The following is a 57671-nucleotide window of genomic DNA, read 5'->3' on the forward strand; positions in this document are numbered from 1 at the left end:
TGGAGCGATGACGCCATCGAACGCCAGCTCAGCCATATCGAACGAAACAACGTCCGGGCGGCGTATATTCACACCTCTAAACATCTGGATGAACGGCGGCTGATGGTGCAATGGTGGGCGGACTATCTGGATGCGAACCGGGAAAAAGCCATTACACCGTATGACTTCGCCAAACCGCTGCGTGACAGAAAAAACCGCTAGTACAATTTTCAACCCGTTAATTTTCATCGGGAGAAAAACAATTAACGCTGTTCATTAAGTCTTGCTTTTTAAATAATCCGCCTGTCATCAAACAACGTCCACGATGATATTTCAGGGACTAGGTAACAGGAGAAGTGACATGACAGTGGCAGCATTGAAAACCAACCTGATTCGTTTGCCAGAAGTACAGCGCAGAACGGGTTACAGCAAAGCGTGGATCTACAAACTGATTAGTGACGGCGCATTCCCGCAGCAGGTCAAGATTGGCCCGCGTTCCGTTGCTTTTATTGAAGCAGAGATTGATAACTGGATTGCCCAGCGTATTGCTGAATCGCGAGCGGCATAACACAGAAAAGAAGATGACATAAGACACGTAACATAAAAACACAACGCCCCGAAGTGCTCGTAACACTAACAGGGCGTCTGACCAACAACCGTTAAGTGAGGTAAAACGATGGCTGATACACAGCATACCCAAACTCGTCCTAAATTTACAGCCCCAAAAAAATCGGGCAATCAAAAACCGTTTGATCTTATCCAAACCGTCAAAATCTCGGCTATGTATTCCTGGCAAAATCTGTTGCCCGCTTGTGGTATTGATATCCCCGCAAAGGGAAAGCATGGCGCTTGTCCTATTTGCGGTGGCACCGACCGTTTTCACTTTATTGACGATCACCATCACGGCAACTGGCATTGCCGTCAGTGTGACGCCCCAAACTATGGCGATGGGCTGGATTTAGTGGCAAGAACCAAAGGAATTTCCATCACTGAGGCGGCAAAAGTCGTTGCTAATGTATTGGCGCTACCTTTGCCAGCCCCCAAGCCAGCCAAAGAAACCTATTATCCAACACAACCTATTGCCGAAAGAGTGGCGGCACTGATGGCACAAACTGTCACCGGGCAATCGCCCTATCTGACGGCAAAGGGTCTGCAACACCTTGATCAGCGGCTACTGTTTGATAATTCGACAGTGCTGGCACTGACAGCACTGGATAAAAAAGTCACCGGTGCGCAGATCATTAAACCCAATGGCGAGAAAAAATTCTTCCCCGGCAGCCAGAAAAAAGGGGCGTTTATTCCCTTGACAGCGCTGGAAGAGCATCCGGAGACGGTAATTATCACCGAAGGTTACGCCACAGCACTCACGGTTAGCCAGCTCTATAAAGGTACTATTCTGGCGGCGCTGGATGAGGGCAATTTATCTTCTGTTGCCAAAGCCATTCGGGAACGCTGGCCGGACACCAAAATCATTATTGCCGCAGATAATGACTGGCACCGCCCCGACGAGCTGGATAAGCACGGGAAACCCAAAGTGAATGTCGGCAAGATCTCAGCAGAAAAAGCGGCCCTTGCGGTGAATGGTTGGGTCACGTTACCACCGGATGCTGTTAAAGCCGACTGGGACGATTATCGTCAGCATCATGGTATTGAGGCAGCAAAACAGGCATTCAGTAAAGGTTTGTATCAAGTAGGGAAATCAATGAACAGTCACGCAACAGAAAACCACAATTATCACAATGTAGAGACGCTTTATCCAAAGCGCAAGACAAAATTACCCCTATCCGTTGGCTCAGAAGGATTTGATGCTCAGTTGGACTATGTTGTTAAAGGCATCATCCCAGCACATTCCTTATGCAGCATTTACGGAGCTAGCGGGTCATATAAAAGTTTTCTGGCGGGTGCATGGGGTTGTCACATTGCCACGGGTAAAGCATGGGCAGGAAAAAAGGTTGCTCAGGGTTCTGTGCTGTACGTTGTCGGCGAAGGCGGAATTGGTGTGCCCCGGCGCATCAAAGCATGGGAAATCGTTAATGGTCAGGCAGTTAAAAATATGTATCTGATCAATACGCCTGTCTTTCCGGCCTCGCCTGCCGAAGTGCATGAACTGGTGGTCGCAGCCCAGCAGGTTGAATCTGAAACAGGCGAACCGGTGCGTCTGATTATTCTGGATACGTTAGCCCGCTGTTTTGGTGGTGCAGATGAAAATGACTCCAAAGATATGGGCGCGTTTGTCCGGGGCTGTGACGAACTGAAAGCCAAAACAGGGGCAAGCATTCTCGTGGTTCACCACTCCGGCAAAGACGAAAGCAAAGGCGCGAGAGGTTCCAGCGCCCTCCGTGCCGCGTTGGATGTTGAATACAAAATCAACCGGGAAGGGAAAAAAAGCGGCTCGCTGGTTATCACCTGCACCAAAATGAAAGATGCCGAAGAGCCAGAAACCAAAGCCTATGATATGCGCGTGGTGGAGCTTTTTACCGATAAAGACGGTGAAGAGATTACGTCACTGGCGCTGATTGACAGACCACGCGATCCGGTTGAAGAGGAAGAAATCAGCCATGTTTCCAATAAAACCGATAACCATACGGCACTGTGGCAGTGTATCCGCTCGCGCACTGCCCTGAAAGAACCCTGTTCCATTGCCCTTGTGCGTGACGATTTAAAGGCGATGGGGGTGAATGTGAAGAATTTCAGCCGCTGGTTAACCAAGTTAGAGCAAGACAGACTGATTACCCGCCACGGGCAGGAACTCACCATCATGAATCAGAACAATGAAGATTAAAAAGTGAGTAAAAAAGTGAGGAATGGTGAGGAAAGGAAATTTGTGCCTCACCAAATTCCTCACTTTTCTCGCCTATATACGGAAAAAGTGAGGAGCACAAAACGCATTGATTTTTAAGGATAAAAAATTATCAATTCCTCATCTGTTTTTGCAGTGAGGAAAATAAAAAGTGAGGAGAAAAATGAGGAGCAGGTGAGGAAATATTTTTTCTGGCAGGGGTTTTTCAGCTCTCCGAGCTACCGGGTTAATGTATTAGCCCGGTGGCACGGAGAAGACAAGCGCAGCGCGTCAGTGTCAATCTGAACAGGTAAAAAATGATTGTTTTCCTAATTAAGCGAGAAAGACTTGGATTCGCCTAATAAGTGCAATTTCTCAGAAAGGCGGTCAGTTGCTATAGTAGGCATCTTTCTCGCCAAAGGAAAATGCACTATGGCCTATACACAACTGACCGAAATAGAAAGATATCAGATTTTTAGTTTAAAAGAAGCCGGTTTTACACAACGCTTTATCGCAACGTCTCTTAATAGAAATCCATCAACAATTAGCCGGGAATTGAGACGAAACCAGAAAGACGAGAAATACTGCCCTAAACAGGCTCAACTTAAAGCCTCAGAGCGCCGCCATGCCGCGATAAAAGCCGTAAAAGTGACACCTGAGATCGTCAAATTGATTAAACAGTTAATTTGGCAAGATTTGAGTCCTGAACAAACAGTTGGTTATCTCAAAAGGGAAAATATCATCTCTTTGCATCATGAAACAGTTTATAGATTGATTTATAAAGATAAAGTGAATGGTGGTGATTTATACCAGCATCTCAGGATAGCTAAAAAACCGTCTCGTAAACGCTACGGAAGTGATGAACACCGAGGAAAAATCAAAAACAGAGTCAGTATTGAAAAATGCCCAAAATGTGTTGATAAAAAGCAGCGTATTGGGGATTGGGAAGGCGATACTATCGTTGGCAAAGATCATAAAAGTGCATTATTGACCTTAGTTGAACGAAAATCGCTATTTACTCTCATCATTAAACTGGAAGATAAAACAGCAAAAGGCGTTGCAAAAGCGGCAACAAGGCACTTATGTGGGATAAAAAACAAAGTTAAAACAATTACCTTTGATAACGGACTGGAGTTTGCTGAACATGCTCTTATCAGTAAAAATTTAGCGGCAAAAATTTATTTTGCTCACCCGTATTCTCCTTGGGAAAGAGGAATAAATGAGAACACAAATGGATTAATCAGAAATTACTTCCCAAAGGGAACTGATTTTAATCAGGTATCAGAACGAGAGGTAAATCTTGTGGCAAACCGATTAAATAATCGTCCTCGTAAAACGAGGAATTACAAAACACCGAATGAATTATTTAAAGGAACATCAACTCATTTACTTCGTTTATAATGGTGTTGCACTTATTATGTGAATGCAAGAGATGCCTATTATAGCAATTGATCACCTTCCTTAAAAATTACACTTATTTAGGCGAATCCAAGAATAAATTCTATTTTTTTCTACAAGAATAAACACCAAATAAAGTAATAACAAAACCTATAATTTGTAGAGGTATTAGTTTATCTCCAAAAAGGTCGTGACTCCAATAGTTAGATCGCCCTATAAAGAATAGTATTCACGTTCGATGAAAGTCCCTATCACCTTATCGTGCATCTCCTCTGATTTGGAATAACCTATCGTCCTTCGATTCAGTCTTTTTAAACGTGTACGTAATGTCAGATTGGTTCTTTCTATACGTTGGGTATAATGTTTTCCAACAATATGTTTTTCTTCAGGAAGTAGGTTGTAAGGTGCATAATCATCCGTACAGTAAAACCTGACATTAAATGGGAATAATAACTCAAGAAGTTTGCGTAAAGTCGCCGTACTGCGATCACCAAAAACATGTGCCACGACTCGCTTGAGGCGAGGCTCCCAAGCATACCAGAGCCAGCATTGATTCTTTTTACTTCTCACAAATGACCATTGCTCATCAACTTCACAGATAAGCTGGACTTCATTTCCCTTAAGAGGAAGGTTGGTCACATTTTTCGGGGAGAGTTTTTTAACGTGCGAATGACGGTGTTAATCCCTATCTTCAGTACACGAGCGGTATCACGAACACCGGAGTTATTCACTGCCATATCAATAACTTGCTCTTTCACGCCGGGATAACAGGCTTGATAGGCATAATTCAGTTGAAAGGTTTTACGGCAGGCATAGCAGTGATAGCGGGGATGACCAGTACGTCCTTTTCCATGCCCTTTAACCTCTTCTGTTTTATGACAGTAACGACAAACCACATCAACTTTAGCCATCTCTCACTCCATAATAAAAAGCAGGGTGTTTATCACAATATCTAATCATTGGGAGCATGACCGCAACTCTTAGCGTGCGTTGAAGAATTTATGATTGCATTTTCATTAGGGCAACAACCGGGAATGAAAAAATGAGTGTATCGTTATTATGAAAGCTTATTTAGCATTTAAAAACAGCCGTGCTCACGTTAACCGTACATGCGAGTCTGATCATTTTCGAATGCGAACCATTACATATAATTACTAAAAATAGGTATTTAACTCATCTAAATTTAACTTAACCATTTCACAGAAATAAAAACCGTATGGTTATTAATTAAGTTTCTATAACTGTAAGAACAACCACACATGCCATCTTAGTATCTATGTATGAAATAAAAATGTAAAATTATCTCATGTCGATAACAACACATATTTAATAATATTTTTATCGATATAATTTAGTTTATTAAAAAACATTTCATATGTAAAAATAGTGAAATTTATTCATATTTATTAAGGATATTTATGTCGGAAGAAAATAAAATTAACATGGACTTTTTGAAAGGGTTAGAGAAAAATATTTGTCCAGTATGCGGTGAAAAAGATTGCCCATACCCAAGAGATAGAAGAGGAGATAAAGTAATTGAAGACATAATGAAGGCGTACACCAAAGGGGATACGACAGGGGTAAAAAAATTATATTTATCGAAAATGCTTCCGCTGAGAAAAGCAAACTTTGGTAGGGGTGGTCCTGGTTCGAATGAAGGGTTTTACGATAAAGCTCAAAATAGTAAACCCAGTATGAGTTCATTCGGTATGTTGCAGCATTTTTTCGGAAAATCAGGCCGAGAATTGACACTCTCTGATATCGGTGTACATGATAAAGTTCGTAGCTTGATGCGAAAACCAGGTGCATTTGGTAGGCCAGAGGGCAGTATTCAGTCTCGTTTTATTTCACAGATTCAGGGTGGTGAACGAGTTGATTTTGAAAATAGGTATAATTTTGGTCTAGAAAAAAAAGTTCCGGTTTACGATCCGCTTTGGGGTATTGGAGGTGCAACGGTCAGTGGCAGTCTTACAAATGTGAGTGCTGAAAAAGTGGGTGATACATATAATGTATCTGGTACAATAAATTATAAACTATATGATAAATTTACTGACCCATACGACACATTTAATTGGGCGAAAGAGGATATTAATGTGGGAGGAAAACCATTTGATATCACTGGCGAATGGAAAGAAAATGTAACTTTTCAAGTTAACCAACAAATTTTTGAGAATAGATTAATGCAACATCTTAAGGATAAAAAATAACTCCTTGGTTGCTCATATAACTTGATTGCTCACATAATGAGCAATCAAGCGCGAATACCCCATTAAAATAAATATTGATAAGAAAACTGTGGAATAAGTAGACTTAATATAAAAACAAATGTCATTAATAACGACGTCCATATTGTTTTTTTTGCATTTCTTTCCAAGATAAATAAATAGCTAACCACTATAGTTAAAAAGAAAAAAGTTACAATTGACATAAAAAGCATGGCGACGAATAACATAACATATCCTTTACCGAAAATTTTCCGTAATCATATAGATAATTTGTATTAGCTCAGACTTGACCTGACAGTTACCGGTTATTTATACAGGTGTCTGTCAGGTTAAATCTAGTTCAGATTTTTTTCTGCCCAGAGTCGTTTTCCATCTAGTAATGTTTCCATTGGTGTTCGACCACAATACATTTTACCTTGATGTGTTCTTTCATTATTATAGTGCCATAACCAGTTGTCCAGATCCGATTGCAGACTTTCCAGATCACCATACAGCTTTTTGCGGAACGTGATTTGGTAAAACTCTTGTAAAATCGTTTTATGGAACCGTTCACAGATACCATTAGTTTGCGGAGACATCGCCTTCGTTTTGGTATGGTCGATATCATTAATCGCTAAATAAAGTTGATAATCATGATGTTCAACTCGACCACAGAACTCAGTTCCTCTATCCGTCAGTATTCTTAGCATTGGCAGCTGGTGAGATTGATAGAACGGTAATACACGGTCATTTAACAAGTCTGCTGCCGTAATCGGTGTTTTGCTCGTGTACAGCTTACAATGCGCAACTTTCGAATACGTATCGATGAATGTTTGCTGATAAATACGCCCAACACCTTTTAGATTACCCACGTAGAAAGTATCTTGTGAGCCTAAATAGCCAGGATGAGCTGTTTCGATTTCACCACAAGCCTCGTCATCATGAGCTTTCTTCTCAAGGGCGGCGATTTGAGCGTCATTGAGCGTAATACCTTCTTCAGCAACTTTAGCTTCAAGGGCTTTGAGCCGTTTTGCAAAGTTCTCAAGGTTGTTCCTGAGCCAGATAGAGCGTACACCACTTCCTGAGATGAAAATGCCTTTTTGTCGTAACTCATTACGGGTTCGATGTTGCCTGTGAGCAGGGAACTCTACCGCATGTTCAACAACGGCACGCTCAGTCGCCTCATCCGCTCTATTTTTAAAATTAGGAACACGACGGCTTTGGTTGATAAGATTATCAATACCGCCTTCTTGGGCAAGTTCTTGATAACGATAAAACGTATCGCGTGATACACCCATCACTTTGCAAGCTTTAGAAACGTTGCCGAGTTCTTCCGCTAAATTAAGTAAACCGATTTTGTGTTTAATAATAGGATTGTTAGTATATAGCATGAGAGTTACCTCGTGTTTTGTTTAAGATTTGGACATCTCTATCAAAACCGGTAACTCTCAACTTTTCAAGTTGAATTGTCAGACCAAGTCGCGACTAATACAAATAATTTACGGACACTTTTTAGTGTAGGTAAAGTTAGATTACTTTCTTACCTTCTGAAAATGCTTTTCTGGCTTCATTTAAACTCATCTCATTAGCCCCTCCTTGAAAGTCGGCATTTTTAGACTGTATAGAGTCATCTTCCCATCCACAAATGTCACAAATAAGGTATTCGCCAAGTTCATCAAGAGAAATGTGGTCACAACATGGACAATGATATTTATCATTCATTGGCTACTCTAATATTTTGGTATTAACCTTTTAAAATAAAAGCTATCTGTTTAAACAAATAGCTTTTAACAATCATTTTTTAAAAACTATTTTTTAATATCATTCAATTAAGTTACTATATTTCTTTGTTCTAGAAAACTCAGGCTCTTTCCAATTAGGACCTTTAATTGTCTTCCCTTTATTATCTTTAGTTAATTTCCCCTCGTCTAGTAGTCTTTTGTATGTTGTCCATAGTTCGTTTTTTTCAATGACTTCAAAGTTAAATCTTACATACATACGATCTATAGATGGATAGGAGCTTTTAAGAGAAAACACTAAAAGTATATCTTCGACAGATTCATTTTTTATCATTTGCTCTAATGGACGCATATTATTATCTCTCTATTTATATTTAGCTTCTTCTGCAAGATCAGCAGCATGAATAGCTTCAGGTGTATATAGAGGATACGTTCTTTCATGAATTTTGTAATCCTCTAGAGTTGCAGCATGGGCATGATTCCAAATATCCTCATCATGAACACCATCGGGAACACCTACAACACGATAACGTTCTAATTCCCTTATTTCATGTGTGTAGTATCGCCTATCATAATCGGTCGTAGGTATCTCTCCTGACAGAATTTTCTCTAAACGTTCAATCATCATTGTATTCTCAATACTTTCTTCAAATCTGCTGGTATGTAGTTTAACTTTATCTAATCCTTCTTGTGTAATTTCAACATTTCTCCAGTCTAAATCCTGAATAGGTCCACCCGCTTTATCTGGATCATAGGTACGACCACTGTATTTACCTTTTTCCGTTCCACCATAAGGATCGCTCAAATAAACATAAACCGCCGGCACGCCCTCAATCGGGAAAACCAGAATATAATCCCGAAAATCACGCTCCTGTACCGGTGTGGTCGTCTTCGTTGGCCCGCGGTCTGTTCCATCCGATATTGGCGTTTCTGTTTTGTTCCCCGCCATTTCATTCGGATCTTGCTGCGGGTTGACCATAATCCCGTCCCGCCACGTTGGCTGCTCTGGGATTTCCAGGCCGGGTGTTTGACCGGTCATGCTCGGATCATCAAGCGGTACAGTGTTGACATTGATTGGCGTACCACGCTGGTTAAAATATTGAGGTAATTCCTGCGGTGATAATGCCTTATACATTGACGACGCATTAGTGTACCAGACCAGTATAGGCGAATCCGCGCCATCCTCCCGAAATTCGTATGTTCCCGGTGCGGTTTGCTTCACATGACGCACTTTAACCGTATCCATGCCACTTCCTTCGCGGGTATGGTAACCAACCACCTTCACTTTTCCGGCCTTCTCATCCTCCACAAAACGATAGCGAACACGGGTTTCTGCACGGCCTTTTTGATCAGCCAGTTGTTTCAGTCTTTCGAGCTGGTGTTGAGCCGTGTCACTGTCAGTGCCAAATGCCCGTTTCAGAGCCCCCCAGGCTAACTGTGCCCGGTCCGCCGGTGTGGAAGAGACAATGGCGGCCATGAACAGCTTTTCTTTCTCAGAAATCAGTGGCGGAGCGCTTTCGGTTTCCCATGATCCATCGTTATTACTCGCCGTACCCACTGCTGCACCCAATGCCATCTGCGTTTCCATTGCCTGAAACACCAGCGGATGGGCTTGTGCCGGTGGCACCACTTGATCAAGCAGCCATCCTATCGGCACCATATACCATGGCGGCGTGTTTTTATTCTGCGCCGCAGAAGCCGTTGCGGGTGCTGGCAGGTAAACCTGCAATTGACCAAAATTGGCTGCGGGCTCGGTTTCTGTGCCCGCATCGGTGCAACCCAAAGGTTGCAGGCAGGATTTTGCAAATACTGGTTTCACAATGCGTTCGACGGCCATCACATGCCGGCGGTTATGTTCGGGTATCACCGTGATGCCCGAATATTCGCGGTCAGTGTAATATTTTGTTTGCAGGGCTTCTTCTGTCCAGCCTTCGATCTTCGGCAGTCCATCACTGAGTTCGCCCGGCATAATCGCGGGGGAGGAACCCGATGCTTTTTCATTTTTCACCGCTGCAACAGAATGTTTTTCAACCAATTGGTTTGCCAATTTCTGCGCATCCACATGCAGTGTCATAGGAAGCGGTGATAAATTTTCTTCCCGCAGAACCCCCTGACCATTCGTCACGCCATTGGCCTTGATCACTCCATCCCGGCTTTTCAGGGTATAGGGGATACCGATTAATGGCTTGCCCTGATTATCCAATAACTGAAATTCCAGCCAGTGTTTGAATGTATTGCAGGGAACACAATCTAATCTTCCTGTGTCACTCATTCGGTTAAATCCTTTATTGATTAAGTACGTTGTGCATCAATATCGCTTCCTGCCAGAAAGTCATGGAGGGTCAGCGCCTGTAAACGTGAACTCTGTTGGCGGTGCTGGCGCAGCCATTTTTCAAGGTCACGGATCAAAGTACCTTCGGGAGTATCCCGTTTCAGTGCCAGTTCACCCTGTGCTTCCCACAGTTCATACATTAACGTCTTGGCAAGACCTTCCAGTGCGAAATCTGATTGCTCCCATGCTGCAATCAGATGCGGCTCCAGTACAAAGGGGCGTTCAATCTGGCTGAACGGGCATTGTGCCGGACGAAGAAAAACCGTCGGCTCAGGCATATCCACCATCAGCTCAGTGACCGGATTAAGCAAGGATGTCCAATCCGTCGGCTGCATCGCGGGCATCAATACTCGCAGAATGCGCGTATCCATGAGCCGGAAGACGACCTGTTCGTCTCGCAGGGTCACGAGCTGGTGACGTTGCCAGTGATCCAGTTGTGCCTGCCAGCTCGTATCGCTACGGTATGCCCAGCCCCAACTGCCGTCACTGAACGCGCGGTGGTCGAGCAGACGAGTAAACGTGGACAGACAGTCCATTTTCGGCTGAATAAGCCACGGCCCCTGCTCCATCAGGTGAGCAAGCGATGTACCGCTATACAGGGGGAAAGCCTGTTCAACCCAGTTGTTCACATAGAGCGTGTTGACAGGATTAGGCACCGAAAGCGGGTTGATCATCAGGTAAACTGGCGGTTTGTCAGATCCGCCCAGCCAGGTTGCCCAGCTTGTTTTTTGGGTAGAATCAGTCATGACTGACCTCCCTGCGGGGATTTAATCACCCAGGCAGCATTTTCCTGTGCTTGCAATGCACAATATTTTTTGACCGGAAATTCCACCTCCGGCAACGGTGCCACGCCTTCCGGTAATTGCAGTGAAACTCCGCGCCCACTGCCGCCTGAACCCTGCCCGACATTAATCGGTGAGCAGAGAATGCCGCCCGGCGTGACTTTCAGAAAACTGCCGCCCACTTTCAGCGTGATTTCTGCGGCGGCTTCCAGCACCACTTTGCCACCGCTTTTCAGGTGGATTTCCTGCCCGCTGTCAATCACAGTGGCATCGCCAGTCTGAATATGCTGGCTGCCGGCAATCCGATGCGATACATCGCCTTCGGTGGTGATTTTGCGCGAACCAGCCACCTGATGATGGTCATCGGCGAGTATCTCGTGATAACGGTTATTATCAATGCGGCTTTTCTGGTCATGCTTGATATGCCAGTAGGCATCATTTTCGATATGCGCGGTCAGGTCTTTCTGACCGTGGAGATAGATTTCTTCGCTGTCTTTCGCATCCTCAAAGCGCAGTTCGTTAAAGCCTTTGCCTTTGTGGGTTTTGGTTTTAAAGGTGGTGCGGGTTTTTTGAGCCGGTAAATCCAGCGGCGGACGATTCAGTCCGTTGTAAACACAGCCGGTGACGATGGGGCGGTCGATATCGCCATTGAGGTAGGAGATAATCACCTCCTGCCCAATACGCGGTATCGCCATAAAACCAAAGCCGTTACCGTTCCAGCCCTGAGCCACGCGAACCCAGCACGAGGCACCATCATCGGGTTGGTCATAGCGGTTCCAGTGGAAATGGACTTTAATCGCCCCGTCTTTATTGACGAAGATTTCCTCACCTTCCGGACCGACCACGATGGCAGTTTCATCGCCATCTGCCAGCGGTTTGTAGTGGAAAGGCGGACGATAATCATCCAGACCGGAAATAAAACTGAACTGGTTGGAAAGTGTAGTGCCTTTACCGGCATCATTTCCCAATACCTGCGGGCAACGCCCGTGATGGCTGATACCGACCACCTGCCAGCGAACATTCAGCGGTTTATGGGGATGATTTTTTATTTCGAAGATTTTACCTGGCATCAGTTTGATGCAGTTACTGCTACCGCTGCCAGTCTGTTTCTGGTTATCCAGTGCTTCCTGCCGGTATTTTAAAAACGGTTTGGCGGCGGCATCTTTCTGAAAACGCCCGTAACTTTCAAACACGGTGTAAGGGGTCTGGCTGCCGAAATCGCGGAAACCTTCGCTGCTGTGCATATGGGAGAGATGATAGCGCGGGTTCTCCGGGTTGAAGTCTTTGTGCAAGCTGCGTTGCGGGCTCATGCCGACGCCTAACCGTACCTGATAAACCGTATCTACCCCGTGCGCGGTTTCCGGCTGGGGCTGGTATTGCAGCGGCAAGCCAGCGGTCATGCCCAGATGGCGGTCACTGAAAAACAGTGTTTCATCCTCAAACCAGAAACTGATACCTTCTTCCGCGGCTAACCGGCTGAAAAAATCATAATCGGATTCACGCTTCTGGGTCACATATTCCCGGTCCTGATGCGCATCGTAGAGTTTTGAATCGGCTTTCACCCGGTGTTTTTTCAGCAGGCTGTTTAAAATGGCCGGCACATTTTGCTGATGATAAATCCGGCTATCCTGATTGAGCGTCAAGCGCCAGCAGGCAGGCCGCACGGTCACAGAATAGATTGTCTTATTACCATCGGTGCCCACCCAGTCCGCATGGGAGATGATGCCGGTGATTTTGCGCTGCTCCGTTTCACCATAAAAAACCTGCAACACCGCTTCCTGCATCAGCAGCGAGGCTAAATCAATTTCCGCCTGCGGCTTAAAGGGGTTCGGGTTGCCCGTTCTGACCAGTGTCAGATTGAGGGTAAAGAGTTCGGATAATCCTTCCTGTAGAGAAAAATCGCCAACCGCAAAGGTGTCTTCCGGCACACCCGCGATACGGCAGGTAAAACGTAATCCACTTTTCATTTTTATTCCTTATCGGTTATGACATGCATGCCTTACATGGCCGGGCGTAATCCATCGACATGCCAGAACTGCCATAGCACCTTGTGACTGTCCGGGGTGAAAATCTCCAGCATGACGAACGTGGACTGGCAGATAAAGCAGGCCATCGCCTGATTGATTAACCGGCTGAAACGGTACATCTCGCCGGGCGTACGGTAACAACCGGGATTCAGCGTGAGCGATAACACATACCCACGAACCGGTTGCCCACGCCTTAAGCGGTCAGTCAGGTGCTCTTTTACCTGCACAATGCCGTCAATGTGTTGCTGGAACTGGCGGCTCAGCGGACGGTTGGTCTCGCTATGCGGGTCAAACAGGCGGAGAAACTGTTTCAGGCTGTCGGTGGCAAATAACATCACCGGCGGACTGGAGAGGCAGGATAGCAACGGCCAGACGTTATTTTCCTGTAACAATGGCGAATAATCGGTCACCACCGGAATAATATTCTGCACATCAAAATGGGACGGTGCACTTTCCGGCGTCACGGTAATTACGCCTTGTTCCAGCGTCAGAGCCTGCTCATGGTAGCCGATGAAAGAGCACGAGACAGCAATATCCGGCAGATTGTTTGCCGGATTGCCGGCCAAATCAAAAAAGCACAGCCGGTGCCGGATCCTGCCCAGAAAATCAGATTCAGTCTGGAGCTGGTAGTAAAACGTGTCGGGTTGCGCATCGTCATCGAAAAAACGCTCGGCGGGAACAAACTGCTCAATCGGCAGCCAGTGATAAGGTGCGCCACGCTGCTCACTGTCTTCGGGCTGCACTACCACCTGAACCTCCCGCAGCCGGTACAAGCACACTGATCCGCCCAATGGCAGCGGATAGCGGTGATTGCCGGCTTCCAACCGGACAGGCGGGCTGGTCTGGTTTTCCAGATGGATCGCCGGCACACAACCCAACAAAAATGCTCCCTCGACATCCTCCAGTGGCAATTCGCCCCCGAAACGCAAAATCAGCTCAAACGTGCCATCGTCATTCAGCGGGACCTTTGCGCAACTGCTGCTGATATCCAGCGTGACAAAGTTATAAAGCGCCGGCAACGCATAATATTCCACCAACGGTTGGAGGCCGGAATAGGGACTTTTGGCGCTGGGCAGCAACGGTTCGTCAAGCAAGCCATGCCAGCCATCAGGAAAACTTTTCATTGTTCGCCGCTCACCCTGTGTGTTCAGATTGATATCACAGATATGTTGATCCAGCCACAGGCTGAGCTGGGCGGCGCGCTCCGTATCGGTGCCAAGGAAAAAAGATAAGGCTCCGCTTTGCCAGAAAGAAGACGCCGAACCGGTTTGGCATAGTGTCAGGATGATTTCACTGTGAGTGCCCGTTTTCCTGACTGTGCGCGCCTGTACAATCAGCGGTTCAATCTGCAAAGGACGGCAGGTTTTAAAGTTGATCAACTGCCCGTTAAGGCTGGCAGACACCGATGTACTGATCGGGATCTCGGCAGTGCCCTGATGTTCATCATCCGTGGGCGTAAACTGTACTATCGTCGTCGGTGGAATAGGAGACAGGGCTAACGGCCAGATACGGGAGAGAATACCGTGAACAATTTCGGGCAAATTATCCTCCAGCTTGTCCCGCAGATTGGCAATCAAAAACGCAAAGGCTTCGAAAACACGGGCAATATCAGGGTCATGAGAGGAAACCAGAAACTCAGCCAGATGCGGCGACTCTTTCGCGATGTGCTCAGCCAGCTCTCGCAGGTAAGCGCGCTCTTTTAGATAAAGCGATTCTTTGTTGTTTTTCATTGAATTTAACTTGTGTTTTATCAATTAGGCTTCGGTATCATGCTGAATCTCAGTGAGATAAAATGCATAGCTGAACAGCAAAGCACATTTATTCTACACATTAATCAATCAAATTAATTAACGAATTAAATCCAGTTTTTGGCTGGTGTTGGCAGAATATAGGGGGATTATCGGAATATGCACGGTAATTCAGGCAAAAATCAGGCTGGCAGGTATAGTTAATGGTTTGACTCTCGCCTGTCTGACCGTTAATATCTTTCTCTACAAAAATGATCCCTCGCCTGTCAGGATCGCCTTCGGGTGGCGAATGAAAACTCCCGTAGCCTGCAAGGGAGAGCAAGCATTGCGGTACATCTGCCCACCTTTGGAAGCAGATATTGTCAGACATAAAACCCTTGTCTGGTAATGAAGGTTTCTTAAACTAAAAATACGCCCAAAAGGTGTTTTTATCTTGTCGCCGAAGGGTGTTGAACGTAGGTTCATACACTGACTTTTCAAATCAACATAAATCCTGTTTATCTTCAATGAACAACAGGATGGCTTTTGCGCATCCGTTCATACTTTTATCTATCCCTGTCTGAATTATTCAACAGACAATTTTGTTACCGCTAAACCATTAACGCATGACTACCGTTTGACATTGAATCTGGCGGAGTTTTGCTGTACCCGTTGGTATTTCAACGCTTGCATAGTCTTTGCTGATTGCTCGAAAACTCAAGGCGTCACTTTTTGCGGGTTACCGCTGAAAGTGACGCCGCAGCCAAAGAGTACTACAACCCTGACAGGCTCACGCCTGCTTCACCACGCAGTGAATCTGACACTGCATTTTTAGATTGAAAAAGGAGAACTTGACGATATCGAGGCTGGCTTTTAGCCGGTGGGGATGACCTGTTTATACAGGCGGCAGTACCGCGTACTCAACCGATACCCCGCAATACCTCAACTTGCGTTCACTCTGGCGCACAGATATCGATCAAGGGCAAAGCAGGTTTTTCTGTTTTGCCAGAATGGTCGCGCGCCAGAGATTGCATGTTGTCAGGTATCAATAAGGGGAAGCTGATGAGCCGACTGATTAAGGAATTAAAATTTTTTGCCCGGCAAGGCGGCGGCAGTCATAAAACTTGCCATGATCGCATTCAGATCGCCGAACGTTTGGGCGCGTTGTTATTGAGCCTGAATATTCAGGTTAAAAGCCTTAAGAATTTGAAAGCCAAGCATGTGGAACAGTATGTTGATGCCCGTTTGTCTCAGGGGATTGCCAAGCGAACGGTGCAAAATGAAATGTCCGCACTGCGTAATATTTTCCGCATGGCAGGCCGGAATAAACTGGAAACCTCGCCGCGTTTAAGCAATCGGGCATTGGGACTAAGCGGCACCAGCCGCGCCGGGACGAAGCAGGCGATCCCTGATGCCATATTTCAGGTTATCTATCAGAAAGCGCTTGAACGTGATGCCGGATTTGCTGTCACACTGAAACTTGCCCGTTTGATGGGGCTTCGTTCTCAGGAAGCAGTGCAATGCAGTGCCTCGCTGAAAAGCTGGCGCAAACAGTTAGAGCAACCAGAGCCGAAACTGCATGTTGTTTTCGGTACAAAAGGCGGCCGGCCAAGACAAACCCGCATACTGGATGTAGCAGCGGTGAAAGCGGCTGTCGAACAAGCAATAGCTATTGCAGAACAACGAGGCGGCAGGTTGATTGATAAACCGGATCTCAGACAGGCCATGAACTACTGGCGGGCACAGACCACAAAGATTGGTTTAACTGGTTGCCATTCTCCCCACAGTTTGCGCTATGCGTGGGCGCAGGATGCACTGAGTTTTTACCAACAGAATGGTTTTAGTCGTCAGGAAGCAAGCGCACTGGTTTCAATGGATTTGGGGCATGGTGACAGCCGCGGGCGTTATGTCGAGCGGGTTTATAGCCGTTAAACTTAGTCGTCCGGTTATTGAGTTAAATAAAACAATCAGTTAAAGTATTCCTGCCATTAGCCAAATCTAATGGTCAAGGTTTAGCAGCCTTGAGATCAACCACTGGTAAGGATAGTTTCTTGCCAGTGTGCCTGCGTTCGCCTTTTCTATGGCGGTTCAGGTAGGGGAGGCTTCGGCCTCGCCGGATGTTGATCCCGGTCTGCTAACCCTGTCTGAATCGCCACCATCAATATTAATTAATGGAAAGGGGTAGCAGGAATGAATAACAACATTAGACATGACTGGCATCAGGCCGATATCATCGCAGCATTGCGCAAGCGCGGGACAACCTTAGCAGCGCTCTCCCGTGAGACGGGACTCAGTTCATCAACATTGGCAAATGCACTCAGCAGACAGTGGCCTAAAGGCGAATGGATAATTGCGAACTATCTTGGCATCCATCCCTCAGAAATCTGGCCCAGCCGCTATTTTGATAAACAGGGCCAACTGATTGAGCGTAAAATTCGCAGTAAACCACAGGAATAACCCGCTGTAATTTGTGATCGATGTCGTAAAAATGAATATGTTTTATCTTAAGCCCTGAGCGTGAAATGGCAGCCCGATTTGACCATTTTTAACCCTCACGGCTTTTTTGCTTTAAGATGATTTAAAAGCACACAACTAGCGATATAAATAATAAAAATCAGTCAGATATAGAAGAAAAAGCAAACAAAAAAATCTGGGGGCATTAAAAGGGGCATAAAAGGAAAGTCAGGTTATAGACTTTGACTATTCAACAAGTTATAATGATTTTCGATTCCGCCTCCGGGCACCAAGTTTCCATGCGGGTTTGTCCTAGGTTATTAAATTTCCTGACAAAAGCGCAAAAAAGAATCAATCGTTAATTAAATGTTAAATCCTAATCAGCTCAATTTGTACTGTTTAGTTGAAAAGAACATTTAAGACAAGATAACAGGGTAGCTGTTTTAACAGTTACCCTTTTCTCGTTTAAGGTAATGATTTCAGTAATTGATTCTGATGTCAAGTAAGGTGAAAACTTCACGTGACAGGGGATCGGAATTAGCCATTTTTTCATACCATCGATATTGATGCAGGGCAGTTCACTCACACCTCCACCTCAATCCTGTCTGAGACCTGCCCTGTCTTTTTTACGCCGTTTTATTCATTCTCATCGGCATGCTCATCAACAAAATCAGTATACAACCCCAGTTCCCGTTCCAGCGCTTTGCCCGTCACTTCCATATCAAGATCAATGTATTCCATCGTGGTCGCCACATTACGGTGCCCCAGTAAGCGTTTCACCAGCGGCAGATTACGATCCGGCGATTTCATCAGGGTCGTCGCCAGCGTATGACGAAAACGGTGAGGCGAGACCGCAAAATCACACTCTTTGGACAGCCGGCGAAAGAAAGAACGGAGCTGTTGTTTTTCCCGGTTGATATCGTATTGGTAACGGGAAAGCCGGCTTGGGTGCGGGACACTCAACCGGCTGAGATCGAAAATCGGATCGTGGGCTTTCGCACCGGCAGCGATGGCCCTTTCCACTAATTTTGTCAGCCGGCGTTTAAGCGGCGGAATGATCGGTATTTCCCATTCACTGTGGTTTTTACTGCCTTCCAGCCCCAGTTCAATATAATTGCTGTCCAGATTGATATCCCGCAACCGCAGGTGCAGTAACTGGTTCTGACGCATTCCTGTAAAACGCAATGTCGCCAGCACTGTTGACCAATACCAGGTCGGATACAGGGCACACCGCCCTCCCCGCGGAGTCATCTCGATGCTTTCTTCCTCAGCAAACTTGCCCATCAGCAGATTAATGCGGGTTATCTGCGATTGGCTCAAAATCTTCTTCTTTTTCTTCTCTTTTTTAGCCACGGCGTTATTAAACGGATTTTCGGTGTGAGGCAGCAGTTTTCGCTCTATGCCGAAATTAAAAATCGCCCGCAGATGAGCCACCTTATTATTCCAGGTATGACTCGACTGCTTTTTCTCTACCAGAAGGTGGCGCCGCCATCGCAACACATCCCGGTGAATAACCTGTGCCGGTGATGCGGCTTCTCCCATAAACCGGATAAAACCCCGTGTGACCTTGCGATAACTCCATTCGGTATCCGGGCGCAGGATATGTGAAAAAAAGTACTCTTCTAATAGCTCTTCCCAACTGAGCGTTTCTGCTGTATTCAACATGTTATTTTTTCCTCGGTTCATCCTGCCGTGTCCTGTCCAAAAACAATTCACGGCAATAAAATACAAATAACCCTTTAAATTATTTACCTTTAAATGATGAATGTGGGTAACTGTCAGTGGCAATACTTTCTTTCTCCCGTCCCGGCTGTTTGGTCAGTTTCGGACCGTGATGATGATTTTTCCCCTGATTTTGTGGTGAAGATGCATCCGGTGACTGAAATAAGGACAATAATGTCAGCGTATCGTCAGAGGGAGCGGTGGGCGGTGGCGTTATGTTACTGGCGGGAGTCCGCACTGTCGTTTCCGGCACAGGGTTGTCTTCAGTAGAGAACACGGTCTCCGTCACCGGTTTCACCTGCAAAGGGGAATGGAGCTGTCCGGCCGCATCCTGAAGCAAGGTATCTATCAGCGGAACGCTGGAAGGACGGCCATTGAGATGCTGCATCAGACAGTGCCAGACCTCCGGTACCGTCACCAGCCACATCATGGCTTTTTCCGGTAACAGACAGGCGGCCAGCAACACTTCCTGCGGAGCCGGCGGTATGTTCTCCGAGGCGCGGAAACGGAAACGAAACGGTTTGTCGGGAATACCGATGCCCGGTTGCCAGACCTGCCCGTCTTCCAGTTCCCCTTCGAGTTGCCGCAACAACGGCAGGTGGTAAAACAACGCCGCCCAGAACACCACCGCCTGCCATAAGACCCCTTGTGCGGCCTGCGTTTCCGGTGCCACACCCGGCGGTAACAAATGTCCCTTCGCTAACCGCACGGCACAGGTGGTAAATTGCAGTGTCAGGTCAGCAAATCCGCCACGGCCTGACCACTTCCCTTCCGGGGCGGCGGGTATCTGCTGAACACTGCCCAGCAGTTGTTTAATCGGGGCGAGATAAAAACGCTGGTACAACCCTTCAGGCAGCGTACTGTTTTGCCATAATTGTTGCAGGCACTGATGGCGCAAGGGCGTTGCCAGCAACGCCTCCACTGATTGTGGCCGGAAATAGTCCCCGTTATCACAGGCCCCGCTCGTTTTTTGCCCTGATGATTTTTTCTGTAATGCCGGCGAGCGGGTAAAATGCGATTTAAAACGTGTAAACATCACTTTTCTCCTTGTCAAATTTGGCTCAGTGTCGGTCAATCCCACGCTGAAACAAGGCGAAACTCTTTTTGCGAAAATGAAAATTGTTTGTATGACTTACCCATAAACGTAAAAAAGCGCCCCGAAAGGCGCAGTCGTGAAACAAAGAAGATGCAAACAGAAATCAGGCCGCCGGGTCATAGGCCTGCAAACGTTGCGACCAGTTGCCCAGATAATGAGCCGGTGTGTAGCGGGTTCGTTGGCTGCCACCATCATGCAGAGCATCACCAATTGTGACCGCCGCCGGAATACCGGCCAGGGAAAGCTGGATATAGGCCATCACCGCTGCCAGCGGATCGATATCAATCGCAGACACCCACATACTGGACAACGGATCATGTCCCTGCTCTCTTAATACCTCTGCGGCTGCCAGCATCATACAGGCTGCACCACAGCAAGGTTCGTGGAAAGTGACAAAGGGTCGGGTCTGCAACAAGTCAGACACCTCATGCAACTGCAATTGTGCCATGACTCTGGCCACACTCCAGGGCGTAAAGAACTGCTGAAGTTCCTTATTGCCCAGCTCCAGTTGCATAAACACGCTGCCGAGAAAATCACCGGGTGCTTCCGACAATGCCAGCACGGTCATCGAAAAAAGTTCCACAATCCGGTCAATATCTTCCCGTTCGTATTTGTTGATGGTTTTCAGATAGAACTGCTCGAGTTCCTCACTGAAACAGTATTTATTGTGAATGGCGGCCATTGCACAGTTGCAAAAATCCTGAAAAACCCGATAACGGTTACGGTAACGGGCGGTTTGTTTAAACAATGAAATAAAGTCTTTCTGGTAGTCAGAGCCAGAAGCCATAGCGTGTTTTCCTGATAAAAAAGGAAAACACGCCCCGACAGGGGGAACGTGTTTCCCTTGTCGGTTGAGGTGAAAATAAGTGGATGCTGCGTTGAACAAAGAATTACTGGCCGACGGCCATCGCCGGTAGTGCCAGTGCCGGTTCGGTTTTGTCTCCGTTAACCAGATACAGGGCCGGACGGTTTTCGTGTCCTACCTGCCCGTTATGACTGTCCACATGTTCACCCTGGTCATAACAATCATAGCCTTTTAACTGACCTGATGGTTCGCTGTACCAGTGGCGGATTTCACAGTCAAACACTGATGACAGCCCGCCCATCAGTTCCGCCGAAGGCGGTACCCATGGAGTGTCAAAACGCACGGTTAAGCTGCTGACATGGCGCCTTTCCCAGCGGACATGATGACCGAACGGCCATTCCAGCCCATAGTGCTCATCGTAGAACTGCACCGTGGAGGCCATCCCTTTCAGTAAACCACTGTTGCCGTTAATTTCCGTGGCCAATCGGGTCGGTCGTATCATCAGCATATCGCACGGCTGGGCCGAGGTCGGATAAACCGACAGCTTCTCCCAGCACACGCCGATATCAAGGTTGTCTGACCAGCTCACCACGCCGAACCAGTCAGTGTACTGACGGGTCAGCAGGTGGGCAATCATGTCACGCGCTGATGCCGGTATAGTCTCCCAGCGCAGCAGGCTTAAGCCCGACTGGCGGTAGATACTGTCAATCCGCTTCATATTTTCGGCGGTTAACAACACATTATCCTGCAACAACGCCAGCCACTGTTCAAACGCGAGATTCTGCGCGGTCGGCGCTGCCGTGCCCCGAATCAGTTCCGGATACGGTGTGTAAATGAGGGGCTTGGTGGGTTTTAATATCCCCGCACAGCCGGCCAGAAACAGGCGCAGGCTCTGTAATACCGCCTGACGGTAACGGGGGACTTCTTCTCCGCAGACCCATTGCTGCATCACATCGAGACACACGGATTTGCCCGTAACTTCCAGTTGATTAGTGACCCATTCTGCCATGTTAAGTTCCTTTGATTTTTAAGTTTAAAAACCGGAGAAACTGTTCCCCCACGGGAGTCAGTTCCCCCGATGGGTGATTGAAGAAAAGTGTCAGTTGAAATCCCGTCTGAAAATATCGGCAACCTGACTGTCGACAATGACCATCAGCTCGTCATGCATGCCCAGATACGGTGTACTACCTGATATTTCAGACGCATTCATGCGGGTTAAATCGTATTTATTCCCCCGTTCATTGATGGCATCAGACGGCCGGATGCCACTGGCGATATGTTCGGTTACCGTTTCGGTTTCACACAATGCCGTGTCATTCAGGCTCAGACCAAAATGACGTTTCAGCAACGCGGCGGCAATCATCTGCCAGACGGTTAAACGTCAGGCTTCCAGGGTGACACCATCAAACGCTGACCGTTGCGCTATGCCGGAGAATATCCTGCACTTCGTGATGATAGTGGTAATCGGGTGAAATCATATGCAGTGACAACAAATTCGCCTCCTGCCACAAAACGTGGGCTGCCTGCGGATCCTGCCAGCTCAGCTCAACGGTGGCCGCCTGACATAACTGCTGTTGTTTTCGTTCCAGTGACAAACGTTCTGACGTCAGTGTAACCGGCTGCGCCCAGACGATCTCGTCATAAAAGCGCCCCCCGAGCACACTGTTATCTTTGGCGTCATATATCATCACCGTCAGGGGAAAAAAGGCGCGTCGATACTGACCCGATGAGATTTCCGGTATCGGCCAGTCACCCAGCAAATGGATGACTTTCAATCGTTGTACCGCTTCGGTGATGGAGGCAGTTTCACACACGGTCAGGATTTTCTCTTGCAGCGATTGCGGTCGGTGAGGATGCTGCATCAGGCCGGTGACCTGCACCGTAAAAATGGCTTCCTGCGACGCCGGTGTCGTGCTCTCCGGCGCAGGTAAAAAAATCGGGTTCATGGTGTGGCTCTCCTTGATTTGACGTCAATAAAAGACAACACCCACCCAATACAGGAAGGTGTTGTCGGCTCCCCAGTCAGGCGCTAAAGAAAAGGGTTAACAGCCTCATCGACTGATAACGTCAGTGGTGATGATGGTTGTTATGGATAAGTGACGAGCTGATGATGTCCTCTTTGGGCTGCATCGCCAGTACCGCACGTAGCAGCCCAGTTTCCGGGTGGTGCAGCGCGTATTCCCGCAGTTCGCAGAACCGGAACGCATCCGCATTCGGTTCATCCAACTCAGCGATACGGGCAAACACAATCGCGGTGACGGCCAGACCAAACGCATCCGCAGACAGCGTGGCCGTCAATGTCGTCTCCGGCAGATAAACCGAATAGGTTTTTGCCGCGGTGGGGATCATATACGTCAGGGAATCAGACACGTTCCGGCTGCGCCACTGCTCAGGACGATATTCACCACACAACTGTGAGGCGGTATTCGCCAGCAGGAATCCCAGAAACAACCGTTCCAGTGGCGTTTTATCGGGAAACACGACCGACAGGGCCAGGCTGTCCAGCAGCATCAGTTCATTATCCGGCATCACGTGCTCCCTTTAAACCCAGGGCCGCCCGGATACACTGAGCCTGAGGATGTTGCCGCGCATATTCACGCAGGGCGTAAAATCGCTCAGCGTACCCGTCCAGCTTCATCAGGTCAGTCAGGTAACTTAATACGCTCAGGGTCACCATCAGCCCAAAGGCATCGGCGGAGACTTCACCCTTAAAATCCGTCGTACTCACGTTGACCACCGACGTATCCAACAGTACCGGCACGATATAGGCGATACGGTCTGACACCTTCCGGTACTGCCATCGGTCACACCGGTCATCGTCACACAGCCCGGCAGCCGCTTTAATGAACGTGTGCTCCAGCAACATCAGTTCCAGTGAACCGGTGTGAGGAAAAATTTCAGCAAAAGGGGATAATTCAGCTGGGGGCACAGTGTGCACCGTGGCCGGGGGGGTATGTTGTTGCATGGTATTCTCCTGATAAAAACAACGGAGAACACCTGACCCAATGGGAAATGTGTTCCCCGTTGGGTGACTGGCCGGTTGGCCATCATGGATAAGATTAAGCGACCTTCATCGTCATCAGACTGACGATATCTGCTTCCAAAGGGGCGCAGATGTACCACACCGTAGTGTACTCCCTTGCAGGCTACAGGAGTGTTGCTGTCGCTGCCCGAAGGTGATCCTCACAAGCGACCGGATCATGGATAAGTCTGACTACGCTAATAAACAGAAATCATCAGGTCAATGGGTAATTCATTTTCCGGGAAAAAAATAATGTCAGGAGTGCGACGGAATTTTTGGGGCGTCAGGGAGAAACTGTCAATACGCCGTGACCCGTTCAAGCCGTGTGGTCTAACACGTTTATGCCCCAAAATGTGTTACACACTACTCCTGTTAAAAAAGTTGAACTGGATAAGATCACCTAGTAAATTTAATGACTAATTAAAAGAGTTAATAAGAAAGAATAAACTAATTGGCTCTATGATGCATAACCGAAACATAACGTAAGTTTTCATTATAACAATGTGTTAAGTTAAGTCGGCTAGGGCACGATTAAATTTGACGGTCGGCTATGAGCGAGAAGCGGACTGATCCGCTTATCCCAGCATTTGCTCAGACGGCTTTCCGTCAGCAGCAAAAAGATATCGCGGACACTCATTTTAAAATATCCAGTATTACAACTGAGTGTTAGCCAAACCTTTTAATTGGCTTTACCGTGGGAATACATAATAAAGCTATTCATCGCAGGTAGGGCACTAGCTCTGTATATGAGGCTAATATTATGTAGATAGGGAATATCGGCTGATTTCATCTTGCGAAGCCCCTTAATCACCGACTCTTGTTCCGGCAGCTTCCAGCTTTGCTTCTACGGATGAACAAAAAACAGCCTCATCGTTGCTGAAAGCAGCAGACAGGTGACCAAAAGTCTTGTATTTGTATGAAAATAGTTTCTGGTGGCCGAAATGTCTCAGGAGATCATCCCAGAGGTAGATGAAAAGCTTTCCGTTCAATGAGGCTTTTGTCTTTTCCCCGCCTGCCAGTTCATTTGCGTTCAGGAAGAAAGGTCCAATCAGACGATCTTCAGCTATGTCACATTCGACAAGTGTTTCATTGATAACTTTTGCAAAATCAGGCCATCTGACCACATATTTCCCAGTCTGAGTCGTGAGTGTAATATCTGTCTGCGGGATATCCGGATTTGAAAAGTCTATCGGCAGATACTCGAAACTCCAACGGCGTTTGAATGCAGTATCAAGTGGCATGACAGCCTGATCACTACTGTTCATTGTTGCTAGTAAAGACAGATTTGACGGAATTTCAAGCTTATCTAGTACAGGACATCCCAGTGAAATTAGTTCACTGTTTATATAATCAAGCATATCCGGATCAGTAGCATCTATTCTGTAGGTACTCTCGCCGTTTGCATTTCTGTCCAGTAGCTGGAAAAGCTCACCGAAAACAGCCGCTGCAGAAGCTCGGTTAATCTCTTCGATGATCAGGCAGACAGGTCTGTCCGGACGGGATTTCGCCAGTATGAGCGAACTGGTAAACGGGCCTGGTCTGAACTGGTAAGTGATCACGGCTGCGCCTGTATCGTTCCTGTCCGTTTTCGGTTTCAGTGCACCGGTAAAATCATTGTGCTGTGTGTCCGCATGAAAAACGGTGACTACCTTCTCTGCATCGGCACTCATATATTCATGAACTCTGTGGCTTTTGCCGGTACCGGGAGCACCGTAAAATATTCTGTTTGTTCCTCCTGTGACTGCCGGACCAGTGGCAACCGATCTGGCCGAGGACTCAAAGAAAAATAAACCGTCTTTTTTCCGGATACTCATGCCGGACCATATAGCGGACACCAGACCAGATATTTTGTCGAGAGATTCAGCAGTATCCAGGAGCCCCTTCTTGATAAAGACATATTTTTCTAGGAGGACGGAATAGTGGACCGGGGTTTCTACATATTGTTCATTGCCACTTAATGCCCGTGGACGGAGAAGCAAGGCTCTTCCAATACCGCCCCAATCAATAAATTCAGCATTAGTATCATTACCCAGCAATGAATCTATCTTCCCTTCCCAACCTAAAGAAGATAAAATTCTGAGCAACAGCCCATCACCATCCGGTGCACTGAATAAATACGGAATACAGGATGAGTATCTTCCGGATAGATATTCATACTCTTCTTTTTGGTTGGAAAACATATAGATAATCTTACCAAGGAGTATTGAGCTGTTGTCTGGTACAGGCAATGTTTTCAGTATGATTGATATTACAAAATCTTCGATTGTTCTGTATTTTTTTCCCTTATTCTGATCACTGTTTATTATATTTTTTGCTTCAAGCCTTTCATGCTTATCTTTGAATAATTTTAAAAAATTCTCTCTACTGTATGTATCCAGTGAAGAAATCTCCTGCCTGGTTGGAGTGCCATTGACAATCATATTGTCAAAATCTGCAGCAGATATTGTACTGGATACCTCAGCGAATATATTCATGTAACTGTTGAGTAAATTCATGAAAGGTCGCATTTTCAGCGCATACAGAAAATAATGACAGGGCAAATAACAGTGATTTCCATTTGCTCTGATATCCATCCTTGCCGAGTGCTCAAACATAGTCAGATTTAATGATGAAAATACATTTTTTGCTTTTTCATCGAATGCAATTTCATCGAATTGCCATGCCGATTCAGGCTCGGTTTTAAACCAGTTACCTACCATTTTCAGTTCTGAAAGCATAATTTATCTCTTGCACTCGTAAAAAAATCCGGACCAGATACAGGTTAGTCATATTCGAGCCACAGACTTCTGGATATAGTCTGCCGTAGGTTTTCAATGAATTTTTTACTCTGGTCAGAGAACTGTACGTTTTCATATTGGCCCATAAAGAAAAGGAATTCAGCCAGAGCGTTACACTGTTCCTCTGTCAGATGCCTTATCACAGGATGATCCTTGTTGAGAATAATAAAATGATCATCCCCGTAACCCGGTTCCCACAATGAACCATCGGCTGTTTTACCCAGACGGATATCAAAATCAGTGAAAGAAGGTGCTATCACTCTGAGTTTTGGCAAGTATCCACCTTTTCCCGAAAACAATATTCGGAACTCAAGCAGCGCATTGAATATGATGGCAAGTGCATCACTGAATCCGGATCTGTATATGTTGTACCTGTCAGCAATGATGTTGCCAAACATGTCCGTATTGTCCTGCCCCACAGATTCGCACTCCGGAATCCCGGTCATCAGTTTTTTTATCTCTGATGGAATGAACAGCCGTGCATATTTTTTGCCTTGGTGAATAAGCGCTGTGGAAACACTACTGGCCGAGAATTCAAAATCCTCCAGACCGAGAAGTTCCGCGGCCTCATAGGCCATACGGACAATTTTGCAGTTTGATGGCAGATTTTCAGTGATCCAGTCATTCAATTCAGCATTCTGTTTTGCCAGTTCTCCTTTGGGGAGGTCAGCCACAGCAATACCAAGGGTATTCTCAAATGAGACTTTGTTGCTAAAGACAGCAGCACTGGCAGCTACCTGATAAATAAAATCGGTAACAATCATATCGGACTCATTGAAAATACGGTTGAACAGATCAATAGGCAAAGGAATCCTGTTCTGCCAGAAAATAAGTCCATCCACCCGATAACTGGCATTTTTGTCATGAAGATAGCGTTTGAAATCCGCCAGATCGTATTGATAGTTCATTCAGAATCCTCGTCCAGATCGGGCAACTCAGAACTGAGGTAACGCAGAGTCTGACTGACTTTATACCTGAGACCTTTCAATGTATGCTGGTTGGTTTCCGAATATTCACCGTGCTCAGCGTTCGCAAGACTCCACAAGAGCATATCAAGTGCTTTTATTGCTTCAACATTGTCTTTACATACATTGTACATTCTCAGGAAATAGGGATGTGATTTTCCCAGAGTTACACAGGTATTGCCTTCTTTGTCACAGGATGGCTCCCACAGATTGTCACCTAATAAAGAGTTTTCCTCATGCACCCTGACAGTTTTGTCATCATAGACTCGGATATCTTTAATTACTGCCGGTTTAATCTGGTTCTCGTTCCGGATGGTTACAGTATCACCGTCAACCCTGATATCAGAATTTTTGGTATGTGTTTTTTGCTTATCTATTGCATTATCAGCAGGACCGTGGGCACGCTCGGTTTTAGCTATCGCAGTTTTCGACTGGGTACGGAGTAGTTCCTGTCTCCATGGAGCGATCAGACTTTTCAGTTCATTACGGATTTCGATAGGTATGATGACCCTGCTCTTGCGGAAATCAATACTGAAGATATCGTCAAGCTCATGGGTAAAATCCAGTTCCACGCGCAGACGAGTAATTTTACTTTCCTTTTTATACATCCGGTGTGGCCAGCCATCGTTCCAGATTAACCGACCTTCACGATAGATATAAAAACCCTGGTTATCCAGACCATAGCGTACGGATTTCTTCTCTTGTTTGGTCAGATCATTCTCAGTCGGTATCAGGCTCCCCTTGATTGAGAAAGAATATTTATTTCCGTTGAAGTCCACATGTATATTTTTTTCCTTGAGAAGTTGGGAACGGACTCCATCCTTGGTAACCAGATTGCTGCATAAAGGATCCCATCCCTCGAGTTTTATCTCCGGAGTATCTGCAACCTTCATTGAAATTGATATAATTCCGGAGGCCAGATATTTGAAGAATACTGCACTCAGTTCTGAGGAAAGTGCGTTTCCGAGCTCCTTAATCTGATTAAGGGCCTGTTTATCGCTGCCTGGTTTGATCAGTCGATCAATATTTTCCCAGATAATCATGGTACCGGACGTTCCGGAGAACTCTTTCAGTGCTTCAAAATCGTCGTAATAGTCGTTTTCATCCGGAGTCTCAAGCTCCCATCGATCTTTTTCCCGGATAGTATCCAGATCCCAGCTCCGGCCGGCCTGCGTCCCATTTTTCTGGGATAATACAACAAGCCGCCGACAAAATGCTGTAGATGCAGTTTTCAGTCCCATCCCGAACTTGCCCAGAGACTTCGGATTGGAGCGTTTTTCAGAGCCATACCGCATGGCATTCTTCAGCTCCTCCTCTGTCATTCCGTCACCGTTGTCGGTAATAACCACTCGAAAGTCCCCCATCAGATAGCTGAGCTCGATCGAGATCTTTGTCGCATTCGCTGCAATGGCATTGTCGACAATGTCGGCAAAAGCAGCTTTTTCGCTGTATCCGGTGTCACGCAAACTTTCGACCAGTCTGGCCGCTGAAGGACGGAAATCATCTTCCTGCAATTCATTTTTCTGAGTCATTTTTTTAATAATTCCAAATATTCCAGCATCAGCTGTTTGTCTGTTTCTTTACAGTCGGCCACAGTAACCACCTGATCGCTGAGTTGCTGCTTCAGACGTATCCGCTCATCAATCATCTCTTCGATTGTGTCTGCGTAATACATATAATACACGCTGACAACCGATTTCTGTCCGTTTCTCCAGGCTCTCGCTGTTGCCTGTGCTTCAAGAGCAGGGTTCCATTGTCTGCTGTAGTGGATTACATTGGTGGCAGCGGTAATATTCAGTCCCATGCCGGCTGTTCTGGGATGGAGGATAAGTACATCGAATCCGGATGACGCAGAAAATCTGTCTATAAGCGGCTGACGCTCATCATTCGGAGTACGCCCGTCAATGACACCGGAACTGATCCCGAATTGCTCTTTGACTGCGGACCGGATCAGGTCAATCGCTTTCTGGAATGTGGCAAATATAATTACCTTTTCTCCGGATTGTGCTATTCCGTCCAGTTCCATCATCAGCAATTCGAACTTGGCACTATGGAGTGTCAGTGATTTGATATCATGGGATATTGATGAATCAAGCAGGGCGGGATGCGCAGTAAACTGCTGCAGTTTGATTATCAGCGGAAGAATTCCCCCTCCGCCATTTGCTGCGTCCTGTTGCATCTCGGCAATGATGGAAGTATAGGTATCCCATTCTTTCTGGTTAGGAGAGACAGCTCTGTGGATATCCAATTTATCCGGAAGCTGGGTCAGAACATCTTTTTTCATTCTTCTCAGTGTTATCTGCCGCAAGCTTGACTCCAGCTCCCGGAGATCAGTGCTTAATGTCTCGGACAGTTGAGTATGGACATACCGGGATCTGAATTGCTGTTCAGATCCAAGGAAATCCGGAAATACCAAGTCACTGAGAGCCCATGCATCCAGCAGACTGTTTTCAACCGGTGTCCCTGACATGGCAATTGCAGCACCGGTATCCAGTCGCCTTGCTGCGAGTGATCGCCCTGAACGGGGATTTTTCAGCATACTTGCTTCATCGAACAGAACGAGATCGAAAGGAATCTCCTCCAGCATAGCGATATCTGACGTTAGTACGGTGTAAGGAGTAATAATAATGTTGTGTTCGGACAGAACTGAACTCAAACCGCTCCTGTCGGACCCATAATGGAGAAACGGTTTAAGACCGGGAGCGAAAAAAAACAAACTCACGGATCCAGTTAGCCAATAACGGATTAGGTACCACAACAAGAATCTTACCTGTCGGATTATGTTCCAGTACATCACAGCACAGCGCAATAACCTGCGCGGTTTTACCCAACCCCATATCATCAGCAAGAATAGTACCGACTCCATTTGCTGCACAGAAAGTTAACCATGCAACGCCCTCCTTTTGATAAGGGTAGAGCTCACGGACAAAGAGTTTTTCGTGACAGATTTTCTTGCTCTGTTTTTCTCTCAGCTGATTAATGAGAGCCGATGGAAATGCATCAATCAGGCCTTCACCATATAATTGACGGAGCAGCTTCAACAATCCGGAGAGGCGTAGTTCTCCGCAGGCAGAAAACGTGTATTCCCTGAGCCTGTCGCTGACGAAATATATCCTTTTTTTATCGGCGATAAAATAGCCTGATTGCACCAGGGAATTCACCTGATTAGAATCAAGCTTTATTTCCCTGAAATATAATGTAAAAAAAGGAGATGGTTCCAGATGGAACTCGAATTCCAGCTCTGCCGGACGTTTGGATACGATAAGTGTGAGCTCGCAGCCATCCATCTCTGCTGTGAACTTTCCTAGTTTAAAGAGTATATCAGGCTTCACACGATGCCCATCAAGTTCAACCAGTCCGTTATTTATTGAATAAATCATTCCGTTTCCCGTAACAGGGTTATGGTTAACCTTTACCTGCTCACCAGAGCAATTCTAATATTGTAGTCAAGTTTACGAAACCTGATGTATTTGTAAATCTATTAAATTGTGAATCGCAGCGGATAATCCAAGGTATGTTGGTGTTTTGTGAGGGAAGTTTGAGCAACATGATGATCTGGCATCATTGTCTTCGCGAAAAAAAGATTACCCAGCCCATCATGCCAAGGACGCCAAGGACGCCAAGGACGCCAAGGACAATGTTATCAAAACTCTTATGTAATGAACCAGCGGTATTGATGCAACAAAATGGATGTATTAACAACAAAAAAGCACATTATCTGACGGTTGAAGGGATCCTTTACCAAATGAGAACAGGATATCCGTGACGGAATTTACCCGATGAATTAGGAAAATGAATGAACGCTTAAACATTTCCCTCGTCATGGATTGCAGAATGCCGAAGATACGATGTTTGCCCAATCAAATCAGCAATAAACTCTTCATGGGGTGGTGGGAATCAGGTAAATGATTGGGCGATTATATAATGCAATAAAGTCTTAGTACCAATTGGAGAAACAGGCCCTGAAACACAAAATAAAGGATCGTTTTGTATTACATTGTCCTGTCTTATCACTATAACTACTTTTTAACCATTGAGATTATTACCTCTACACCAAAATCATTGCGTATTATTCGATCACTAATGGCGTGATTTCGTGTACCCATTACCATACCGGAGTAATAATTGGACGTTCATGATAAAGAAACCCGCTCCAGGAATATGAAAGCTATCAGAAACAGGGATACCAAGCCTGAACTGGCAGTGAGGAAACTTTTGCACCGGAATGGCTTCAGGTTCAGGATATCCCCGGGAAAATTACCGGGTAAACCCGATATCTGGATGGCCAAATGGAATGTTGCAATATTCATTAATGGTTGTTTCTGGCATATGCACGAATGTGAAAAATTCCGACTTCCGAATTCGAGGCAGGAATTCTGGCAAAAAAAGTTAAATTCAAACAAGATACGGGATCGGATAAAAATTGAAGAGCTCAAGTCCAAAGGAATACGAATACTTACTATATGGGAATGTGCTCTGACAGGAAAAGGTAAGCTGAGTGACACCATTTTACTTATCCTTTTCAAAACCTGGCTACTCAGTGGTAAGACTGAGTCAGAGATTGACTCAGGAGGGCTGACTGTCTGTTAATGATAAATTTATAATTTTTTGACTCAATTCACGTAGTGGTATCCCCTGGGAATAATGACTCAGTAGCTCGATAGGGTCCTGATAAATACAGAGAATAGGAGGATAGTCGCTATCCAGACAGTCTTCTTTTCTATACTTTCCTTTCAATCCCTTGGTTGCCATGTGTACCGATTCTATATTTCCCTTGATTCCCGGAAATACGAATACGTTTATAACACTTTTTGCTTCTTTTTCAATAAGAAGCATTGCTTTCGCATAATAAAACTGTTTAACAATATCAGACAATTTAGGGGCGGTTGCTACATTTCTGGCTTCATAATATTTTGCATCAATAATAACGTATTTATTTTCATCGGGGTGTCTGAGTACCGTATCTGTTCTGTGTCCCTTGGATGAAGCGAGTATATAATCACCTGATACTTTATACACAGGTGCAGTAAGTCGATGATTTACCTTTTCTGTATGTAATAGGCAGGTATCCAGCATCCTTTCCCATAATCCGTGGCATTCGCGGATTCCTATAACCATATTATTGTTAATATCTCCGCTTTCTTTTTTCAGATACTGAATAAGGTTTTTAAGAAGAAATATATCGCGGTCAGAGTAGGCAGTATGAAGTTCCTGTATCAGCAGACTTATTTGTACCTCTTTTGAAACAGAAGGAGGCGGTATATGAGACAGCTTCTGAATTATAGCGCCAGGATTCGGGAAAGTAATCCAACCTATACTCAGACATAAGCTACGGATAATCTGCGCATGTATCCGCGATATATCACAATCGTGAATAACCTGTTTTTTGGTTCCATATATTTCAGGATAAAATATATCATCCCCGACCACAAAAGAAGGCATCCTGCTGATGGTTTTACTCCAGTCAGTCTTACCATTATTACGGAACGTAAGGCGTACACGGCGGGAATACAGACCATTAACAGCATAATCATTAATCAGCGATATGAACAGGCTTAAACTATCGCTTCCTATAATACCATTTCCCTCATCTGCAGTTTCAGTGGCAGAATCGGCTGCTTGTTTATAACGATGTATTGACCGGAGAAGACTACGGGCTATTTCCTCTTTACTTGCATTATCTTTTACTTCGCTGTTTCTGGGAAGGAAAATAGCCGTTTTCCCTTCATAAAAAACCAAACCACAAAAATGAATATTCGTGGTTCCCGTTGGTATCAGTCCGTTATATCTCAGTGAATAATTCAGACTTTCCGGCAGTTTGCTGACAGCACACCGATCATTAAAAAAACTGAAATGAAAATCAGGATTATCCTTCATCTTATTCTGTTTCTTCCTGTTTTTCAACATTTTTCTCTGCCGCATCTAAAAATACTGTGTCAAGTTCTTCTGTAAAAACAGAACCGCCATTACGGAATAAATCTACCAGTTCGCCAAAAGTATTACATTGTTCTGTATTAAATATATCCTCACGCGACCCATGCCTTAAAACATCATCCCACAGGTAAACAAATAGTTTCCCGCAAAGAGTATTTTTAGCTGTATGATCATCTGACAGTTCGTCATCAGATAAAAATCTGTGTCCGAGTAAGCGGTCTTCCGGGATCTGAAGTTTTTTTAATTTATTGTTTATTATCTCAGCAAATGCTCTCCAGGACACTCTGATAATATCATTTGTGTTTCCCGTTGTTACAGGTATCAGAAGTGAACCGGGCGTAGAACGGGCATAATCAATTGGAATATACTCGAAGTTCCACCTGCGCTTAAATGCTGTATCCATGGGCATCACAGCCTGATCACTACTGTTCATCGTCGCAATAATTGATAAATTAGGAGGTAACACCAACGAACTGACTGGTTCTGACAACTCTCCATTTATATAAGCCAGCATATCGGGATCGGCAATGTCAATTTTATATTGACTGCTCCCGTCAGCTTTTCTGTCCAACAACTGGAAAAGCTCTCCGAATACAGCGGCAGCAGGAGCACGGTTTAACTCTTCAATGACCAGATATACAGCTTTGTTTTGATCTTTGTATCTACAGGCTTCAATAAAAGCTCTGGTGAACGGGCCGGGACGAAACTCGTAAGTAATTCTTACGTTTCCGGATTCATCTTTTGTTGTTCTGGGTTTTAGTGCCCCGACAAAATCAGTATATTGTGTATCAGGATGAAATACTGTTCTGAAGCAGATACCATTCCTCACGACAGTGTCAACTTTATAGCTTTTACCCGTTCCCGGAGCACCATAGTAGATTTTATTGAATCCTGTATTTCCATCAGATACCATGTCGGTATTGTCATCTGGCAGACTCAAATCACTTTCTCCTGTCATTGATAAAGACGCTATATAAGATTTTTCATCAGCTACTTGTGAGCGAAGATAGTTTAATGTATTTTCCAGATAATCATGGTTCAGATACATTACCTTATCTTCAAATGGTTGTTTTAACTGGTTAGCTGTATAGATAATTTTATTAATCAGATTAAACAGCGGCAATGTCTGAACTGTTGAAAGTGCATTGACAACTGCATCATTGATGTAATTGTGGAATCGATCCCTCCACGTACGTTCAATATAATGGTTGTCAGGTTCAAATTCAGAAAGATTACTCTGAATGTCTTCAATCACAGTAATCATCTGATTCAGAGATATAAAGAAATATTTTCTCTCTCCTCCTCTTCTGCCTGTATTAGAAAAAGTAAACCCCGGAGAAACCGAACTGTAGCGGACAGTCATGTCACTGTTCAGTTGTTGACATTCATGAACAAACGAATCGATAGGTTGTTTATACATAAGATTCCATTGCACCATTGCGTGTTTATATATACAGTGATATTATCCCGGGATTAAAACCGGATAAAAATAAAACATGCTGCTATCATCAGACATTAAATCAGAATATATCAGAAAAATAAGAGAAGACCTCGGTCTCGGCCGCACAGAATTCGCCAATTTGCTGGGAATGTCATCAACCGGCGAAAGAACGGTCAGAGGGTGGGAAAACGGTGAACATTCACCGACACCAGCCAAGTGGAAAACAATTCTGGAATTAGAAAATACTATGAAAGATCATTGTGATAATGCCCCATTTCGGCAGAAGCCCATTGAAACTGCTCAGTTCACATTTATAGACCTGTTTGCCGGAATAGGAGGTATACGTCTTCCTTTCCAGGCTCTCGGAGGACACTGCGTATTTACTTCTGAATGGGATAAATTTGCACAGAAAACATATCTTGCAAATTATGGTGAGATGCCGAGCGGAGACATTACTCAGATCAAAGCCGCTGATATCAAAGATCACGATATTCTTCTCGGAGGATTCCCGTGTCAGGCATTTTCTCAGGCCGGGCTGAAACAAGGTTTCAACGATACACGAGGAACTATGTTTTTTGAAATCCAGCGAATTCTGGCAGAAAAAAGACCCAAAGCCTTTTTACTGGAAAATGTTAAGCAACTCCAGGGACATGATAAAGGTCGTACACTGAAAAATATTATCGATATTCTGCAAGGGGCATACGATCAGGATATTCCTGAATATATACCAATGAGTGATGAGGCTCGTCGGGCTTTGTCAGAAAAACTGAATTACTGGGTAGACTTCAAAGTACTTCGTGCCGCTGATTTTGGTGTTCCGCAAAATAGAGAACGTATTTTTATTGTCGGATTCAATAAAGATTATTTTAGTGATACTGATTTTGGCAAATTGTTCAGATGGCCTTCAGCCCCATGTACTCCGACCAGAGTAGGGCATATTCTTCAGTCACATCAGGAACTTCATCAGGATGCACAGAAAAACGGCAGAGATACTTATACTATTTCTGACAAACTCTGGGCTGGCCATAAAAAGCGCAAAGAAGAACACAAAACCAAAGGGAATGGTTTTGGTTACTCTTTGTTTAATGCTGAAAGTGAATACACAAATACAATCAGTGCCCGTTATTATAAAGATGGCTCCGAAATTCTGATTGATCAGAGCGCTATTGGTAAAAATCCGAGAAAACTGACACCACGTGAATGTGCAAGATTGCAGGGATTTCCTGAAAATTTTATTGTTGATGCGGTTTCCCAGGGGCAAATTTATAAGCAGTTCGGTAACTCGGTATGCGTAAAAGTTATCCAAGCTGTTGCAGAACAGGTTGTTCATACTCTGAAAACAGCGGAAAATGAAATACGGATACAAAACAGTGAAATCCGTATGAATGATGAAGAAAGTATTTTCGGATAATACATAATCTCAGTGAACGCATACTGACGTGCCACCATGCGGCTTGTCTTCTGACGATTGCATACAAAACAAAAAATGTTTTGCATGCAATCGTCCGGCAATTTAAAGGTGTTTTTTAAACATTAAATATGGTGATTATCACCGCTATACCCAACAACAGGGCAGCGGGTAATAATATCGTCAGGGATATACCACACATCCGGCCAGGATAAATATAGGATGTAAGGAACAGGGGTTTGATCCTGTTGAACAATTTGACTTCTATCAAAATTGAAACTCCATTTCCACAACATTTTGCAGTAAAAGAAATAACAAAATGTGGTAGGAGGGGAGCATCTCCAGCAAAACATTGCAACAGTGCCAGATCGAGTCTTAATTGGTCATCACATTGGTACAACTAGCTTGCTTTTGTCCAGAAATGAGTTAGCGATAACATAGGAATAATCGCCTAAGATTCAAGATTGCTTTGCTCATATTCCAATGACCAGAGCAACAGAGCGTGTGTGCTCCAATACAACTTATTCGTCCTCAATATTCTGGTAATACACCTGCTTAATATAACGTCCGCGCCCATCGCCATGCCCTAAATCCATCGACACCAGCGCCAGTGCTTCCCGCTCGCTGAATCCTTGCGTTATATAATGCTCCCCGGATTGCTGAGCAAAATGATAACGCATACTGTGTGGCGCTTTATTACCGCTCAGTCCTGCACGTCTGACAATATAGCGGTAACGATCGATGGCCTGCGTGATCGTCGGCTTATCAATCAGTTTACCGCCACGCCCGGTCTGCTCGCGTTCAGCATAAGCAATCGCGTGTTGCAGGGCTTCCCGATCCAGTATGACCGTCTGCCGGGGTCGTCCCCCTTTAGTACCGAACACCACCCGCACAGACGTATGCCCGTTTTCCAGTGCTTTCTTCTAGGTCGCTAACGATTTGTAGGCTTCCACCGCTTCTTTGGTACGCAGTCCCAGCACATACGCCAGTTGCATTACCGCTGCCACGCGCCGGTCTTTTTGTTCCACCTGCTGAAAAATATCCCGGAACGCACCGGTGCCAGCGCTATTTTCGTTCCCTTGCGGCTGGTATCAGCGATACCCAATGCCCGGTTACTCAGGCGGGCATTATCGGGATCAGCCAGCTTATGCTTGCCAGCGTGCGCTAAAATGGCTCGCAGCACCGACATTTCATTTTGCAGTGTCCGATAACTGAGATTGTTGGCTTTGCGTTCAGCAATGTAACGCTCAATATATTTCACCTTCAGACTGTCCATTTGCCGGAGTTTGATGCCATTGGTTTTCAAATAATCAAGGAACTGCCGGGCCATACGCTCTCGATCTGCTACGGTGACAAAACTTCCGCCCGCCTGTCGGGCATGAGTAATAAAGGCTTTTCTGAACTGCTCAACCTTTGAACGTGTCGATCCCTGCGCCATTCTCGCCTCTCCTGCTACTTTGCGTTTGTTTTATTCATTTTTAGTCGTTTTTAAAACAATTCCCTGCGTGTCGGTTCAGGTTCACCGTTCCGTGGTGCGTCAGACAATGTGTAGCAGAGCGGGATTGTGTTGAGTTATTGCAGGAGCTCGCGGCGTGCTCAGCACGGCGATGGCATGCTCCCCGTTCAGTGCCTGATCTCATCAGGATGAACGCCTCATTATCTTGACGTGTCGTATCTCCTTTTTACTGCATCAGCCTGTTGCAAGGCAGTGGGTTGAAAACCTGACCTAACGGTTGTTCGTTAATCAAACAGAATGTCAGTCAATGGCCTATTTTGAGTGGTTTCACTGAGTAATTCGGGGTTCAAATCGGTCGTAAAGGCAGATCAGACGTGCTCTGGACGTTGGCCGCTCGGCGGCGTCACTTGGTAATCGCTGCGCTTCAACACAAGTGACGCCGCGCAGTTTTCGGGACGTTTATCGTGATGAATTGAAAATGTGAATGAATGTTGTACAGATAAAAATTGTATCGTTTGACGTAAGACAGAGCCTGTTTTGCTCTGTTGTGTGAGTAGCCGGTGATGAGTAATACCGGGAAACTTTCATCCTCAAACGGAGGGTTAGGTGTCCGGGGATATCTGCTTCCAAAAGTGCGCAGATGTACCGCATTGTAATGCTCTCCCTTGCAGGCTACGGGAGTTTTGACTTCGCCGCTTCACGCTGATCCTTGCAGGCGATAGATCATGAGTAACAGTTAAATACCTTATAGGTTAGGCTGAGTGAGGTCAAACTTTTGTCCGATATTAAGGTAGAAAAGACCGTACCATTCTTTTTCTTGATAAACATAATTCCTCGTTTGTTCATCCTCCCTTGATGCAGCTTTGTGAGATACCCTATACCCTGATTCATTCAAACCTCGGACCAGTGCACCCAGCCAGATCATCGACAACACAATAAACAACGCCTCCCTTCCCCGTCATTAAATCGTCCTCGGTATTCTGACAGCCTGCTGGATTCAACAGACTGTGGTTTTCTGAACCGTACAGGGCGGCCAGCAGAAAACTGTTTTGCCGGTGAACCACTTTCCACCAGAAGATGAGAAAATTCAGCGCAAAAATCCTAACATCAGGGTGAATACAGTCTTAAATTCAGAGTCCGTCACCTGTCAGGAACACGGCTTCCTCAGACTTTAATCTCTAACGGGGATTTATATTTAATGCCGGTTAACTCTGACAATTCGACCTCTTTTCCTGTCGTGAAAAAGAGATTTCTGCGCCTCAGATTGTACAGATGAAGGCAATGCTCACACATATCAGTTACATTCGCTGGATTTTTGATTGCCTTGAGTGTTCTGATAGCGTATTTACCACACCGGCACCGCACGACATAGATGGCACTGTTTTTATGGTTACCCCGTTGCGATATAGGGCGAACACCTAATACAGTAAAAAAACCATATTCATAACCCTGAACCTGCATCAGTATGTTGATTAAATTAGGTTCTCTTTTAGTTAAACGCAAATCATACGTTGTTCTGTAAGGGATAAAATGACTGGAACGTTTTTGAATTTTCTTTCTCTTATCATTTTTATCAGTATCACTCATCACTTTTCCTGATCCATTTAAAAATAAATTAAAGTTTTTTCAATTTAATCTTTTTCATTATTAATTCAATAGCGAAAAAACTAAATTCAATCGGTAAATAGGATCCGAATCTGTGTATTCCATCGCCATAAACGGCGAAGCCTCGATGGTTTCGACCATTGAGGCTTCTATAAATCGTCTACTACCATAAACAAGAGAGTTTATATCATAGAACATGTCAAGTATAACGCGTTTAGTCTAAATCATGCTGCGTAAAATGACATTAAGTTATTCCATTTTTTGTGATATATCTCATGAATATTAAGTCAATCAAATTACAACGTGAAATATAAAAATACAAAAAGCAGATATCACCCACTCGAATTAAAAAAGCCATAAATAAATCCAATAATACATCTTCGTTAAATAGCTTACTAACCCGTACCGTCAAACATATTTATCCAACCTTTACCCACTGAAAAATAATATAAAAAGTAAAATTACTCAGCAGGTTGGATTTGGCCATTTTTATTGTCATAAATAGCAAAGCCTCAAGAGATGCGACCCTTGAGGCTTCTATATTAAATTATCGCCTACTCCCCTAAAGAGGATATCAATATAAACATGATATTATAGCAATTCATATATAAGCCATATTGACTGAAATGGCATGCAATAATTTACTGCTTTGTGATGCTGGTCATCAGCATTGGGTATTTATGTGAATATAAAACCCAAATGGAGAAGAGTATAAATTAAAACATTAACGCGTCAGCATAACTTATTTAAATTATCGAAATAATTATCAATAGATTAAAAAAAGGAAAATATAAAATTCAGACTCAACTTAAGGCGCAGTATCCTGCCCCTTAAGTTTTAAAGAGTAAATCTGATTACTTTCCTTTAGACATCATCTTCTGCATCACCAGTTGCCCGAACATGCCGGCAGACTGCCTGACCTGACCCACACCCTGGCTCATCATGCCTGCCATATCGCCCATCCGTACCCCGGCCCACGCTAATGCCCCCAGCCAGACCATCGGCAGGACAATAAACAGCGTACCCATCACCAGCCCCATGATTAAATCATCCGAGGTGTTCTGAATACCCGCCAGATTAAACAGGCTGTGGGTGTCTGAGCCGTACAGGGCTTCCAGTAAATGGCTGTCCAACCAACGTGCCAGTTCCCACCAGAAGGTCAGGAAATTCAGTGCGAAAATCACAAACGTCAGCGTAAAGATGGTCTTAAATTCATAGGCCGCAAACAGTACAATCAGGGGTATGAGGATATACAACGCCATCAGGATCACCGCCTGCATCATCGGCAACGCCTGTCGCACCGCATCAAACATCGGCATACTGAGTAATCCACCCAATAAAGCCCCTGCGGAAGTGCCGATTCGATTAGCGCCATCCAACAAGGTGGGATCGGCATTACCGCCATAGCCTGCGTAGACATAGCCCTCCTGAGAAATCGTCAGATTCACCGGGCTGACCAGACGGCGGATCACCGCTTCCTGATAAGCCGGCGTGTTTTTACCCAGTATTTTCAGTGTCGCTGACAGGCGCAACCATAACCCCGGATCGGCCTGCGCCAGTACCCGGTCTTTCAGACCAGTCTGGGCCGTTGACCACCAGGCCTGACACGTCGGGTATCCGCCCTGCCCGGTATAAGGCCGCCCGTTATCCCGGCTCTCCTGCCACGGAAAATCCGCCCGGGGGAGGCGGGATTGCAGCGTCCGGTAATCCCCGGCTAAAAACGTCCGACTGCCCAGCCAGCCGATATCATTCAGGATAATCGGGTCAGTGATGTGCTCCTGATCGCGTTGTTTCCACTGATACAGGGCTAAGGCATAGCAATCGTGGGTAAAATCCTGCAATTCTGCGGCCAGAGCCGGATTACTGATGCGGGTGTGCTGCACGTCAAAGCGCAGTTGCCGCAGATCCGGCCGGCAGGGAATGGATGCCACCGCCGCCTGTGTCAGCCCCTTGGATAACCGGTGTACCACCGCCCACCAGAGCGGCACAGCCGCTGTCTGCTTGTTCAGGCTGGACATCACCGGCGCATAGCCACTGCTATCCGGCGCTGTCGGTGTCCAGGTGCCACAGCTTTTGGCACGGGAAGTATCGTACTGAAGGGTGGTCAGGCTGACATTGACCAGCGGCACACAACACACCACCATCACGAAGAACGCGCCGTACAGGGTGTTTTCAATCCGGGCCAGCGACTGTAACCCGGCCTGACCGTCTTCTTCGCCACACTCCCGTACTTTCAGCCAGACAGCAATCACTTTTACCACTAACGGCAGCGTAAACAGTCCGGTGGCAATCAGGATGTGCCACAGGCCATTGTTGATGACCCAGCCAAGTAGTGTCAGAAAATATTCCAGATAGCTGTTGGCTGTCATCGTATCTCCTCAATAGTGCCTGACAGGGCGTACTCACCCAGCAGGATAAACAGCAGGCTGGCCACCATCATTCGTATCAACATTGCGCGGTATTCCGGCAGATGTTTTACCCGTTGCCAGGTTTTCTGCCCTCCCCAACCAAGTCCCGCATACAGGCCTGACCGCCAGACGAACCAGACTCCCCCGGTTTCGGTCACCCAGTGGTGAATGCGATTAAGTTTTTCTGCCTGATGCAGCCCGACCCAGCCTGTCGCCAAAGTGATACCCATCACCAACACGATGAGCATTGATAACACGGCACCTTTTCTGAATACTGAATGCTTCTCTGCCATCATCCGCCTTACCTGCGCTCACGATTGGGTGCTTCCAGCTGATAAAAACGCGCATCGGTGCTGTCCGGCACCTGTTTTTGCGGATGCATGTTGATGCGCTGGGTATCCCGCTCAATAATGGTCAGGATGGCATTACGGGACAGGGCCTGTTTCAGCTGCATTTCATTCTTCAGGGCATTGATTTCCCTGTCCAGCGCGGCAATCCGGCGTTCCCCTTCAGCCAGCGCTTCTGACTGTGCCGCTGCATTGGGTTCAGACATGCCGGTGATAAGCATCCGCCGCATCAGTAACGCCGTTTCGACTGTTTCCGCCATCGCCAGCTCCCCCGCTAAACGTCCCGTCAGGGCAGCTTTGTCCGGGTCTCGCTGCAACGCCTGAATGACACCTTTGGTTACCGTCAGACTGCCGGTTTTCAGTTTCGCCAGATTGACCATCGTCGGTTTTTCCGTACCGCTGACCAGCTTGACCAGCTGCTCTGTATTGGTTTGGGTATGCGCTTCCAGCATCGGAGCAAAGCCCGTACCCGCCACGGTGGTGCCCGGTTGGTGTTTCTCGCCGCCACTGGTGCAGTCTGCCGCCTGAGCACAGGTACGGATGACCCGGTCACCCAGCACACTGACCACCGCGTCGGCTGCCTCACGGGCATGGCTGAATTTACGGCAGGCACTGCCCTCACATTTCACGGAGTTGACCGATGCCTGACTCAGTACCGGCATCTGATTCATCATATTAAAACCGGCACTGGCCAAATCCCGGGTCGGGCGAATGGCATTCTGCCCCTTACCGCCCTGCCGCTGGCCGCCAATCCACGGATGTCCGCCGGCACCGGTTGCTTTGCTGCCGGCGTTATTGACACGCACTGCATCCCCATCCCCGCCGTTAACCAGACTTTTGTATTCCTGCAAGGCCGCTGACTGAGTCCATTTATTATTCTGCGCAAAATCCATCATTTTATTGGCCATCGCCTGACAGTTGAACTGGGCCTTGTCGAACGCCACATTCGCCTGCAACACGCCGTTAGTCAGCATGTCGTACAATCCTGGGTTGGCCCGCTGGATAATCATCGCCGGCAGGCTGGCCACAGCCCCGGTGGCCCCCTGAATCACATCACTCATCAGGTTCTTGAACCCGGCCGTGATCCCATTCAACTGATTGCTGACGGTCGCTTTCAGGTCGAAATTGCCGCACATTAAATCCGAACGCCAGCCCAGCTCTAATCCACCGAGAGTGGTGGAACCACTGCGACTGGCCGGTTCAGATATCACCGAACCGCCCCCTAAGGTATAGAACAGCGTATCAGACACCGCACCGCTGGCGTCTGCCCCATAGCCCAGTGCACTGCGGTTCACCTGCGGTAAGGTCAGGGACAAGCCGGTGGCATTGGCCTGTACAGACACGATGACTATCAGCCATAACGCATTTATTTTCCTCATTATTCATCCCTTGTTCAGATATCCGTACTGCTGAGAAAACGCTGTCCACGCCGCTGGCAGCAACTGTAGGGCTGCCACAGGGCATACGCCTGATTGCCATCAATTGCTGCTGTGTGTTCCCCGTCCGGAAACACGGCGCAGGACTGACTTAACGTCGGTGATAACCGCTGCCATTGATGATTTTTGCTGCCGGTGTTTTCGGTGACTGATTCTGGCGGCCAGTAGCCATCGGTGCGGGTGCCTTTCAGGGTCTGATAAACATGGGGTTGCCCGACACGGGTAATGATATCTGCGACCCGTTGCGCCACCACGACTGACGCCTTGTCATCATCCGTCTGATTAATAAACCCTGAGCGCGGATAAATATTGCCCCATACAGTGCCGGCCATCTGACTGCCCAGCTCCCGCTGACCGGGCATCAGGGCTTCCGGGTAGAACGATTCCGGTAACCCGGAGCGCCACGCCACCGAATCCAGTGTGCTGAGAAAATAAGGCACCAACGGGGTGGCGGCACTGCGACACGAATAGCCGGGAATTTGCCCGCCTATCAGGTTAGTTGCCGGATGTCCGATGGCATCGGCATAGCTGAAACGCAGACTGGTACGCCGTTGCCCGGCAATCTGGACATTGTGGTTACCCCCACCGGCATTCAGGTAGGATAACGCCCCGGTCACGGTATTTTCCACGCCACCGGCGAGTTGACTAACCTGCGCCATTTCCGTCCACGGATTACCCCCAGAGGCGTGATAGGTAGACACCACCGCTTCAGGGAGATAATGGGTCACCTTCACCGAGGTTTTCACCGTACAACCGTGCAGGCCACAGAGCAGCCAGTAACAGAGGCCACTGACCCGCCACTGAATGCAGGAGGGCGAAAGACTGCCGGCGATAATCTGGGCGGTGTTAATTGAAGCCTGTGTCACCGGCGAAAATGCCGCTATCAGGGTAATGAGCGCAGGAAAAGTTACACGTTGAAGACTCATGGCTGATGTTGCTCCCTGAGTGCGCGGGCTTTTTCCACATCTGCCGTACCGTATACCACCTCCCGATCATCAAAGACCACCGCCGGATACTTCTGCACACCGGATTGCCATGCCTGTACCACGGCACGGTAAGCCTTGATGAGTTGTTGTTCCTGCTGGCGCCATTGCGGTGATTGCAATATTGCCTGCGCTTGCTTTGTGGCTTGCCGGGGATCGACAGAGAGTTGATCGAAGACTTGTCTTTGCTGTTGCTCAGCACTATCCAGCCAGACGATATGACTGTCCGGTGTCAGATTCACCGGCGGATGCTGACGGTCAGTATACACCACCGTGCCCGCACTCCCTGCTCCACTCCATCCCAGCAAAAACACTAAATACAGCTTTTTCATCCTCTCCGCCCCGGTTGCAAACCCTCAGACCAGCGTGAAGCAAGCCACGGTAAAAGTCAGCCCGTAACTGATTTTCCGAAAATGAAAATTAACGCCCCGATTCATTGAGGCATTTCCGACAAGCCAAGGTAATAACGGCCCGGCTTAACCGGATGACAAAATTTGTTATGAACTTAATGAAAAATATGCCGATAAAACAATCAGCCCATCCTCATAATGAGCAAAAAAGGCAGGCATACCGAATGGGCTTTGCCTGTCCCTTTTCTGTCCGGATATCGGGAGGCATAAGTCAGCGAAAACCGGAAGGAGAACAACAAAAAGCCCATGACAATAAGGAAAATGACACCATGTCAATGAAAAAACACCTGACAAAGTTGCAGCAGGGACAATCCCTGTTGGAAAAAGGTCAACAGGCAGCAGGCCTGCTGGGGGGTAGCGGTGCCGCCGGCCTGATGAAGAAAGGGGGTCTGACGACATCCGGCGGTTTTGCCGGTCCGCCCGGCGGTGGTCAGGGTCTGGCACAGCAGGCGGCAGTCGGACACAATGCCGCCACCAAAGCCCTGCAAAAAGCCAGCCAGTTGCTGAGTGGTGACGACTCTCCCAGTGGCCTGCAATTTACCCTGACGGCCGGCGGTCTGGCACCGGAGACCTTTGTCGTCACGGATTTTACCCTGAACGAACATTTTTCCCAGCCGTTCCAGCTGGAAGTCGGACTGGCGAGTGCTGACCCGGCCATCGACTTTCCGGCCGTACTTGACCGCGCTGCTACCCTGACTATCACACAGGATGGGGTTGAAAGCCGGAGTATCACCGGTATCGTTGCCGGCTTTGAACAGGGCAACACCGGGTTGCACCAGACCACCTACCAGATGAGTATTCGCCCGGACCTGTGGCGCACCACCCTGCGTCAGAATTCGCGTATTTTCCAGCAACTGAACATTGCGGCCATTATCACCACGATTCTGAAAGAGCACGGTATCCGTGATGTCGTCTTCAGCCTGCGCCATACCCACCCGGAACGGGAATTTTGTGTGCAATATCAGGAAAGTGACTTTGCATTCCTGCAACGCCTGACCGCAGAAGAAGGTATCTTCTACTTTTTTGAATGCGGCAACGGGCGCAATACGCTGGTGTTTGCCGATGATGCCGGCTCTGTGCCGCCGGGCATTGTCCTGCCCTACCAGCCGGGTGACACCAGTACGCTGGGCGAGCCGGCAGTGAGCCACCTGACACACCGGGCACAGGTCCGCCCGGCTCAGGTGCAGCTCAAAGACTACACCTTCAAAAATCCGGCCTGGCCGGCCGAATTCAGCCAGCAGATGAAGGAAGACACGCTCCAGCAATTGTATTACGAACATTACGACTATCCGGGCCGTTTTAAGGATGAGGCACACGGTAAGGATTTTACCCGCTACCGTCTGGAGGGACTTCGCAACAATGCCGTGACAGGGCAAGGCCGTGGTCATGCGATTGCCATTCAGCCGGGACGGTTATTCACCCTGTACAACCATCCGCGTGAAGACCTGAACCAGTCCTGGCAGGTGGTGAGCGCCAGTCATGCCGGCAGCCAGCCCCAGGCACTCGAAACCGCCAACAGTGGTACGGGGACGACCCTGAACAGCCAGTTCCACTTTATCCGCCATAACCAGCACTGGCGTCCGGCACCGTTGCCAAAACCGGTGATTGACGGCCCACAAATTGCCAAAGTCGTGTGACCTGCGGGAGAAGAAATCTTCTGTGACCAGTATGGGCGCGTGCGTCTGCAATTTCCGTGGGATCGGTACGGCAAGAGTGATGACCAGAGTTCCTGCTGGATACGGGTCACCCAGCCGTGGGCCGGTCAGGGCTGGGGGATGCTCGCTATCCCGCGTATCGGGCAGGAAGTCGTGGTGGATTTTCTGCATGGCGACCCGGATCAGCCCATCGTCACCGGTCGCACCTACCATGCCAGCAATATCCCGCCGGGCGGGCTGCCGGGCAGCAAAACCCAGATGGCCTTCCGCTCCAAAACCCACAAAGGCGAAGGTTACAACGAACTGTTGTTTGAAGATGCCAAAGGCAGTGAAAAACTGTCACTGCACGCACAGAAAGACATGGATACCACCGTCCTGAATGACCGCAGTACCCGCGTAATGCACGACCATACCGAAAGTGTCGGCCACAATCAGGCTATCAGCGTACGGGCTGACCGGCATAAAGAAGTGGTCGGTATGGAAGTGAGCAGCATCGGGACACGGCAGGTCACCGTAGAAAAAACCAGCGTCCTCAGCGTCAAAGGACAAATTACTATTCAGTCTACCGAAAACGGTATCACCCTCGGCAACACCAAAGGGAGTATCGCGATTGATGCCGAGGGCAATATCCATATTATCGGTAAGACCGTCATTGTGAACGGACAAGAGGTTATCACCCTGAACTGAGTCCGGGCATGACACCTGCTCAGCCGTATTTTTACGGCGGGCTGAATATCGCTGAATATCAATGATGTAAAAAGAGTGAAAAGGAAAATCATGAGCAAACAACCCTACCAGATGAACGAAGGTACCCTGACCCTGCCTGCCGGCTGGCGTGATGAATCGATGCACGTGTTTGTGCTGCCGGATGACAGCGGCGTCAATCTGGTGATTAACCGCACCCCGGTGCCGGCAGGCACGGACAGCGATGCGTATTATGAACAGACACTGGCCCAGTTTGTCACCCACCTGCCGGGGTATCAGGAGCATCAGCGACTGCAAATGGAACTCAGCGGTGACACGGCGTGGCGGCTGGATTACCAGTGGCAAAGCCCGGAAGGGGAAATGCACCAGACGGTGGTGCTGCAAATCCGGGGCAGCCAGTTACTGGCATTTAACCTGACCTCGCCACAACCGATGAACAGCGGACAGCGGACAGCCTTACTGGCTGTGGTGAGCAGTTTTCAGGCGGCATAAGGAGAGGCTGATATGGGATTAGGTGATGAAATTATTACCCGGATTGCCCGGGTCGGGGCGACCCATGCCCGGCCGCCCCTGCCACCCGGTGGTGGGGCCAGAGGGCCGGCCGCCGCACGCCAGGGCGACCCCATCCAGCATAAGAGTTTCTTTGGTGCCCTGATGGGCGCGGTGGCCGGTGCCCTGATTGGTGCCGCGATTTTCGGGGCGGTGGGGTTACTGGTTGCCGGCACCGGCGGGCTGGGGGCGACGCTGATTGTGGCCGCCGCCGGCAGCGGGTTAACCTACCTGGCCAGCGATGCCATTGCGGCCGCCAGCTCGGCTGTGACAAACTTTATCGACAGCTTCGGCTCACCGGACGGGGTGTTGAGCAGTGGTTCCGGTAACGTCCTCATTGAAGGAAAACCCGCAGCGCGGGCCACCATCGATATGGCGGCATGCAGCAAACACCCGGCACCGCCCCTGATAGCACAGGGCAGTGAATCCGTGTTTATCAACGGTCAGCTGGCGGCGCGGGTCGGCGACAAACTGGTCTGTGGAGCGGCCATCAAAGCGGGGGCGAGTAAAGTCTTTATCGGCTCCGGGCAGGGGACTTACCTCGAGATTGAAGAAGAATTCTCCGGCTGGCAGCGGGCGTTACTGGTGGCGGTGGAATTTCTGGTGCCGCCGACACGCGGGCTGCTCAAAGGGGTCGGCAAACTGCTGACCAAAACCGGCCGGCAGGCGGTGCTGGCCGGCGCAAAGCTGGGGGCCAAAAAAGCCGGTCATGCCCTGAAGGGCAGGCTGATTTGTGCCAAGGCCGCGTTTAAAGCCAATAAAGGGGTGAAGCGTTTCACTCAGGCCACCAAAAAATTCTTCACAGGTGACCCGATAGACGTGACCACCGGCAACCTGTTTGACCAGCGCACCGAATTTGAACTGGGCCAGACAATACCCCTGACCTTTACCCGCAGTTGGTCACCGGGAAGGCAGGGCCTGCTTGGCGAAAACTGGCTGGACAACTTCTCCGAAGCCGTTATCGTGACTGGTGACCGGGTAGAAGTCCTGACACTGGAAGGGGCCTCCCTGCATTTCGCCCTGCCCCACAGCGTTGACCACAGTATCAACCCCGAGCACCCGGAGTTTACCCTGAGCCGGCAAAAACAGGGGTTCGTCCTGAGCGAGCGCAATCATCCGGTTCGCAGATATTTCACCCGGTTAGCACTCACAGAAGAAAATACGGTACAACGCTGGTTACTTACGGAACACCGTGATCCCAATGATAATGCCGTGCGTTTTCACTATAACGACATCCATCAACTGGAAAAAGTCACTCACAGCGACGGTCCGGCGCTGGTATTGCTGTACCGTGATGATGGTCTGCTGGCCGACATTCGCCGCATAGACAATGGTCTCAGTGACGTGTTGGTGCGCTATGACTATCACGACAATGGCCGGCTGGCGGAAGCGGACAGTACCCAGCAATTTCACCTGTTCTATGAATACAATGCACAGGGGCTGATTAGCCGCTGGTCGGATGGCGACCAGACTACCGTCGATTATACCTATGATACGCAAGGCCGTTGCATCCACAGTGTCGGCAGCGGAGGCTATTACCCCGTCCGGCTGGACTATGAAGCCGGTATTACCCGTTCCACCACGCCACAAGGGCATACCACTACCTGGCATTATAACGCCGGACAGCAGGTCACGCAGGTCGAAACCCCGTGCGGTCACGTTACCCGGTATGAATACGATGACTGGGGCAACCTGCAACGGCAGATCCTGCCGGAAGGACAGGTTCTGCAACTGGATTATCTGGCGGATACCGGACTGGTTACCGCATTTACCGATACCGGCGGTGCAGTGTGGCAGTATCACTACGATGAGGATGACCGCCTTATCAGCATGACCGATCCGCTGGGGCGGGTCTGGTGGCAGCAATACGATGATAAGGGCCAGGCTGAATGTTTTATTGCCCCGGACGGCAGCAAAACCACCCTGACCCGCAATGCGTTCGGGCTGGTGACGAAGGCCGAAGATGACGAAGGCAACCAGCGAAGCCGGGAATACGATGACCATCAGCGGCTGACCCGGCTGTTTGATGAGGAAAACCGCAGTTTACGGCTCGGTTACGACAGCCATGACCGCTTACAGCGGCTGTCATCAGGCGGCGGAGCCTTATGGCTGTGGCAATATGACCACCATCACCGTGTTGCCTTAAGTGACCGCCCCAACAACAGTCTGGAGCGCTTCCGCCATGACCGCCATGGTAACCTGACCCGGTGGACAGATGCCCGTGACGTGGAATGGCAGATTGAATACGGCCCGTTTGACCTGCCTGTCGGACGTGTCGACGGAGAAGGTCATCGCTGGCAGTACCGTTATGACCCGGACAGCCTGCAATTACGGGAAGTGATTAATCCGCAAGGAGAAAGCTATTGTTATCAGCTGGATGCCGACGGACGGGTGATCACGGAGACTGATTACGCCGGCACCCAGTGGCATTATGCCTATGACGGTAATGGCAACTGCACGGAAAAACGGGATGCGCTGAATAATGTCACCCGCTATGACTATGATACCGGCGGGCAGATGACCGCGATGCACACGCCGGAAGGCAGTACCACTTACGCTTACGATATACTGGGTCGTCTGCTTGAGGTGACGGCACCAGACGCTGAACCGCTGACCTTTGAATACGATGACAAAGGCCGCCTGGTCAGAGAAGTTCAGCCTTATGGTGAAATCCGGCGTGAGTATCCCGACAGTGCCACAACAGAACGAACCCTTCACCTGCCCGATGGCCGGCGCTGGAAAGCCGGTATGCAGGTCAATAAGGTGGGTGAGCTTAACCTGCTCAGTCTCAATGGTGAACATCAGCTCACGCTCGCCCGGGATGAAGACGGGCACGAATGGCACCGCCAGTCAGACAAGGGTTTTATCCTGCGTCAGGAACACTCATTGATGGGGCAACTGACGGCGCAGCGGGCCGGACGCAATACCGAGTTTTTTGCTGCCCATGAAGTGGCGGATATCCCCCAGCCGACACTGGCGGGACTGGACCGGGAATATCGTTACGATGCGGCACTGAATCTGGTGGCTGCCAATGATGAACGGCAATGGCTGCGCTATGTGGTCAACGGCAACGGTCAGGTGACTTCGGTCAGTGACGGCGACCAGCTGCGGGAGCATTATCAGTATGATGCCTGCGGTTACCCCGCCCGTCGTTTTGACGGTCGTCACGATATTGATAACGAGCGGCTTTACCAGAAAGGGCACCGGCTACGACAAGCAGGTCAGCATCTGTTTGAATACGATGATGCGGGTCGCATGACCGCCATGCAGTTGTGGCAGGAAGGTCATCGCCCACAACTGACCAAGTTCCGCTGGAACAGCCAGAACCAGCTGATTGGGGTGCAGACGCCGGGCGGCCAGCACTGGGATTATCGCTATGACGCCTTCGGGCGGCGCACCGAGAAAGCGTGTGAACGGTCGGGCGAGCGCACAACGTATCTGTGGGACGGCGATGTGCCGGCCGAAATTCGGGAGTACCGGCATCACCGGCTGTACAGCATCCGGCATCTGGTGTTCGATGGCTGGCAGTTACTGGCGCAGCAAATCCAGTTCTTCACCCCCAACCCGGAAAACCGCAGTGAACTGATGGCGGGGGAAGTGCAAACACAATATGCTGTATGTGCGCCGACAGGAGAACCCTTGGCACTGTTTGACCCGCAAGGCCACCGTGTCTGGCGGCAGCCACAACAGAGCCTGTATGGGATGCGCCTGAAAGCCGCAGGGGAAAATGCACTGTACGATCCCGGTCAGCAGTTTGCCGGCCAGTGGTTCGATGAGGAAAGCGGTTTAGTCTATAATAGACATAGATATTTCTCACCTGTGGCCAGTGTATACCTAACGTCAGATCCGCTGGGAATTCAGGGTGGTGAAAATTTATATGCGTATGTTGAAAATCCACTTTCTTGGATTGATCCGCTCGGGTTAGCTGGATGTTCGACCAAATTGGGTAAGAATATGATGGAGGATATGGGGTTACCACGTTCAACTAAATGGAGTGGTTATCAAGCTCATCATGTTATTCCCAAACAATACGCTAGTCATCCCGCCTTGAAAAAAATCAAGTATGATATCGACAATGCAGCAAATGGAATTTTTTTAAGGGAAGTGGATAAGGGTGTGAGTACAATGGCAAGGCATCAAGGTAACCATAATGGTTACTCTAAAGCGATTAGAAATGCACTAGACAAAATAGATCTAAATCAGTCTGTTGCGGAGATATCGAAACAGGTTGCTGATATACAAAACTTGGCTAAAAAAGGAATGATGAATGGAACACCGATCAGAGCTAAGGATATTTGGAAAGGAAAATCTAAGATAGGTAATCAAATAGCTTTAGACATGTGGAATAAAATTTTAGGAGTATAATGATGAAAGGCGTGAATAAAAATTTTGTAACTGAGCCAATGCGTTTTTTATTTTTAGATGAGCTTTTATCAGGAAAGGGCAAATTATCTTCTGATGTTATTTTATTAGAGGAAAAAGATAAATCTCTAAAATTATCATTTAGTCAAGACCTTCCAGATGGATACTTAGTATGGCAAGATCTTATAGAAAATAACATTGGTGAGTTTTCCTTAGAAGATAACTATTCTGAAGCCGAAGATTATTTAGAAGATATTGACGAAGAATATGGTGATTTGCAAGAAGAAAAGATATTGACTTATAGAAAATCCAAGATAAAAAAGATAAATACAGAGTATGACGATTTTTATTTTGAGATCTTAGATGATATATACTATCAGTTAAAAATGCTATCTATACAAAGATATCTTTTAGGAAATAAAAGCGAATCATTATTAGAAAAAATGTTCAATATATATAAAGAAGGTTTTTACCCATGTGGAATGACTAAGGATAAAAAAATAGTTGCTTTTAATCCGCAGATATTAAAAATCAGCTGATATAAAAGAGATATAACAAAAAACCGGAGAATCCTTGTGATCTTCCGGTTTTCTTATCTTGGAAAATGTTCAAGTTATGTTAGCTCTATGGTAGTTACTGCCATATAACAAGTTCATGACCTATTTTTATAGACACTATCATAAATTTTGAAAAGGACGACAATACATGATAAATCCAATGCAAAACACAATAACTTTCCCGGAAGGCTGGTTTCTTTTTATTAATGGTGAGATCCCCTTTTATTGCGATCATGGATGCACTGTCACCGATTTTTCGGAGGCAAGAAATCTAGTCGGTTATAACAAAAAAAACGGGATCTATTTCAAATTCGCCTATGAATCCTCTGAAATCAGCGGGTATGAACCTCCGCCGGGAACCTATGTTCTGACCATCAGAAAATACAATTACACCTACAATTCCGGTTATTATGGCCGCTGTGTTTATGCAGAAGTCAAGCAAACCCAATGTCCGGACGAATTTAAAAATATCATGACGGATATGCTAAAAATGTCGGCGGAACAATCCACGTTTGAAGAAGTCAAACGGCCGAAATCACAGGGAAAATGCACACCCCAGTTACAGCAATGTATTCATGATTTTTTTACTGGTGTCAAGAAAGATCGCACGGATGAAATAATGGCCTTAATCAGGTCCCCCGGGAATGAAGACGAAGAAGAAGATATTCTTTCTCTTCGTAAACTGTACTATGGGCACGATGAAAGCTCCTATCAGAGAGATGCTTTAATTAAAAGTGAAATACATAAGAAAATCGTCTCGGAGATCCATCGCTACTTTGACTCACTCGATAACACAAGAAAACTGGAAAATGGCCGGGATCTTTTTTCCTTTATTTTCAGCTCAAAAAAATATGATATCAGCATCATTGTGCCTAAAAATGTGAGTTTATGTGATGTGTTTATGAACATGAGCCATCTTCAGGATGAAAAAATCATGTGATAAAGCATCTACCTTCCAGTGTGGCCTGTATCCATAGAAAGAGCAGGCCAGGTTACCCACGTTTATACAGGATGGCCGGGATCAATCTTCAACCCCCGTGCAACATCCATTTTTCTGGCGACCAACACCGCAGCCTCCAGTTCACTGCACTGATGCTCCCGCATTAACGCACGCCGTTCGGCTTTTTCTTCTTTTTCTGTCATCCCCAGTGCCAGATAGAGGCTCGGCGGCACAACCCGGAACAGCGCTTCGATTTTTTTCGCCAGCACCACACCTTCGGTATAACAACGCGGGAGCTTACTGGCAGAAAGCAGTACGGTTTTTTGTTCTTCGTTGAGTTTTTTGAACCGCGCGATTTGTTCCACTTCATCCGGCGGCATAGTCAGACACAGCCACCATTCCGCCATGTTCAGCATTTTCTCAGCCGTATCCGGGTAGTCAGCGAGGTTTTGCGTGGCCAGCCACAACCAGGCCCCCAGTTTACGCCACATCTTGACGACTTTAGTCATATAGGGAGACAACAGCGGATTGGTGGTGGTGATATGCCCTTCGTCAATCACCAGTTGCAGTTCCCTGTCCTGATACTGGTCACGTTCGGCGAGGTTATTGACGGTGTTAATCAGTGACACCATCGCCAGTGCCATCTGTGCCGAGTAGTTCTCTCGTGCCAGTGTCCCCAAATCAATTAACGTCACATCCACTTCCGGCCACGGGGTGCCGGGCCGGTTAAACAGTTCCCCTTCAAAACCCTGCGTAAACATTGACATGGCCCCCGCCATTTCATCGGCCCGTGCCCGGCGGTGGGCAGTGATTAACGGCTGGCCGTGTTCATCCTGCTGATGGTTGCGGGCAATGGCATACAGCGCAGTTTGTAAATCCGAGGCCACCATCTGATGCCCTGCCTCATAGCTGGTCTGCGCAGCCAGCATAATCGCTTCACGGATCAAACCGCGATCCGAACGGGTCAGGCGTTCTTCTTCTTTTTTCTCACCGCCGGTGATCATCAGCCGGGCGGCAATTTCCATCTCCCCCAGAATATCACGCTGTTCATCGCCGTCTTCCTGTGCTTCATCAGTCTCCGGAATATCGGCTTCATTAATCCGTAATTGTTTGGGACTAATTTTCAGTAACTGATGCGCATCAGCAAACAGCGCCAGACTGACGCCACAACCCGGTTTGATGCCGATTTTATTCACCGTCAGCCCCAGACTGGCGTAATAGTCTGCCAACAGTCCAAAACTGTTCCCCGCCTCCACAATAAACAGACGCGACCGGTGGATCGCCATCAGTTGTACCAGCGAAGCACACAACGTGGCGGATTTCCCTGCCCCGGTCGGGCCGAATAGCAATAAGTGCACGTTCTGGGTGCGATCCTGTTTGTTCATCGGATCAAAGGTCAGCGGCGCGCCGCCGCGATTAAAGAAACTGAAGCCCGGATGCCCGGTACCGGTTGAACGTCCGGTCACCGGCAGGAGTCCTGCCAGATGCTGGACCCACGTCAGGTGGCTGTACCAGTGTTTTTTGTCTTTCTGCGGGTTAAAGCCCATCGGCAACGCACGTAAATAGGCATTCAGTGGTGACACACTGAACTCCGGCCGCACAGGCTGCAATCCTGCACTCAACAATGTGGAAGAAAGCTGATGTACCCGATGATTCAGATTACCCAAATCCTGACCCCGCACCAGAAAGGTCAGTACACTGCGGTACAGTTTATGCCGTCGCCCCAGTAATTCCTTCACGGCCTGTACATCCTGCCGGACGCGCAGCGATTCGGTATTTTCCCCTACGGCATTTTTTGCCAGCCGGGTGAAACTCTCTTCCAGGGTATCCTGTGCCTGCGCCACAATGGTCAGCGTGACCACAGTGCCTTCCGGCATCATATCCATCAGCGCATTGATATTATCTCCCCGTTTCACTTCCCCTGTCAGGGTGCCCGGCTCGGGCGGACGCCGCAGGCGCTCAACCGGCACCGCTTTATGTGGCAGGCCGTCAAACCACCAGACACCGTTATCGGGATCAGACACCGGTGGGGTAAACCACAGGCTTTCGGCAAAGTCATTATTCACCGGGAGATCCGGCTGTGTGGGGAATTCATGACGCACTGCCCGGTAAAAATCGGCTTTGGTCATGCCCCAGTCCGGAGCCGGATTAAAATGACGCAGCAACCAGCTGTGGATCTGCCCGCCATCCTGCCGGGTCGCCACAATACCGGCTGATGCCAGTGAGGAAACCAGTCGTTCACAGACCTGATTGAGTGCTGCCACCGACGATACCGTTTGAGGGTGAGCCTTCGATTTATGCGCAGGCAACCAGCGGTAAACCACCATGCGCGTCTGGCGCTGCTGCCCCCGCCACGGTTGCCCGGTGATTAAGCTATCCTGAAATATCCCGTCTGGCTGCGCAATGCTGTGCAGGTGACGTGCTGATTCTGCCAGAAAAGCGTCAGTAAAGGCGGTACCCTGCGCCCACGGTTTCACATAGTCCCGCAGGGTATTGAGATAATTGTCAGGATCATCTTCATCCTGACAAAAAAACTGCACTACCCACGGCGAAATATCGTCCTCGTCCAGACTGTCCTGAATGGCATCTTCCAGTTGGTCGCGGATTTCAATCAACCGTTCAGCTGGACGCCCTTCGGTGGCGACCGGTTCAATCTGATAGACGGCCCCCACGGACACCCCGTCATCCAGCAATAAACACTGCCCGTCTTCCAGATATTCCACCCAGGGCAGGTAATCGATAATGGACGGATTCGCCCGGTAAATCGCCGCTTCATCCGTTTCGCGCAGTTTGCCGGGACGAGGCAATGGGTTTGGATTATCCATTACCGTGCCTCCGTGCGTTCACCCGGCAGGGCATACTGCACCTGCTGATAAAACGGGAATACCGTGCTGTAGCCCGGTACCGGGGTCTGACCGGCCACCAGATGCGGATAGACATACATCACCATATCGGGATTGGGCAGGCGGGGAAACTGCTGGCTGATTTCATGCTCTGCCGAGCGGCTGTAATTGTCAGGCTCATTCAGTGCCCGATTACGTTCAGCCGGGGTTAATGCCCGGCGCAGGGTTTGCCGGGCCTGTGCTACGCTCTGCCCCGCCTGATTTCCCTGCCACATGGCCAGTACCGTCTGTTCGCCGGCCGGGAGCAGCGTGTCTTTCGACGTTGAACAGCCTGCCAGCAGCCCCGTCAGACCTAACACGACAGCGTAGGTTATTTTTCGCATCCCTGAGCCTCCGGGCTACTAATCAGGGTAAACGTGGCAAATTCCGGGTGTACCGCCAGTTCCGATAAAGTAAACGGCAAGCGCTCCCAGTGTTCAACCCCGCTGTTGCCTGCAAGCATTGATTGCCACTGAAATTCGGTCAGCCGAAAAACGGTAAAATCCCCGTCATTCAGCCGTCGGCATTCATTGCCGCTGGCGAGAGTCAATTGACTGCCCTGGGTACGCCCGGGTCGCCAGTCAAGCTGAACCGGTGTGGGTTCCGCCTGTGGTGTTATATGAGTTTGCAGACAATAAGGCGGGCTGGCACTAAACAGCCATTGAGAAGATGTCGTTTCCATTAATCTAAGGCTTCCTGATGATGACGTTGAGCTGATTCACTAAAACCGTAACGCACCTTACGGCCTGTTGTTTCATAATCAATCGCCAGACTTTGTGTGATAT

General features: G+C 47.8%; 51 protein-coding genes and 4 pseudogenes (1 of these 55 running past the window's edge). 17 read left to right on the top strand and 38 right to left on the bottom strand.

What is annotated here, in order from left to right; all coding sequences use genetic code 11:
* The 4 genes and pseudogenes from PSI14_RS13885 to PSI14_RS13900 all read left to right on the top strand — a co-directional run.
* Positions 1-201 (top strand): annotated as a pseudogene (locus PSI14_RS13885) (tyrosine-type recombinase/integrase); the annotation flags it as partial.
* 139 nt (positions 202-340) lie between these two features.
* Positions 341-547 (top strand): helix-turn-helix transcriptional regulator, encoded by a 207-nt coding sequence (locus PSI14_RS13890; RefSeq protein WP_273576448.1) that lies wholly within the window; start codon positions 341-343, stop codon positions 545-547.
* Between the two features lie 108 nt (positions 548-655).
* Positions 656-2761, top strand: a complete 2106-nt coding sequence (locus PSI14_RS13895; RefSeq protein WP_273576449.1) for an AAA family ATPase — start codon at positions 656-658, stop codon at positions 2759-2761.
* Positions 2762-3190: 429 nt separating this feature from the next.
* On the top strand, positions 3191-4159 hold the full coding sequence (locus PSI14_RS13900; protein ID WP_273576450.1) for an IS30 family transposase: 969 nt from the start codon (positions 3191-3193) through the stop codon (positions 4157-4159).
* 210 nt (positions 4160-4369) lie between these two features.
* Here the strand turns inward: PSI14_RS13900 and PSI14_RS13905 are convergent.
* Positions 4370-5067, bottom strand: a protein-coding gene (locus tag PSI14_RS13905; protein ID WP_273576451.1) for an IS1 family transposase whose coding sequence is annotated in 2 segments (ribosomal slippage) — positions 4370-4818 and positions 4818-5067 — 699 coding nt in all. Because the reading frame shifts where the segments join, the coding sequence is not laid out codon by codon here.
* Between the two features lie 507 nt (positions 5068-5574).
* Here PSI14_RS13905 and PSI14_RS13910 point away from each other — a divergent pair.
* Positions 5575-6363 (top strand): hypothetical protein, encoded by a 789-nt coding sequence (locus PSI14_RS13910; RefSeq protein WP_273576452.1) that lies wholly within the window; start codon positions 5575-5577, stop codon positions 6361-6363.
* Positions 6364-6716: 353 nt separating this feature from the next.
* On the opposite strand, the gene PSI14_RS13915 is transcribed toward PSI14_RS13910, so the two are convergent.
* The 8 genes from PSI14_RS13915 to PSI14_RS13950 all read right to left on the bottom strand — a co-directional run bounded on the left by PSI14_RS13915 (position 6717) and on the right by PSI14_RS13950 (position 15358).
* Positions 6717-7751, bottom strand: coding sequence for an IS481 family transposase (locus tag PSI14_RS13915; protein WP_273576453.1), 1035 nt, complete (start codon positions 7749-7751; stop codon positions 6717-6719).
* Between the two features lie 136 nt (positions 7752-7887).
* Entirely contained in the window at positions 7888-8082 is a 195-nt protein-coding gene (locus PSI14_RS13920) for a CPCC family cysteine-rich protein (RefSeq protein ID WP_069317045.1), read from the bottom strand.
* Between the two features lie 99 nt (positions 8083-8181).
* Positions 8182-8451 (bottom strand): immunity protein, encoded by a 270-nt coding sequence (locus PSI14_RS13925; protein ID WP_069317046.1) that lies wholly within the window; start codon positions 8449-8451, stop codon positions 8182-8184.
* A 12-nt stretch (positions 8452-8463) separates the two neighbouring features.
* On the bottom strand, positions 8464-10371 hold the full coding sequence (locus PSI14_RS13930) for an S-type pyocin domain-containing protein (protein ID WP_273576454.1): 1908 nt from the start codon (positions 10369-10371) through the stop codon (positions 8464-8466).
* Positions 10372-10391: 20 nt separating this feature from the next.
* Positions 10392-11177, bottom strand: a complete 786-nt coding sequence (locus PSI14_RS13935) for a DUF4123 domain-containing protein (RefSeq protein WP_273576455.1) — start codon at positions 11175-11177, stop codon at positions 10392-10394.
* On the bottom strand, positions 11174-13180 hold the full coding sequence (locus PSI14_RS13940; protein WP_273576456.1) for a type VI secretion system Vgr family protein: 2007 nt from the start codon (positions 13178-13180) through the stop codon (positions 11174-11176). Before PSI14_RS13940 ends, PSI14_RS13935 begins: the two co-directional genes overlap by 4 nt.
* Positions 13181-13212: 32 nt before the next feature.
* The gene (locus PSI14_RS13945) at positions 13213-14970 is read right to left on the bottom strand and encodes a type VI secretion system baseplate subunit TssF (RefSeq protein ID WP_273576457.1); all 1758 of its coding nucleotides are present in this window, start codon (positions 14968-14970) and stop codon (positions 13213-13215) included.
* A 100-nt stretch (positions 14971-15070) separates the two neighbouring features.
* Entirely contained in the window at positions 15071-15358 is a 288-nt protein-coding gene (locus PSI14_RS13950; RefSeq protein ID WP_273576458.1) for a hypothetical protein, read from the bottom strand.
* A 246-nt stretch (positions 15359-15604) separates the two neighbouring features.
* Here PSI14_RS13950 and PSI14_RS13955 point away from each other — a divergent pair, with 246 nt between their 5' ends.
* The 3 genes from PSI14_RS13955 to PSI14_RS13965 all read left to right on the top strand — a co-directional run bounded on the left by PSI14_RS13955 (position 15605) and on the right by PSI14_RS13965 (position 17424).
* On the top strand, positions 15605-15802 hold the full coding sequence (locus PSI14_RS13955; protein ID WP_273576459.1) for a hypothetical protein: 198 nt from the start codon (positions 15605-15607) through the stop codon (positions 15800-15802).
* Between the two features lie 227 nt (positions 15803-16029).
* Positions 16030-16899 (top strand): integrase domain-containing protein, encoded by an 870-nt coding sequence (locus PSI14_RS13960; protein ID WP_273576460.1) that lies wholly within the window; start codon positions 16030-16032, stop codon positions 16897-16899.
* A 258-nt stretch (positions 16900-17157) separates the two neighbouring features.
* Complete coding sequence (locus tag PSI14_RS13965) at positions 17158-17424, top strand: helix-turn-helix domain-containing protein (protein ID WP_273576461.1); 267 nt, start codon at positions 17158-17160, stop codon at positions 17422-17424.
* Positions 17425-18057: 633 nt separating this feature from the next.
* On the opposite strand, the gene PSI14_RS13970 is transcribed toward PSI14_RS13965, so the two are convergent.
* The 9 genes from PSI14_RS13970 to PSI14_RS20370 form a co-directional block, all read right to left on the bottom strand.
* The gene (locus tag PSI14_RS13970; protein WP_273576462.1) at positions 18058-19086 is read right to left on the bottom strand and encodes a tyrosine-type recombinase/integrase; all 1029 of its coding nucleotides are present in this window, start codon (positions 19084-19086) and stop codon (positions 18058-18060) included.
* 79 nt (positions 19087-19165) lie between these two features.
* A complete protein-coding gene (locus tag PSI14_RS13975; RefSeq protein WP_273576463.1) occupies positions 19166-20179 on the bottom strand; it encodes a TraI domain-containing protein in 1014 nt (337 codons plus the stop codon).
* A 163-nt stretch (positions 20180-20342) separates the two neighbouring features.
* Positions 20343-21026 (bottom strand): N-6 DNA methylase, encoded by a 684-nt coding sequence (locus PSI14_RS13980; RefSeq protein WP_273576464.1) that lies wholly within the window; start codon positions 21024-21026, stop codon positions 20343-20345.
* Between the two features lie 103 nt (positions 21027-21129).
* Positions 21130-22053: a DUF1281 domain-containing protein gene (locus tag PSI14_RS13985; protein ID WP_273576465.1), complete on the bottom strand. Its 924-nt coding sequence runs from the start codon at positions 22051-22053 to the stop codon at positions 21130-21132.
* A gap of 90 nt (positions 22054-22143) precedes the next feature.
* A complete protein-coding gene (locus PSI14_RS13990) occupies positions 22144-22407 on the bottom strand; it encodes a TA system toxin CbtA family protein (RefSeq protein ID WP_273576466.1) in 264 nt (87 codons plus the stop codon).
* A gap of 40 nt (positions 22408-22447) precedes the next feature.
* Positions 22448-22906: a hypothetical protein gene (locus tag PSI14_RS13995; RefSeq protein WP_273576467.1), complete on the bottom strand. Its 459-nt coding sequence runs from the start codon at positions 22904-22906 to the stop codon at positions 22448-22450.
* Positions 22851-23018 carry a hypothetical protein gene (locus tag PSI14_RS14000; RefSeq protein WP_273576468.1) on the bottom strand — a complete coding sequence of 56 codons (168 nt, stop codon included), beginning with the start codon at positions 23016-23018 and terminating at the stop codon, positions 22851-22853. The genes PSI14_RS13995 and PSI14_RS14000 overlap by 56 nt, the downstream gene beginning before the upstream one ends.
* Before the next feature lie 93 nt (positions 23019-23111).
* On the bottom strand, positions 23112-23573 hold the full coding sequence (locus tag PSI14_RS14005; protein ID WP_273576469.1) for an antirestriction protein: 462 nt from the start codon (positions 23571-23573) through the stop codon (positions 23112-23114).
* Positions 23563-23982 carry an antirestriction protein gene (locus tag PSI14_RS20370; protein ID WP_442316487.1) on the bottom strand — a complete coding sequence of 140 codons (420 nt, stop codon included), beginning with the start codon at positions 23980-23982 and terminating at the stop codon, positions 23563-23565. Before PSI14_RS20370 ends, PSI14_RS14005 begins: the two co-directional genes overlap by 11 nt.
* Here PSI14_RS20370 and PSI14_RS14015 point away from each other — a divergent pair.
* Entirely contained in the window at positions 23919-24101 is a 183-nt protein-coding gene (locus PSI14_RS14015; protein ID WP_273576521.1) for a hypothetical protein, read from the top strand. The two genes, PSI14_RS20370 and PSI14_RS14015, sit on opposite strands and share 64 nt — an antisense overlap.
* A 768-nt stretch (positions 24102-24869) precedes the next feature.
* Here the strand turns inward: PSI14_RS14015 and PSI14_RS14020 are convergent.
* Genes PSI14_RS14020 through PSI14_RS14040 form a run of 5 tightly spaced genes read right to left on the bottom strand, consistent with a single transcriptional unit; the run spans position 24870 to position 31188 of the window.
* Positions 24870-26783, bottom strand: a complete 1914-nt coding sequence (locus PSI14_RS14020) for an AAA family ATPase (RefSeq protein WP_273576470.1) — start codon at positions 26781-26783, stop codon at positions 24870-24872.
* Positions 26784-26827: 44 nt separating this feature from the next.
* On the bottom strand, positions 26828-27751 hold the full coding sequence (locus tag PSI14_RS14025) for a hypothetical protein (RefSeq protein ID WP_273576471.1): 924 nt from the start codon (positions 27749-27751) through the stop codon (positions 26828-26830).
* A complete protein-coding gene (locus tag PSI14_RS14030; RefSeq protein ID WP_273576472.1) occupies positions 27748-29340 on the bottom strand; it encodes an ATP-binding protein in 1593 nt (530 codons plus the stop codon). Before PSI14_RS14030 ends, PSI14_RS14025 begins: the two co-directional genes overlap by 4 nt.
* On the bottom strand, positions 29337-30464 hold the full coding sequence (locus tag PSI14_RS14035) for a DEAD/DEAH box helicase (RefSeq protein WP_273576473.1): 1128 nt from the start codon (positions 30462-30464) through the stop codon (positions 29337-29339). The genes PSI14_RS14030 and PSI14_RS14035 overlap by 4 nt, the downstream gene beginning before the upstream one ends.
* A 34-nt stretch (positions 30465-30498) precedes the next feature.
* Positions 30499-31188 carry an SNF2-related protein gene (locus tag PSI14_RS14040; protein WP_273576474.1) on the bottom strand — a complete coding sequence of 230 codons (690 nt, stop codon included), beginning with the start codon at positions 31186-31188 and terminating at the stop codon, positions 30499-30501.
* Between the two features lie 745 nt (positions 31189-31933).
* Here PSI14_RS14040 and PSI14_RS14045 point away from each other — a divergent pair.
* Positions 31934-32398 carry a very short patch repair endonuclease gene (locus PSI14_RS14045; protein ID WP_010846357.1) on the top strand — a complete coding sequence of 155 codons (465 nt, stop codon included), beginning with the start codon at positions 31934-31936 and terminating at the stop codon, positions 32396-32398.
* On the opposite strand, the gene PSI14_RS14050 is transcribed toward PSI14_RS14045, so the two are convergent.
* Positions 32375-33685, bottom strand: coding sequence for an LlaJI family restriction endonuclease (locus tag PSI14_RS14050; RefSeq protein ID WP_273576475.1), 1311 nt, complete (start codon positions 33683-33685; stop codon positions 32375-32377). The two genes, PSI14_RS14045 and PSI14_RS14050, sit on opposite strands and share 24 nt — an antisense overlap.
* Before the next feature lies 1 nt (position 33686).
* Positions 33687-35162, bottom strand: a complete 1476-nt coding sequence (locus PSI14_RS14055) for an McrB family protein (RefSeq protein WP_273576476.1) — start codon at positions 35160-35162, stop codon at positions 33687-33689.
* A 76-nt stretch (positions 35163-35238) separates the two neighbouring features.
* Here PSI14_RS14055 and PSI14_RS14060 point away from each other — a divergent pair, with 76 nt between their 5' ends.
* Entirely contained in the window at positions 35239-36594 is a 1356-nt protein-coding gene (locus tag PSI14_RS14060) for a DNA cytosine methyltransferase (protein WP_273576477.1), read from the top strand.
* A gap of 518 nt (positions 36595-37112) precedes the next feature.
* On the opposite strand, the pseudogene PSI14_RS14065 reads toward PSI14_RS14060, so the two are convergent.
* From PSI14_RS14065 to PSI14_RS14105, 9 genes and pseudogenes are all read right to left on the bottom strand, one after another.
* Positions 37113-38029: pseudogene (locus tag PSI14_RS14065) on the bottom strand (integrase domain-containing protein).
* Between the two features lie 40 nt (positions 38030-38069).
* Positions 38070-38231: a hypothetical protein gene (locus PSI14_RS14070; RefSeq protein ID WP_273576478.1), complete on the bottom strand. Its 162-nt coding sequence runs from the start codon at positions 38229-38231 to the stop codon at positions 38070-38072.
* Between the two features lie 703 nt (positions 38232-38934).
* Positions 38935-39111 (bottom strand): hypothetical protein, encoded by a 177-nt coding sequence (locus PSI14_RS14075; protein ID WP_273576479.1) that lies wholly within the window; start codon positions 39109-39111, stop codon positions 38935-38937.
* Positions 39112-39211: 100 nt separating this feature from the next.
* Positions 39212-39634, bottom strand: coding sequence for a hypothetical protein (locus PSI14_RS14080; protein ID WP_273576480.1), 423 nt, complete (start codon positions 39632-39634; stop codon positions 39212-39214).
* Positions 39635-40506: 872 nt separating this feature from the next.
* Positions 40507-42021: a conjugal transfer protein TraG N-terminal domain-containing protein gene (locus tag PSI14_RS14085; RefSeq protein ID WP_273576481.1), complete on the bottom strand. Its 1515-nt coding sequence runs from the start codon at positions 42019-42021 to the stop codon at positions 40507-40509.
* Positions 42018-42356: a hypothetical protein gene (locus PSI14_RS14090; RefSeq protein ID WP_273576482.1), complete on the bottom strand. Its 339-nt coding sequence runs from the start codon at positions 42354-42356 to the stop codon at positions 42018-42020. Before PSI14_RS14090 ends, PSI14_RS14085 begins: the two co-directional genes overlap by 4 nt.
* A 5-nt stretch (positions 42357-42361) precedes the next feature.
* Positions 42362-43786: an integrating conjugative element protein gene (locus PSI14_RS14095; protein ID WP_273576483.1), complete on the bottom strand. Its 1425-nt coding sequence runs from the start codon at positions 43784-43786 to the stop codon at positions 42362-42364.
* 14 nt (positions 43787-43800) lie between these two features.
* Entirely contained in the window at positions 43801-44769 is a 969-nt protein-coding gene (locus PSI14_RS14100) for a TIGR03756 family integrating conjugative element protein (RefSeq protein ID WP_273576484.1), read from the bottom strand.
* The gene (locus PSI14_RS14105; RefSeq protein WP_273576485.1) at positions 44766-45158 is read right to left on the bottom strand and encodes a TIGR03757 family integrating conjugative element protein; all 393 of its coding nucleotides are present in this window, start codon (positions 45156-45158) and stop codon (positions 44766-44768) included. Before PSI14_RS14105 ends, PSI14_RS14100 begins: the two co-directional genes overlap by 4 nt.
* Before the next feature lie 347 nt (positions 45159-45505).
* Between PSI14_RS14105 and PSI14_RS14110 the strand changes: the two are divergent.
* The 6 genes and pseudogenes from PSI14_RS14110 (at position 45506) to PSI14_RS14130 (ending at position 54004) form a co-directional block, all read left to right on the top strand.
* Positions 45506-47578 (top strand): annotated as a pseudogene (locus tag PSI14_RS14110) (type VI secretion system Vgr family protein).
* A 90-nt stretch (positions 47579-47668) separates the two neighbouring features.
* Positions 47669-48088, top strand: coding sequence for a DUF1795 domain-containing protein (locus PSI14_RS14115; RefSeq protein ID WP_273576486.1), 420 nt, complete (start codon positions 47669-47671; stop codon positions 48086-48088).
* 162 nt (positions 48089-48250) lie between these two features.
* Positions 48251-49102, top strand: a pseudogene (locus tag PSI14_RS20250) (PAAR domain-containing protein); the annotation flags it as partial.
* A 6-nt stretch (positions 49103-49108) separates the two neighbouring features.
* Positions 49109-52510, top strand: coding sequence for an AHH domain-containing protein (locus PSI14_RS14120; protein ID WP_370688865.1), 3402 nt, complete (start codon positions 49109-49111; stop codon positions 52508-52510).
* Positions 52510-53046, top strand: coding sequence for a hypothetical protein (locus tag PSI14_RS14125; protein WP_273576487.1), 537 nt, complete (start codon positions 52510-52512; stop codon positions 53044-53046). Before PSI14_RS14120 ends, PSI14_RS14125 begins: the two co-directional genes overlap by 1 nt.
* 178 nt (positions 53047-53224) lie before the next feature.
* The gene (locus PSI14_RS14130) at positions 53225-54004 is read left to right on the top strand and encodes a hypothetical protein (protein WP_273576488.1); all 780 of its coding nucleotides are present in this window, start codon (positions 53225-53227) and stop codon (positions 54002-54004) included.
* Positions 54005-54066: 62 nt separating this feature from the next.
* Here the strand turns inward: PSI14_RS14130 and PSI14_RS14135 are convergent, their stop codons facing one another.
* The 4 genes in view from PSI14_RS14135 to PSI14_RS14150 are tightly spaced (each overlapping or abutting the next) and all read right to left on the bottom strand, a layout consistent with a single transcriptional unit that may run on beyond the window.
* On the bottom strand, positions 54067-56829 hold the full coding sequence (locus PSI14_RS14135) for a conjugative transfer ATPase (RefSeq protein ID WP_273576489.1): 2763 nt from the start codon (positions 56827-56829) through the stop codon (positions 54067-54069).
* Positions 56829-57230 (bottom strand): TIGR03751 family conjugal transfer lipoprotein, encoded by a 402-nt coding sequence (locus PSI14_RS14140; RefSeq protein ID WP_273576490.1) that lies wholly within the window; start codon positions 57228-57230, stop codon positions 56829-56831. The genes PSI14_RS14135 and PSI14_RS14140 overlap by 1 nt, the downstream gene beginning before the upstream one ends.
* Positions 57218-57568: a hypothetical protein gene (locus tag PSI14_RS14145; protein ID WP_273576491.1), complete on the bottom strand. Its 351-nt coding sequence runs from the start codon at positions 57566-57568 to the stop codon at positions 57218-57220. The genes PSI14_RS14140 and PSI14_RS14145 overlap by 13 nt, the downstream gene beginning before the upstream one ends.
* Positions 57568-57671 carry the final stretch of a TIGR03752 family integrating conjugative element protein gene (locus PSI14_RS14150; protein ID WP_273576492.1) on the bottom strand. 1309 nt of this gene lie beyond the right edge of the window, so only the last 104 of its 1413 coding nucleotides appear in the window; its start codon lies beyond the right edge, outside the window; its stop codon occupies positions 57568-57570. The genes PSI14_RS14145 and PSI14_RS14150 overlap by 1 nt, the downstream gene beginning before the upstream one ends.

Origin of the sequence: Xenorhabdus anantnagensis, assembly GCF_028598555.1 — a bacterium.
Taxonomy (GTDB): domain Bacteria; phylum Pseudomonadota; class Gammaproteobacteria; order Enterobacterales; family Enterobacteriaceae; genus Xenorhabdus; species Xenorhabdus anantnagensis.

Bases quoted from the DNA above. Each gene is read 5' to 3' on its own strand.
- PSI14_RS13890 (WP_273576448.1), top strand. From the start codon at position 341: ATGACAGTGGCAGCATTGAAAACCAACCTGATTCGTTTGCCAGAAGTA.
- PSI14_RS13895 (WP_273576449.1), top strand. From the start codon at position 656: ATGGCTGATACACAGCATACCCAAACTCGTCCTAAATTTACAGCCCCA.
- PSI14_RS13900 (WP_273576450.1), top strand. From the start codon at position 3,191: ATGGCCTATACACAACTGACCGAAATAGAAAGATATCAGATTTTTAGT.
- PSI14_RS13910 (WP_273576452.1), top strand. From the start codon at position 5,575: ATGTCGGAAGAAAATAAAATTAACATGGACTTTTTGAAAGGGTTAGAG.
- PSI14_RS13915 (WP_273576453.1), bottom strand. From the start codon at position 7,751: ATGCTATATACTAACAATCCTATTATTAAACACAAAATCGGTTTACTT.
- PSI14_RS13920 (WP_069317045.1), bottom strand. From the start codon at position 8,082: ATGAATGATAAATATCATTGTCCATGTTGTGACCACATTTCTCTTGAT.
- PSI14_RS13925 (WP_069317046.1), bottom strand. From the start codon at position 8,451: ATGCGTCCATTAGAGCAAATGATAAAAAATGAATCTGTCGAAGATATA.
- PSI14_RS13930 (WP_273576454.1), bottom strand. From the start codon at position 10,371: ATGAGTGACACAGGAAGATTAGATTGTGTTCCCTGCAATACATTCAAA.
- PSI14_RS13935 (WP_273576455.1), bottom strand. From the start codon at position 11,177: ATGACTGATTCTACCCAAAAAACAAGCTGGGCAACCTGGCTGGGCGGA.
- PSI14_RS13940 (WP_273576456.1), bottom strand. From the start codon at position 13,180: ATGAAAAGTGGATTACGTTTTACCTGCCGTATCGCGGGTGTGCCGGAA.
- PSI14_RS13945 (WP_273576457.1), bottom strand. From the start codon at position 14,970: ATGAAAAACAACAAAGAATCGCTTTATCTAAAAGAGCGCGCTTACCTG.
- PSI14_RS13950 (WP_273576458.1), bottom strand. From the start codon at position 15,358: ATGTCTGACAATATCTGCTTCCAAAGGTGGGCAGATGTACCGCAATGC.
- PSI14_RS13960 (WP_273576460.1), top strand. From the start codon at position 16,030: ATGAGCCGACTGATTAAGGAATTAAAATTTTTTGCCCGGCAAGGCGGC.
- PSI14_RS13965 (WP_273576461.1), top strand. From the start codon at position 17,158: ATGAATAACAACATTAGACATGACTGGCATCAGGCCGATATCATCGCA.
- PSI14_RS13970 (WP_273576462.1), bottom strand. From the start codon at position 19,086: ATGTTGAATACAGCAGAAACGCTCAGTTGGGAAGAGCTATTAGAAGAG.
- PSI14_RS13975 (WP_273576463.1), bottom strand. From the start codon at position 20,179: ATGTTTACACGTTTTAAATCGCATTTTACCCGCTCGCCGGCATTACAG.
- PSI14_RS13980 (WP_273576464.1), bottom strand. From the start codon at position 21,026: ATGGCTTCTGGCTCTGACTACCAGAAAGACTTTATTTCATTGTTTAAA.
- PSI14_RS13985 (WP_273576465.1), bottom strand. From the start codon at position 22,053: ATGGCAGAATGGGTCACTAATCAACTGGAAGTTACGGGCAAATCCGTG.
- PSI14_RS13990 (WP_273576466.1), bottom strand. From the start codon at position 22,407: ATGATTGCCGCCGCGTTGCTGAAACGTCATTTTGGTCTGAGCCTGAAT.
- PSI14_RS13995 (WP_273576467.1), bottom strand. From the start codon at position 22,906: ATGCAGCATCCTCACCGACCGCAATCGCTGCAAGAGAAAATCCTGACC.
- PSI14_RS14005 (WP_273576469.1), bottom strand. From the start codon at position 23,573: ATGCCGGATAATGAACTGATGCTGCTGGACAGCCTGGCCCTGTCGGTC.
- PSI14_RS14020 (WP_273576470.1), bottom strand. From the start codon at position 26,783: ATGCTTTCAGAACTGAAAATGGTAGGTAACTGGTTTAAAACCGAGCCT.
- PSI14_RS14025 (WP_273576471.1), bottom strand. From the start codon at position 27,751: ATGAACTATCAATACGATCTGGCGGATTTCAAACGCTATCTTCATGAC.
- PSI14_RS14030 (WP_273576472.1), bottom strand. From the start codon at position 29,340: ATGACTCAGAAAAATGAATTGCAGGAAGATGATTTCCGTCCTTCAGCG.
- PSI14_RS14040 (WP_273576474.1), bottom strand. From the start codon at position 31,188: ATGATTTATTCAATAAATAACGGACTGGTTGAACTTGATGGGCATCGT.
- PSI14_RS14050 (WP_273576475.1), bottom strand. From the start codon at position 33,685: ATGAAGGATAATCCTGATTTTCATTTCAGTTTTTTTAATGATCGGTGT.
- PSI14_RS14055 (WP_273576476.1), bottom strand. From the start codon at position 35,162: ATGTATAAACAACCTATCGATTCGTTTGTTCATGAATGTCAACAACTG.
- PSI14_RS14060 (WP_273576477.1), top strand. From the start codon at position 35,239: ATGCTGCTATCATCAGACATTAAATCAGAATATATCAGAAAAATAAGA.
- PSI14_RS14070 (WP_273576478.1), bottom strand. From the start codon at position 38,231: ATGAGATCAGGCACTGAACGGGGAGCATGCCATCGCCGTGCTGAGCAC.
- PSI14_RS14080 (WP_273576480.1), bottom strand. From the start codon at position 39,634: ATGAGTGATACTGATAAAAATGATAAGAGAAAGAAAATTCAAAAACGT.
- PSI14_RS14085 (WP_273576481.1), bottom strand. From the start codon at position 42,021: ATGACAGCCAACAGCTATCTGGAATATTTTCTGACACTACTTGGCTGG.
- PSI14_RS14090 (WP_273576482.1), bottom strand. From the start codon at position 42,356: ATGATGGCAGAGAAGCATTCAGTATTCAGAAAAGGTGCCGTGTTATCA.
- PSI14_RS14095 (WP_273576483.1), bottom strand. From the start codon at position 43,786: ATGAGGAAAATAAATGCGTTATGGCTGATAGTCATCGTGTCTGTACAG.
- PSI14_RS14100 (WP_273576484.1), bottom strand. From the start codon at position 44,769: ATGAGTCTTCAACGTGTAACTTTTCCTGCGCTCATTACCCTGATAGCG.
- PSI14_RS14105 (WP_273576485.1), bottom strand. From the start codon at position 45,158: ATGAAAAAGCTGTATTTAGTGTTTTTGCTGGGATGGAGTGGAGCAGGG.
- PSI14_RS14115 (WP_273576486.1), top strand. From the start codon at position 47,669: ATGAGCAAACAACCCTACCAGATGAACGAAGGTACCCTGACCCTGCCT.
- PSI14_RS14125 (WP_273576487.1), top strand. From the start codon at position 52,510: ATGATGAAAGGCGTGAATAAAAATTTTGTAACTGAGCCAATGCGTTTT.
- PSI14_RS14130 (WP_273576488.1), top strand. From the start codon at position 53,225: ATGCAAAACACAATAACTTTCCCGGAAGGCTGGTTTCTTTTTATTAAT.
- PSI14_RS14135 (WP_273576489.1), bottom strand. From the start codon at position 56,829: ATGGATAATCCAAACCCATTGCCTCGTCCCGGCAAACTGCGCGAAACG.
- PSI14_RS14140 (WP_273576490.1), bottom strand. From the start codon at position 57,230: ATGCGAAAAATAACCTACGCTGTCGTGTTAGGTCTGACGGGGCTGCTG.
- PSI14_RS14145 (WP_273576491.1), bottom strand. From the start codon at position 57,568: ATGGAAACGACATCTTCTCAATGGCTGTTTAGTGCCAGCCCGCCTTAT.